This is a genomic window from Cytophaga sp. FL35, assembly GCF_014349235.1.
Taxonomy (GTDB): Bacteria; Bacteroidota; Bacteroidia; order Flavobacteriales; family Flavobacteriaceae; genus Euzebyella.
Map to the genome: position 1 here is coordinate 1 of NZ_JACSOH010000033.1, position 43,769 is coordinate 43,769.

The 43,769-nt window shown below is 39.9% G+C and carries 56 protein-coding genes and 1 pseudogene; 47 read left to right on the forward strand and 10 right to left on the reverse strand.

Annotation, left to right across the window (positions count from 1 at the left end; genetic code table 11):
• The first annotated feature begins 228 nt into the window (after positions 1–228).
• From rpsL to BIZ36_RS18705, 37 genes are all read left to right on the forward strand, one after another.
• The gene (rpsL, locus tag BIZ36_RS18525; RefSeq protein ID WP_187459365.1) at positions 229–603 is read left to right on the forward strand and encodes a 30S ribosomal protein S12; all 375 of its coding nucleotides are present in this window, start codon (positions 229–231) and stop codon (positions 601–603) included.
• Positions 604–664: 61 nt separating this feature from the next.
• Positions 665–1,141 carry a 30S ribosomal protein S7 gene (rpsG, locus tag BIZ36_RS18530; protein WP_187459366.1) on the forward strand — a complete coding sequence of 159 codons (477 nt, stop codon included), beginning with the start codon at positions 665–667 and terminating at the stop codon, positions 1,139–1,141.
• A gap of 6 nt (positions 1,142–1,147) precedes the next feature.
• Positions 1,148–3,277, forward strand: coding sequence for an elongation factor G (fusA, locus tag BIZ36_RS18535; RefSeq protein ID WP_187459367.1), 2,130 nt, complete (start codon positions 1,148–1,150; stop codon positions 3,275–3,277).
• Between the two features lie 11 nt (positions 3,278–3,288).
• Positions 3,289–3,594: a 30S ribosomal protein S10 gene (rpsJ, locus tag BIZ36_RS18540; RefSeq protein WP_007094989.1), complete on the forward strand. Its 306-nt coding sequence runs from the start codon at positions 3,289–3,291 to the stop codon at positions 3,592–3,594.
• A 200-nt stretch (positions 3,595–3,794) separates the two neighbouring features.
• Positions 3,795–4,418 carry a 50S ribosomal protein L3 gene (gene rplC / locus BIZ36_RS18545; protein WP_187459368.1) on the forward strand — a complete coding sequence of 208 codons (624 nt, stop codon included), beginning with the start codon at positions 3,795–3,797 and terminating at the stop codon, positions 4,416–4,418.
• Positions 4,418–5,050, forward strand: coding sequence for a 50S ribosomal protein L4 (gene rplD / locus BIZ36_RS18550; RefSeq protein WP_187459369.1), 633 nt, complete (start codon positions 4,418–4,420; stop codon positions 5,048–5,050). Before rplC ends, rplD begins: the two co-directional genes overlap by 1 nt.
• 3 nt (positions 5,051–5,053) lie before the next feature.
• Positions 5,054–5,344 (forward strand): 50S ribosomal protein L23, encoded by a 291-nt coding sequence (gene rplW, locus BIZ36_RS18555; protein WP_187459370.1) that lies wholly within the window; start codon positions 5,054–5,056, stop codon positions 5,342–5,344.
• Between the two features lie 9 nt (positions 5,345–5,353).
• Positions 5,354–6,178 (forward strand): 50S ribosomal protein L2, encoded by an 825-nt coding sequence (rplB, locus tag BIZ36_RS18560; protein ID WP_187459371.1) that lies wholly within the window; start codon positions 5,354–5,356, stop codon positions 6,176–6,178.
• Positions 6,179–6,191: 13 nt separating this feature from the next.
• Complete coding sequence (gene rpsS, locus BIZ36_RS18565; protein WP_187459372.1) at positions 6,192–6,470, forward strand: 30S ribosomal protein S19; 279 nt, start codon at positions 6,192–6,194, stop codon at positions 6,468–6,470.
• A 3-nt stretch (positions 6,471–6,473) separates the two neighbouring features.
• Positions 6,474–6,881: a 50S ribosomal protein L22 gene (gene rplV, locus BIZ36_RS18570; protein ID WP_187459373.1), complete on the forward strand. Its 408-nt coding sequence runs from the start codon at positions 6,474–6,476 to the stop codon at positions 6,879–6,881.
• 1 nt (position 6,882) lies between these two features.
• Positions 6,883–7,605 carry a 30S ribosomal protein S3 gene (rpsC, locus tag BIZ36_RS18575; RefSeq protein ID WP_187459374.1) on the forward strand — a complete coding sequence of 241 codons (723 nt, stop codon included), beginning with the start codon at positions 6,883–6,885 and terminating at the stop codon, positions 7,603–7,605.
• A 16-nt stretch (positions 7,606–7,621) separates the two neighbouring features.
• Positions 7,622–8,050 carry a 50S ribosomal protein L16 gene (gene rplP, locus BIZ36_RS18580; protein WP_187459375.1) on the forward strand — a complete coding sequence of 143 codons (429 nt, stop codon included), beginning with the start codon at positions 7,622–7,624 and terminating at the stop codon, positions 8,048–8,050.
• A gap of 6 nt (positions 8,051–8,056) precedes the next feature.
• Positions 8,057–8,248 (forward strand): 50S ribosomal protein L29, encoded by a 192-nt coding sequence (gene rpmC / locus BIZ36_RS18585; RefSeq protein WP_187459376.1) that lies wholly within the window; start codon positions 8,057–8,059, stop codon positions 8,246–8,248.
• Positions 8,249–8,261: 13 nt separating this feature from the next.
• Entirely contained in the window at positions 8,262–8,522 is a 261-nt protein-coding gene (rpsQ, locus tag BIZ36_RS18590; protein WP_187459377.1) for a 30S ribosomal protein S17, read from the forward strand.
• Between the two features lie 2 nt (positions 8,523–8,524).
• The gene (rplN, locus tag BIZ36_RS18595) at positions 8,525–8,893 is read left to right on the forward strand and encodes a 50S ribosomal protein L14 (protein ID WP_187459378.1); all 369 of its coding nucleotides are present in this window, start codon (positions 8,525–8,527) and stop codon (positions 8,891–8,893) included.
• A gap of 11 nt (positions 8,894–8,904) precedes the next feature.
• Positions 8,905–9,219, forward strand: a complete 315-nt coding sequence (rplX, locus tag BIZ36_RS18600; RefSeq protein ID WP_187459379.1) for a 50S ribosomal protein L24 — start codon at positions 8,905–8,907, stop codon at positions 9,217–9,219.
• 2 nt (positions 9,220–9,221) lie between these two features.
• Positions 9,222–9,773, forward strand: a complete 552-nt coding sequence (rplE, locus tag BIZ36_RS18605) for a 50S ribosomal protein L5 (protein ID WP_187459380.1) — start codon at positions 9,222–9,224, stop codon at positions 9,771–9,773.
• 1 nt (position 9,774) lies between these two features.
• A complete protein-coding gene (rpsN, locus tag BIZ36_RS18610; RefSeq protein WP_121849999.1) occupies positions 9,775–10,044 on the forward strand; it encodes a 30S ribosomal protein S14 in 270 nt (89 codons plus the stop codon).
• Positions 10,045–10,103: 59 nt separating this feature from the next.
• The gene (gene rpsH / locus BIZ36_RS18615) at positions 10,104–10,502 is read left to right on the forward strand and encodes a 30S ribosomal protein S8 (RefSeq protein ID WP_187459381.1); all 399 of its coding nucleotides are present in this window, start codon (positions 10,104–10,106) and stop codon (positions 10,500–10,502) included.
• 21 nt (positions 10,503–10,523) lie between these two features.
• Positions 10,524–11,066 (forward strand): 50S ribosomal protein L6, encoded by a 543-nt coding sequence (gene rplF, locus BIZ36_RS18620; protein ID WP_187459382.1) that lies wholly within the window; start codon positions 10,524–10,526, stop codon positions 11,064–11,066.
• Positions 11,067–11,075: 9 nt separating this feature from the next.
• Positions 11,076–11,432 (forward strand): 50S ribosomal protein L18, encoded by a 357-nt coding sequence (gene rplR / locus BIZ36_RS18625; RefSeq protein ID WP_187459383.1) that lies wholly within the window; start codon positions 11,076–11,078, stop codon positions 11,430–11,432.
• Positions 11,433–11,440: 8 nt separating this feature from the next.
• Positions 11,441–11,965: a 30S ribosomal protein S5 gene (gene rpsE, locus BIZ36_RS18630; protein WP_187459384.1), complete on the forward strand. Its 525-nt coding sequence runs from the start codon at positions 11,441–11,443 to the stop codon at positions 11,963–11,965.
• A 12-nt stretch (positions 11,966–11,977) separates the two neighbouring features.
• Positions 11,978–12,160: a 50S ribosomal protein L30 gene (gene rpmD / locus BIZ36_RS18635; RefSeq protein ID WP_187459385.1), complete on the forward strand. Its 183-nt coding sequence runs from the start codon at positions 11,978–11,980 to the stop codon at positions 12,158–12,160.
• 13 nt (positions 12,161–12,173) lie between these two features.
• Entirely contained in the window at positions 12,174–12,626 is a 453-nt protein-coding gene (gene rplO / locus BIZ36_RS18640; protein WP_187459386.1) for a 50S ribosomal protein L15, read from the forward strand.
• A 12-nt stretch (positions 12,627–12,638) separates the two neighbouring features.
• Positions 12,639–13,982 (forward strand): preprotein translocase subunit SecY, encoded by a 1,344-nt coding sequence (gene secY, locus BIZ36_RS18645; RefSeq protein ID WP_187459387.1) that lies wholly within the window; start codon positions 12,639–12,641, stop codon positions 13,980–13,982.
• 2 nt (positions 13,983–13,984) lie between these two features.
• A complete protein-coding gene (gene infA, locus BIZ36_RS18650; RefSeq protein ID WP_013305172.1) occupies positions 13,985–14,200 on the forward strand; it encodes a translation initiation factor IF-1 in 216 nt (71 codons plus the stop codon).
• A 20-nt stretch (positions 14,201–14,220) separates the two neighbouring features.
• Positions 14,221–14,337: a type B 50S ribosomal protein L36 gene (gene ykgO / locus BIZ36_RS18655; protein ID WP_010519235.1), complete on the forward strand. Its 117-nt coding sequence runs from the start codon at positions 14,221–14,223 to the stop codon at positions 14,335–14,337.
• Positions 14,338–14,339: 2 nt separating this feature from the next.
• Positions 14,340–14,714: a 30S ribosomal protein S13 gene (rpsM, locus tag BIZ36_RS18660; protein ID WP_187459388.1), complete on the forward strand. Its 375-nt coding sequence runs from the start codon at positions 14,340–14,342 to the stop codon at positions 14,712–14,714.
• Between the two features lie 13 nt (positions 14,715–14,727).
• Entirely contained in the window at positions 14,728–15,132 is a 405-nt protein-coding gene (gene rpsK, locus BIZ36_RS18665) for a 30S ribosomal protein S11 (RefSeq protein WP_187459389.1), read from the forward strand.
• Positions 15,133–15,221: 89 nt separating this feature from the next.
• On the forward strand, positions 15,222–15,827 hold the full coding sequence (rpsD, locus tag BIZ36_RS18670) for a 30S ribosomal protein S4 (protein WP_187459390.1): 606 nt from the start codon (positions 15,222–15,224) through the stop codon (positions 15,825–15,827).
• Between the two features lie 18 nt (positions 15,828–15,845).
• Positions 15,846–16,838, forward strand: a complete 993-nt coding sequence (locus BIZ36_RS18675; RefSeq protein WP_187459391.1) for a DNA-directed RNA polymerase subunit alpha — start codon at positions 15,846–15,848, stop codon at positions 16,836–16,838.
• 61 nt (positions 16,839–16,899) lie between these two features.
• Complete coding sequence (rplQ, locus tag BIZ36_RS18680) at positions 16,900–17,439, forward strand: 50S ribosomal protein L17 (RefSeq protein WP_187459392.1); 540 nt, start codon at positions 16,900–16,902, stop codon at positions 17,437–17,439.
• Between the two features lie 96 nt (positions 17,440–17,535).
• Positions 17,536–18,657 (forward strand): glutamine-hydrolyzing carbamoyl-phosphate synthase small subunit, encoded by a 1,122-nt coding sequence (carA, locus tag BIZ36_RS18685; RefSeq protein ID WP_187459393.1) that lies wholly within the window; start codon positions 17,536–17,538, stop codon positions 18,655–18,657.
• Between the two features lie 117 nt (positions 18,658–18,774).
• Positions 18,775–20,067, forward strand: coding sequence for a phosphopyruvate hydratase (eno, locus tag BIZ36_RS18690; protein WP_187459394.1), 1,293 nt, complete (start codon positions 18,775–18,777; stop codon positions 20,065–20,067).
• Between the two features lie 126 nt (positions 20,068–20,193).
• The gene (locus BIZ36_RS18695) at positions 20,194–21,729 is read left to right on the forward strand and encodes a glycogen synthase (RefSeq protein WP_187459395.1); all 1,536 of its coding nucleotides are present in this window, start codon (positions 20,194–20,196) and stop codon (positions 21,727–21,729) included.
• A 119-nt stretch (positions 21,730–21,848) separates the two neighbouring features.
• Entirely contained in the window at positions 21,849–23,135 is a 1,287-nt protein-coding gene (locus tag BIZ36_RS18700) for a citrate synthase (protein ID WP_187459396.1), read from the forward strand.
• Between the two features lie 92 nt (positions 23,136–23,227).
• The gene (locus BIZ36_RS18705) at positions 23,228–24,142 is read left to right on the forward strand and encodes a dimethylarginine dimethylaminohydrolase family protein (protein WP_286174975.1); all 915 of its coding nucleotides are present in this window, start codon (positions 23,228–23,230) and stop codon (positions 24,140–24,142) included.
• On the opposite strand, the gene BIZ36_RS18710 is transcribed toward BIZ36_RS18705, so the two are convergent.
• Positions 24,139–24,543, reverse strand: coding sequence for an ACT domain-containing protein (locus tag BIZ36_RS18710; protein WP_187459397.1), 405 nt, complete (start codon positions 24,541–24,543; stop codon positions 24,139–24,141). The genes BIZ36_RS18705 and BIZ36_RS18710 overlap by 4 nt on opposite strands.
• Positions 24,544–24,651: 108 nt before the next feature.
• Between BIZ36_RS18710 and ctlX the strand changes: the two genes are divergently transcribed.
• Positions 24,652–25,578 (forward strand): citrulline utilization hydrolase CtlX, encoded by a 927-nt coding sequence (gene ctlX / locus BIZ36_RS18715; RefSeq protein WP_187459398.1) that lies wholly within the window; start codon positions 24,652–24,654, stop codon positions 25,576–25,578.
• A gap of 3 nt (positions 25,579–25,581) precedes the next feature.
• Here the strand turns inward: ctlX and BIZ36_RS18720 are convergent, their stop codons facing one another.
• Positions 25,582–26,043 carry an Lrp/AsnC family transcriptional regulator gene (locus BIZ36_RS18720; RefSeq protein WP_187459399.1) on the reverse strand — a complete coding sequence of 154 codons (462 nt, stop codon included), beginning with the start codon at positions 26,041–26,043 and terminating at the stop codon, positions 25,582–25,584.
• Between the two features lie 158 nt (positions 26,044–26,201).
• Here BIZ36_RS18720 and metE point away from each other — a divergent pair, with 158 nt between their 5' ends.
• The 4 genes from metE (at position 26,202) to BIZ36_RS18740 (ending at position 31,903) form a co-directional block, all read left to right on the forward strand.
• Positions 26,202–28,505, forward strand: a complete 2,304-nt coding sequence (gene metE / locus BIZ36_RS18725; RefSeq protein ID WP_187459400.1) for a 5-methyltetrahydropteroyltriglutamate--homocysteine S-methyltransferase — start codon at positions 26,202–26,204, stop codon at positions 28,503–28,505.
• A 122-nt stretch (positions 28,506–28,627) separates the two neighbouring features.
• On the forward strand, positions 28,628–29,239 hold the full coding sequence (locus tag BIZ36_RS18730) for a hypothetical protein (RefSeq protein ID WP_187459401.1): 612 nt from the start codon (positions 28,628–28,630) through the stop codon (positions 29,237–29,239).
• 5 nt (positions 29,240–29,244) lie between these two features.
• On the forward strand, positions 29,245–29,751 hold the full coding sequence (locus BIZ36_RS18735; protein WP_187459402.1) for a (2Fe-2S)-binding protein: 507 nt from the start codon (positions 29,245–29,247) through the stop codon (positions 29,749–29,751).
• On the forward strand, positions 29,738–31,903 hold the full coding sequence (locus BIZ36_RS18740) for a xanthine dehydrogenase family protein molybdopterin-binding subunit (RefSeq protein ID WP_187459403.1): 2,166 nt from the start codon (positions 29,738–29,740) through the stop codon (positions 31,901–31,903). The genes BIZ36_RS18735 and BIZ36_RS18740 overlap by 14 nt, the downstream gene beginning before the upstream one ends.
• 2 nt (positions 31,904–31,905) lie before the next feature.
• On the opposite strand, the gene BIZ36_RS18745 is transcribed toward BIZ36_RS18740, so the two are convergent.
• From BIZ36_RS18745 to BIZ36_RS18775, 7 genes are all read right to left on the reverse strand, one after another.
• Positions 31,906–32,901, reverse strand: coding sequence for a phosphotriesterase family protein (locus BIZ36_RS18745; RefSeq protein WP_187459404.1), 996 nt, complete (start codon positions 32,899–32,901; stop codon positions 31,906–31,908).
• A gap of 7 nt (positions 32,902–32,908) precedes the next feature.
• Complete coding sequence (locus tag BIZ36_RS18750; protein ID WP_187459405.1) at positions 32,909–33,697, reverse strand: DUF3050 domain-containing protein; 789 nt, start codon at positions 33,695–33,697, stop codon at positions 32,909–32,911.
• A 226-nt stretch (positions 33,698–33,923) separates the two neighbouring features.
• Positions 33,924–34,226, reverse strand: a complete 303-nt coding sequence (locus tag BIZ36_RS18755; protein ID WP_187459406.1) for a CBU_0592 family membrane protein — start codon at positions 34,224–34,226, stop codon at positions 33,924–33,926.
• A gap of 6 nt (positions 34,227–34,232) precedes the next feature.
• Positions 34,233–34,721 (reverse strand): MarR family winged helix-turn-helix transcriptional regulator, encoded by a 489-nt coding sequence (locus tag BIZ36_RS18760; RefSeq protein WP_187459407.1) that lies wholly within the window; start codon positions 34,719–34,721, stop codon positions 34,233–34,235.
• A 116-nt stretch (positions 34,722–34,837) separates the two neighbouring features.
• Positions 34,838–36,319: a BCCT family transporter gene (locus BIZ36_RS18765; protein ID WP_187459408.1), complete on the reverse strand. Its 1,482-nt coding sequence runs from the start codon at positions 36,317–36,319 to the stop codon at positions 34,838–34,840.
• Positions 36,320–36,328: 9 nt separating this feature from the next.
• Positions 36,329–37,756: an SDR family oxidoreductase gene (locus tag BIZ36_RS18770; protein WP_187459409.1), complete on the reverse strand. Its 1,428-nt coding sequence runs from the start codon at positions 37,754–37,756 to the stop codon at positions 36,329–36,331.
• Between the two features lie 17 nt (positions 37,757–37,773).
• Positions 37,774–38,199 (reverse strand): hypothetical protein, encoded by a 426-nt coding sequence (locus BIZ36_RS18775; RefSeq protein WP_187459410.1) that lies wholly within the window; start codon positions 38,197–38,199, stop codon positions 37,774–37,776.
• A gap of 174 nt (positions 38,200–38,373) precedes the next feature.
• Between BIZ36_RS18775 and argS the strand changes: the two genes are divergently transcribed.
• Positions 38,374–40,158, forward strand: a complete 1,785-nt coding sequence (gene argS, locus BIZ36_RS18780) for an arginine--tRNA ligase (protein WP_187459411.1) — start codon at positions 38,374–38,376, stop codon at positions 40,156–40,158.
• A gap of 6 nt (positions 40,159–40,164) precedes the next feature.
• Here the strand turns inward: argS and BIZ36_RS18785 are convergent, their stop codons facing one another.
• A complete protein-coding gene (locus tag BIZ36_RS18785; RefSeq protein WP_187459412.1) occupies positions 40,165–40,845 on the reverse strand; it encodes a haloacid dehalogenase type II in 681 nt (226 codons plus the stop codon).
• Positions 40,846–41,028: 183 nt separating this feature from the next.
• Between BIZ36_RS18785 and BIZ36_RS18790 the strand changes: the two genes are divergently transcribed.
• The 4 genes and pseudogenes from BIZ36_RS18790 (at position 41,029) to BIZ36_RS18810 (ending at position 43,272) form a co-directional block, all read left to right on the forward strand.
• The gene (locus tag BIZ36_RS18790) at positions 41,029–41,418 is read left to right on the forward strand and encodes a biotin/lipoyl-containing protein (RefSeq protein WP_187459413.1); all 390 of its coding nucleotides are present in this window, start codon (positions 41,029–41,031) and stop codon (positions 41,416–41,418) included.
• Positions 41,419–41,682: 264 nt separating this feature from the next.
• The gene (locus BIZ36_RS18795) at positions 41,683–42,252 is read left to right on the forward strand and encodes a DapH/DapD/GlmU-related protein (protein WP_187459414.1); all 570 of its coding nucleotides are present in this window, start codon (positions 41,683–41,685) and stop codon (positions 42,250–42,252) included.
• A gap of 98 nt (positions 42,253–42,350) precedes the next feature.
• Positions 42,351–42,716, forward strand: a pseudogene (locus BIZ36_RS21200) (cyclophilin-like fold protein).
• A gap of 385 nt (positions 42,717–43,101) precedes the next feature.
• Complete coding sequence (locus BIZ36_RS18810) at positions 43,102–43,272, forward strand: glycine zipper domain-containing protein (RefSeq protein WP_187459416.1); 171 nt, start codon at positions 43,102–43,104, stop codon at positions 43,270–43,272.
• Positions 43,273–43,769 lie beyond the last annotated feature (497 nt).

Sequence of the window (43,769 nt, forward strand, 5' to 3'; positions counted from 1 at the left end):
GTTTTTTTTTTTTTTTTTTTTTTTTTGGTTTGTATTTCTCCTTATGGTGGTTTTTGTCGTTCTGTTCTTCTGTATTTTCCTTAATCAAGAGGTGATGTTTTAATTAACTCTAAATGGGTGTTCAATAAATCTTTGAAAATTAATGAGTAAGAATTTGAATATTTAAGAAATAGTCTTACATTTGCCGACCCTTAAACGAGGGGTTATTTTATACATATATAATATAGTATGCCAACAATTTCACAATTAGTACGAAAAGGAAGGTCCACGATTACTAAGAAGAGTAAATCGGCTGCTTTGGATTCTTGTCCTCAAAGAAGAGGGGTTTGTACACGTGTTTACACTACTACTCCAAAAAAACCAAATTCTGCCATGAGAAAAGTGGCAAGGGTGAGGTTGACCAATGGAAAAGAAGTGAACGCTTACATTCCTGGTGAAGGACATAATCTCCAAGAGCACTCGATAGTATTAGTAAGGGGCGGAAGGGTGAAAGATTTGCCTGGTGTTAGGTATCATATCGTTAGAGGGGCTTTGGACACAGCTGGTGTTGCAGGCCGTACTCAACGTAGATCTAAATACGGAGCAAAAAGACCCAAGAGCTAAATGATTTAAAAGGTTAGGGGTTTTATGTTTATTGTAAGGCTCGTTTCCTAAAACAAACAAAATGAGAAAAAGACAGGCAAAAAAGAGACCGCTTTTACCGGATCCACGTTACGGAGACCAATTGGTCACCCGTTTTGTTAACATGATGATGTGGGATGGTAAAAAATCTATCGCTTTTAACGTGTTTTATAACGCGATGGATATAGTGGAAGAAAAAAAGACCGATGATGAAAAGTCGGCTTTGGAATTGTGGAAAGATGCACTTTCCAATGTAATGCCCCATGTTGAAGTGAGAAGTAGAAGGGTTGGGGGAGCTACATTTCAGATTCCAATGCAAATTCGTCCAGATCGTAAAATTTCAACAGCTATGAAGTGGTTGATCAGTTTTGCGAGAAAAAGGAATGAAAAAGGTATGGCCCAAAAATTGGCTGCTGAAATCTTGGCTGCTGCCAAAGAGGAAGGTGCTGCTGTTAAGAAGAGGGTTGATACTCATAAGATGGCAGAAGCAAACAAAGCATTTTCCCACTTTAGATTTTAATCAACAATGGCAAGAGATTTAAAATATACAAGAAATATTGGTATTGCTGCGCATATTGATGCTGGTAAAACAACTACCACTGAGCGTATCCTTTTTTATACGGGTGTAAGCCATAAAATTGGAGAGGTTCACGATGGTGCCGCTACCATGGACTGGATGGAGCAAGAGCAGGAGCGTGGTATTACTATCACATCTGCGGCTACTACCTGTACGTGGAGATTTCCAATGGAAAATGCACAGACACTGCCTAATACGAAGGATTATCACTTTAATATTATTGATACTCCCGGACACGTTGATTTTACTGTTGAGGTAAATAGGTCTTTACGTGTTTTGGACGGGTTGGTTTTTCTTTTTAGTGCGGTAGATGGTGTTGAGCCACAATCTGAAACTAACTGGCGATTGGCTGACAACTACAAGGTTCCTAGAATCGGTTTTGTTAATAAGATGGACCGTCAGGGAGCTAATTTCCTTAATGTTTGTAATCAGGTTAAGGAAATGTTGGGTTCCAATGCTGTGCCAATCGTTTTACCTATAGGTGATGAGGCCGATTTTAAAGGAATCGTTGATTTGGCCAAAAACAGAGCGATTGTATGGCATGATGAGAATTTCGGGTCTACATTTGATGAAGTGGATATCCCTGCTGATATGCAGGATGAAGTGAAGGAGTATAGAGCTGCCTTAATCGAGGCTGTGGCTGAATATGACGAGGAATTGATGGAGAAATTCTTTGAGGATGAAGATTCCATCACGGAGGAGGAAGTTCATGCTGCCTTAAGGGCTGCTGTAATGGATCGTGCCATTATCCCTATGGTTTGTGGGTCTTCCTTTAAAAATAAAGGTGTTCAGTTCCTACTGGATTGTGTTTGTAGGTATTTGCCTTCTCCATTGGACAAGGATGATATTGTAGGTACTAATCCTGATACCGGTGCTGAAGTAACTAGAAAACCAGATGTTAAGGAGCCTTTTTCTGCTTTAGCATTCAAAATTGCTACCGATCCATTTGTTGGTAGGTTGGCATTTTTTAGAACTTACTCTGGTAGATTGGATGCGGGTTCTTATATATTGAACAACAGATCGGGTAAAAAGGAGCGTATCTCCCGTATTTATCAAATGCATTCTAATAAGCAGAATGCAATTGAATATATAGAAGCTGGGGATATTGGTGCTGCCGTTGGTTTTAAGGATATTAAAACTGGAGATACCATGTCTGCTGAGAATGCGCCTATCGTATTGGAGTCTATGGATTTTCCTGACCCTGTAATTGGTATTGCTGTTGAGCCTAAAACAAAGGCCGATGTGGACAAGTTGGGTATGGCTTTGGCTAAATTGGCTGAGGAGGATCCTACTTTCCAGGTTAAAACTGATGAGGCTTCAGGTCAGACTATTATTTCTGGTATGGGTGAGCTTCACTTGGATATCATTGTTGATAGATTAAGACGTGAATTTAAGGTAGAAGTAAGTCAAGGTCAACCTCAGGTTGAATATAAAGAAGCGCTTACCAGAAGTGCTGATCATAGAGAGACGTACAAGAAGCAATCTGGTGGTCGTGGTAAATTTGCTGATATCGTATTTACCATGGGTCCTGCCGATTCAGAAGAAACGGAAGGTCTTGAGTTTGTGAATGAAATCAAGGGTGGTAATATACCTAAAGAGTTTATTCCTGCTGTTGAGAAAGGTTTCAAAGACGCTATGAAAAACGGGCCATTGGCTGGTTTTGAGATGGATAGCATGAAGGTTGTTTTAAAGGATGGTTCCTTCCACGCGGTGGATTCCGATTCATTATCCTTTGAGCTTGCTGCTAAGATGGGTTATAAGTCAGCGGCAAAGGCTGCCGGTGCTGTTCTTATGGAGCCTATCATGAAAATTGAGGTATTGACTCCTGAGGAAAACATGGGTGATATTGTTGGTGACCTTAACCGTAGAAGAGGTACTATCTCTAATATGAGTGATAGGGCTGGTTCTAAAGTTGTTAAAGGAGAGGTGCCGTTATCGGAAATGTTTGGATATGTAACTTCCTTAAGAACATTATCATCTGGTAGGGCTACTTCAACTATGGAGTTCTCACATTATGCTGAGACACCATCGAACATTGCTGAAGAAGTTATTAAAGCTGCTAAAGGAGTAACCGCTTAATTGTTAAAGAAATGAGCCAAAAAATTAGGATAAAACTAAAATCTTACGATCACAACTTGGTTGATAAATCTGCTGAGAAAATCGTAAAAACGGTAAAGACTACCGGGGCAGTGGTTACTGGGCCAATACCTTTACCAACTCATAAAAAAATATTTACCGTCTTGCGTTCACCGCACGTGAACAAGAAGTCAAGGGAACAATTTCAATTGAGTTCTTACAAGAGGCTTTTGGATATTTATAGTTCCTCTTCCAAAACTATTGATGCTCTTATGAAATTAGAGCTTCCTAGTGGAGTGGAAGTAGAGATTAAGGTGTAAGTAACACGGTAAAGCTACCTGTAAGGGTGGTGGACATGTCCTGAGCTGCGTGCGAGGGAAAAACGGAACAAAAATTAATTCGGGGTCGAATAATTTTTGACCCTGTTTTTTTGTCCAAAAGTTGAGAGTATTAATTAAATAAATATAAACGAGCATAGGGTTTTTGTTAAAATCTAAAATGCTCAAAATGTAAATCAATTATGTCTGGGTTAATAGGAAAAAAGGTAGGCATGACCAGCATCTTTGACGAGAATGGAAAAAACGTTCCATGTACCGTGATTGAGGCAGGGCCATGTGTGGTTACCCAAGTCAGAACCGAAGAAGTTGATGGCTACACAGCTTTACAGCTTGGTTTCGATGACAAGGCAGAAAAACGTGCTAACAAGGCCGAAACAGGTCACTTTAAAAAAGCAGGTACTTCTCCTAAAAGAAAGGTTGTTGAATTTCAAGGTTTTGAAGGGGAGTACAAATTAGGAGACACTGTAGGTGTTGATTTGTTTACGGAAGGTGAGTTTGTTGATGTGGTTGGAACTTCTAAGGGAAAAGGTTTCCAGGGGGTTGTTAAGCGTCATGGTTTTGGCGGTGTTGGTCAACAAACGCATGGTCAGCACAACAGGTTAAGAGCACCAGGTTCTATTGGTGCGGCCTCATATCCTGCGAGAGTATTCAAAGGAATGAAAATGGCCGGTAGAATGGGTGGAGAACGTGTTACCGTTCAGAACCTACGTGTGTTAAAAGTAGTTCCGGAAAAGAACCTTTTGGTAGTAAAAGGTGCTATTCCAGGTCATAAAAATTCTTACGTAACTATTCAAAGGTGGGAGTAATGAAGGTAGCAGTTTTAGATATTAAAGGAAAAGAAACAGGAAGAAGCGCAGAGCTTTCGGATGCTGTTTTTGGTATAGAGCCTAACGATCACGCTGTATATTTAGATGTAAAGCAGTATTTGGCGCATCAGCGTCAAGGTACGCATAAAGCTAAGGAGCGTGGTGAGATTGCGGGTAGTACTCGTAAGATAAAGAAACAAAAAGGTACAGGTACTGCCCGTGCCGGTAGTATTAAATCTCCCGTTTTTAGAGGCGGTGGTAGAATTTTTGGTCCCAGGCCAAAAGATTATAGCCAGAAGCTTAATAAAAATGTAAAGAGATTGGCTAGAAAATCTGCCCTTAGTATCAAATCTAAGGAGAATGCCATTTTGGTTGTGGAAGATTTTAGTTTTGATACTCCAAAAACAAAGGAATTCAAAGATATTTTGACTTCTTTGGGTATCGAGAACAAAAAGTCTTTGATAGTCTTGGGCGATTCAAATAATAGCGTATATTTGTCTTCGCGAAATTTGAAGGGCTCAGAAGTTGTAACTTCCTCAGAAATAAGCACTTATAAAATATTGAATGCTACAAATGTGGTGTTCTTGGAGGGTGCTTTAGAAGGATTGGAGTCGAATTTAAATAAAAAGTAAGCCATGAGCGTGTTGATAAAACCGATAATTACCGAAAAAATGACCGCGGAAAGCGAGTTGTACAATAGGTATGGCTTTATTGTAAATCCTAGTGCTAATAAATTGCAGATCAAGGATGCGGTAGAGTCTACTTATGGAGTTGCGGTCAAGAAGGTGAGGACTATGAATTATGGTCCTACTAGAAAGACGCGTTATACCAAAACTGGTATCCAGCATGGTAAGACCAATTCGGTCAAGAAAGCTATTGTTGATGTTGTTGAAGGTGACATCATTGATTTTTACAGTAATCTATAAAGACGGAAAATGTCAGTTAGAAAATTAAAACCTATCACTCCTGGACAGCGTTTTAGAGTAGTAAACGGATTTGACGCGCTTACTGCTGATAAGCCGGAGAAGAGCTTGCTCGCTCCGTTAAAAAAGTCGGGAGGTAGAAACAGTCAAGGAAAGATGACCATGCGCCATAGGGGTGGAGGTCATAAGAGAAGGTATCGTATCATTGATTTTAAAAGGGATAAGCAAGATGTATCTGCTACCGTTAAATCTATTCAGTACGATCCAAATAGAACAGCCTTTATCGCATTATTGGAGTATACTGATGGCGAAAAAAGATATGTTATTGCGCAGAATGGTTTGCAAGTAGGTCAGCAAGTTTCTGCTGGTGAATCTGCTGCTCCTGAAATAGGTAATGCATTGCCGTTAAGTGCTATTCCTTTGGGTACCATAATCTCTTGTATAGAGTTGAGGCCAGGGCAGGGTGCTATAATGGCGAGAAGTGCAGGAACTTTTGCACAGCTCATGGCGAAAGAAGGAAAGTTTGCTACCGTAAAAATGCCTTCTGGTGAAACAAGATTGATTTTGTCTGCTTGTTTGGCGACCATTGGTGCTGTGTCCAACTCTGACCATCAGTTGTTGGTGTCAGGTAAAGCTGGTAGAAGCAGATGGTTGGGTAGAAGGCCTAGAACTAGACCGGTTGCAATGAACCCGGTTGATCACCCAATGGGTGGTGGTGAAGGTAGGGCTTCTGGAGGTCACCCAAGATCAAGAAACGGTATTCCTGCTAAGGGTTATAGAACTCGTGTTAGGACTAAGAAGACCAATAGATATATTTTAGAACGTAGAAAGAAATAAAAAGTAGAAAGAAATGGCACGTTCATTAAAAAAAGGACCATACGTTCACTATAGCTTGGAAAAGAAAGTCCAGCAAAATGTATCTTCTGGAAAGAAGAGTGTGATTAAGACGTGGTCAAGAGCATCGATGATTACACCGGACTTTGTAGGTCTAACGATAGCAGTTCATAATGGAAGACAATTTGTTCCTGTTTTTGTAACTGAAAACATGGTAGGGCACAAGTTGGGTGAATTTTCTCCTACAAGATCTTTTAGAGGTCATGCTGGAGCTAAGAATAAAGGAAAGAAGTAAGCTATGGGAGTTCGTAAAAAACAAATGGCCGAGAGGTTAAAGGCTGAAAAGAAGCAGATTGCTTTTGCTAAGTTGAACAACTGTCCAACTTCACCTAGGAAAATGCGCTTGGTTGCGGATTTGATCAGAGGTGTAGAAGTGGAAAAAGCTTTAGCTATCCTAAGGTTCAATTCTAAGGAGTCTTCACGAAAACTTGAAAAGCTTTTGTTGTCTGCTTTGGCAAACTGGCAAGCTAAGAATGAGGATGCTAGTGTTGAGGATGCGGGACTTGTTGTAAGAGAAGTGCGTGTAGACGGTGGCACCATGTTGAAAAGATTGCGTCCTGCTCCTCAAGGAAGGGCTCATAGAATAAGAAAGCGTTCAAACCATGTTACATTGGTTTTGGGGTCTAACAATAATATAGAAAGCTAGAATGGGACAGAAAACAAATCCAATAGGAAATCGTCTTGGAATCATCAGGGGTTGGGAGTCTAACTGGTATGGTGGAAACGACTATGGTGATAAATTGGCGGAGGACAATAAAATCCGTAATTATATCCATGCTCGTTTGGCTAAAGCTAGCGTTTCTAGAGTAATTATTGAGCGTACCCTTAAACTTATAACTATCACGGTAACCACTGCTAGGCCGGGTATAATTATCGGTAAAGGTGGTCAAGAGGTGGATAAGCTTAAAGAAGAGCTTAAGAAAATTACCAATAAAGAAGTTCAGATCAATATTTATGAAATTAAAAGACCTGAACTTGATGCGAATCTTGTTGCTGCAAGTATTGCTCGTCAGATAGAAAGCAGAATTTCTTTTAGAAGGGCGATTAAAATGGCTATTGCCGCTGCAATGAGAATGAACGCAGAGGGTATTAAGGTGCAAATTTCTGGACGTTTGAATGGAGCTGAAATGGCTCGTTCGGAATCATATAAAGATGGGCGTATTCCATTGTCTACATTTCGTGCAGATATAGACTATGCTTTGCAGGAGGCTCAAACTACCTATGGTAAATTAGGTATTAAGGTTTGGATCATGAAAGGTGAAGTGTACGGTAAGCGTGATTTGTCTCCACTGGTTGGAATGACTAAAGGTCAATCTGGAAAAGGTGGTGATAAAAGAGAAGGTGGAAGAAAATCTCGTCGTAGAAAGTAATTTAAAAAAGTAAGCAATGTTACAGCCAAAAAGAACCAAGTTTCGAAAGATGCAGAAAGGCCGCATGAAAGGAAATGCGGGCAGAGGTTTTCAGTTGTCGAACGGTATGTTCGGTATCAAAACTTTGGATTCTAAATTTATAACATCACGTCAGATTGAGGCGGCACGTATTGCAGCCACAAGATATATGAAAAGGCAAGGTCAGCTGTGGATCAAAATTTTCCCGGACAAACCTATTACCAAAAAACCTCTTGAGGTACGTATGGGTAAAGGTAAAGGTGCTCCCGAGTATTTTGTAGCTGTGGTAAAGCCAGGTAGGGTTTTGTTTGAGGTAGCAGGTGTGCCTTTGGATGTTGCAAAAGAGGCATTGAGACTTGCTGCTCAGAAACTTCCGGTGAGAACCAAGTTTATTGTGGCCCGTGATTATGTTGAAGAAACAATTTAAGGTATCATGAAAAATAAAGAAATCAAAGAATTGTCCGTAGAGGAGCTTAAGGATAAGCTTGCTGAGTACAAAAAGCAACATGCAGACCTTAAAATGGCACATTTTGTTACACCATTGGAAAATCCGCTTCAAGTTAGAACGGCAAGGAGAACGGTGGCTAGATTGGCAACGGAATTAACTAATAGGGAAAACCAATAATTGGTTCTGCTTTATGGAAGATAAAAGAAACTTAAGAAAAGAGAGAATAGGGGTGGTAACCAGTAACAAGATGGAGAAGTCCATTGTTGTTTCTGAGGTAAAGCGAGTAAAGCACCCTATGTACGGTAAGTTCGTTTTGAAAACGAAGAAGTATGTTGCTCATGACGAGAAGAACGATTGTAAGGAGGGAGATACCGTTAAAATAATGGAGACCCGTCCGTTGAGCAAGACCAAGTGTTGGAGATTAGTAGAAATCTTAGAAAGAGCTAAATAATTATGTTACAGCAGGAATCAAGATTAAAGGTAGCAGACAATACTGGAGCTAAGGAGGTTTTGACCATTAGAGTTTTGGGTGGTACAAAACGTAGATATGCTTCAGTTGGAGATAAAATTGTTGTTGCGGTAAAGGAGGCTACTCCAAACGGTGGTATTAAAAAAGGTGCTGTATCAACGGCAGTGGTGGTGAGAACAAAGAAAGAGGTAAGAAGACCGGATGGTTCTTACATTCGTTTTGATGACAATGCTTGTGTGTTGTTGAACCCTGCTGGTGAAATGAGAGGAACTCGTGTTTTTGGACCTGTGGCTCGTGAACTTCGCGATAAGCAGTTTATGAAGATTGTTTCATTGGCCCCTGAGGTACTTTAATATAGTTGATCATGATAAAGTTAAAGATAAAAACAGGAGATACGGTAAGGGTTATAGCTGGAGACCATAAAGGTTCGGAAGGTAAGGTCTTAACCGTTGATCGCGAAAAGAACAAGGCTATTGTGGAAGGTGCAAACTTGGTTTCAAAGCATGAAAAGCCAAGTGCTCAAAACCCTCAAGGTGGTATTGTTAAGAAGGAAGCTCCTATCCATATTTCAAACCTAGCATTAATTGATGCTAAGTCTGGTGAGGTAACTAGGGTAGGTTACGAAGTGAGGGACGGAAAGAAAGTTCGTGTTTCCAAGAAATCCAATGAAGTAATATAGTTATGGCTTACGTTTCAAGGTTAAAGACAGAATATAAGGAGCGTATTGTAAGCGCTCTTAAAGAAGAATTTGGGTACAACAATATTATGGAGGTTCCCAAACTTCAGAAAATTGTAGTGAGTAGAGGTATTGGTGCAGCTGTTGCCGATAAGAAGTTGATTGACCATGCAGTTGAGGAACTTACTACTATTACTGGACAAAGAGCGGTGCCAACAATGTCTAAAAAGGACGTTGCAGCTTTTAAATTGCGTAAAGGAATGCCAATTGGTGCCAAGGTTACGCTTAGAGGGGAGAGAATGTATGAGTTCTTGGATAGATTGATTACTTCCGCTTTGCCTCGAGTTCGTGATTTTCAAGGAATCCGTGCTACTGGGTTTGATGGTAGGGGTAATTACAGTTTGGGTGTGACCGAACAAATTATCTTTCCAGAAATCAATATTGATAAAATCAATAGGATTAACGGAATGGATATTACCTTTGTCACCTCTGCTCAAACAGATAAGGAAGCAAAATCCCTATTAACTGAATTAGGATTACCGTTTAAAAAGAATTAGAATGGCTAAAGAATCAATGAAGGCCCGTGAGCGTAAAAGGGCTAAAACTGTTGCAAAATATGCTGAGAAAAGAAAAGCTTTGAAAGAAGCTGGTGATTACGAAGCATTGCAAAAATTGCCACGTAACGCTTCTCCGGTACGTATGCACAATCGTTGTAAACTTACAGGTAGACCAAAAGGATATATGAGAACTTTTGGTATCTCTAGGGTTATGTTCAGGGAAATGGCCAACCAAGGTTTAATTCCTGGTGTTAAAAAGGCAAGCTGGTAAAAGAGTTTAACTGGTTTCAGGTTCGTTAATAGCGAAAACCGTTACCAAATTATATAGAAATGGTTACAGATACTATTGCAGATTATCTTACGAGAATCAGAAATGCCAGCAGAGCTGGTCACAGAGTGGTGGAAATTCCATCATCAAAAGTAAAGAGGGAAATAACTAAAATTTTGTTCGATCAAGGATATATTTTAAGTTATAAGTTTGAAGAGGATAATTTTCAGGGAACTATTAAAATAGCCTTGAAATATGATAAGGCTACAAAGGAGCCTGTTATCAGAAAAATACAAAGGGTGAGTAAGCCTGGTCTGCGAAAGTATACCGGTGCAGATACACTACCTAGGGTGTTGAACGGTTTAGGTATTGCCATTGTCTCTACTTCACATGGGGTTATGACAAGTAAGCAAGCCAAAAACGAAAATGTAGGTGGCGAGGTACTTTGCTACGTATATTAATAAGTAATAAAGTATTAAGAAATGTCAAGAATAGGTAATAGTCCGATTGTAATTCCAGAAGGGGTTACCGTAGATATAAAGGATAACGAGATTGTTGTAAAGGGAAAATTGGGTGAGTTAACTCAAGATTTTTCTGCAGTTGACATCAAGGTTGAAGAAGGTAAGGTGGTAGTTGAAAGGCCTTCGGATTCCAAACCTCATAAAGCAAAACATGGTTTATACCGTGCGCTAATCAACAATATGATCAATGGTGTGTCTAAAGGATGGACCAAAGAATTAGAATTGGTTGGTGTGGGTTACCGTGCGAGCAACCAGGGTCAAAAATTGGATTTGGCTTTAGGTTTTTCCCACAATATAGTTTTGGATTTAGCTCCTGAAATTAAAGTGGAGACTACTTCAGAAAAAGGAAAGAACCCTATTGTTAAATTGACATCTCACGACAAGCAATTGGTAGGTCAGATAGCTGCTAAGATTAGATCTTTCCGTAAGCCAGAGCCTTACAAAGGGAAGGGTATTAAGTTTGTTGGCGAGCAATTACGAAGAAAAGCAGGTAAATCAGCTTAATAGTATATCATGGCATTATCAAAGAGCGAAAGAAAACAGAGAATACACAGAAGGATCAGAAAGGTTTCTTCTGGTACTGCGGAAAGACCAAGATTGTCCGTATTTAGAAGTAACAGTGCAATATATGCCCAAGTTATAAATGATGTTGAAGGTGTTACCTTAGCGTCTGTTTCTTCAAGGGATAAGGATTTGGCTGAAGTAAAAGGATCTAAATCAGAAATTGCAACTGCCGTAGGTAAGGCGATAGCTGAAAAATGTAAAGAAGCCGGCATTGAAAAAGTTGCCTTTGACAGAGGAGGTAACCTTTATCATGGAAGAGTGAAAGCATTGGCCGATGGGGCTCGTGAAGCAGGACTTAATTTTTAAATAATACTATGTACCAGAAATATAAGAACGTAGAGACTGTTAAACCTGGCGGTTTAGATTTAAAAGATAGATTGGTAGGTATTCAACGGGTTACTAAGGTTACCAAGGGTGGTAGAGCATTTGGTTTTTCTGCTATCGTAGTAGTAGGAGATGAAAATGGAGTTGTTGGTAGTGGTTTAGGAAAATCCAAAGAGGTGGCCACTGCTATTGCCAAGGCTATAGAAGATGCAAAGAAAAACTTGATTAGAATTCCTTTGAATAAAGGTACTTTGCCACACGAGCAAAAAGGTAAGTTTGGTGGAGCAAGGGTTTATATACAACCTGCTTCACATGGTACCGGTGTAATTGCTGGTGGTGCTGTACGTGCAGTATTGGAATCTGTAGGGGTGCAAGATGTACTTTCTAAATCCCAAGGTTCTTCTAACCCTCATAACGTAGTGAAAGCCACTTTTGATGCTTTGCTACAATTAAGGGATGCAGGAACAGTAGCTAAACAAAGAGGAGTATCCTTGGATAAAGTATTTAAAGGATAATAGAAGAATATTATGGCTAAGAAAATACAGGTAAAACAGCTTAAGAGCAGTATCAAGAAACCGCAGAACCAAAAGCGCACATTAGAAGCTTTAGGTCTTAAAAGAATTGGTCAGGTAGTAGAACATGAGGCTACTCCTAATATTCTTGGTATGATAGATAAAGTTAAACATTTGGTTTCCACACAGGAGGCTTAATAGAAGAGATACAATGAATTTAAGCAATCTTAAACCAGCAGATGGTTCAGTAAGCAATTCAGGTAAAAGAGTTGGTAGAGGACAAGGTTCAGGAAAAGGTGGTACTGCTACCCGTGGACATAAAGGTGCCAAGTCTAGATCTGGATATTCAAAGAAAATTGGTTTTGAAGGTGGTCAGATGCCATTACAGCGTCGTGTTCCTAAATTTGGTTTTACGAACATTAACCGTGTAGCTTATAAAGGAGTGAATTTGGATAAATTACAGGAATTGGTAGACAACAAAGTTGTTACCGATACTGTGACCGTAGAAACTCTAGTAGAAAACGGTTTGGCTAAAAGAAAGGATTTAGTAAAAATATTGGGCGGTGGGGAACTTAAAGCTTCCCTTAAAGTGTCCGTGCATAAATTTACGGCTAGTGCAAAAGCGGCCATTGAAGCAGCTGGCGGAGAGGCAATAAATTTATAAGCATACCCTACTATGAAGAAATTTTTCGAGACCATATCCAACATTTGGAAAATAGAAGAGCTAAGAAATCGTATTTTGATTACGCTTAGCCTTCTTTTGGTATACCGTTTTGGTTGTCAAATAGTTCTTCCGGGGATTGATTCAACACAATTGGCGGCCTTGGCTTCCGGAACGGACCAAGGTATTTTTGGTCTGTTAAATGCTTTTACTGGTGGGGCTTTTGCCAATGCATCAGTTTTTGCTTTGGGAATTATGCCATATATCTCTGCATCTATTGTAGTGCAGTTGATGAGTATCGCTATACCTTATCTTCAGAAATTGGATAAGGAAGGGGAAAGTGGAAGAAAAACCAAAAATCAAATTACCCGTTGGTTAACAATTGGTATTTGTGTGGTACAGGCTCCAGCTTATTTGTACGGTTTGGAAGCGTTTGGTGTTCAAGACAGTGCGTTTTTGTTAGGAAAAGGTCTTGATTTCATGATTCCAGCGGTAGTTATTCTTGTTACCGGTTGTGTTTTTGCAATGTGGTTGGGAGAAAAAATTACTGATAAGGGTATTGGTAACGGTATTTCATTGTTGATTATGATTGGGATTATAGCTACAATGCCTCAATCATTTGTTCAAGAATTTATTTCAAGGACAACCAACAATACAGGTGGCTTGATGTTCATTCTAATCGAGGTAATACTATGGTTCTTGGTCATTCTTGCTAGCGTTTTATTGGTGATGGCAACTCGTCAAATACCGGTTCAATATGCAAGAAGGACTGCTTCGGGTGGTTATGAAAAGAACATCATGGGTTCTAGACAATATATACCATTGAAGCTTAATGCTTCTGGTGTTATGCCTATCATTTTTGCTCAGGCAATTATGTTTGCTCCTAGTTTAATTGGTAAAACATTTAATAACACCGCCGCAGGTCAATGGATGGAAGTTCAGTTTCAAGATATCTTCGGATTGGCGTATAACATTTTGTTCGCGGTCTTGATTATTATCTTCACCTACTTCTATACGGCCATTACGGTACCAACAAATAAAATGGCCGATGATTTGAAAAGGAGCGGTGGTTTTATTCCGGGAATTAGACCAGGTAAAGAGACAGGTGACTTTTTAGATAAGGTAATGTCTTTGATAACTCTGCCAGGTTCTGTATTTTTGGCCATTTTAGCGGTTTTACCTGCAATCGTGGTGAAATTAATGGATATACAACAAGGTTGGGCCTTATTTTACGGTGGAACATCTTTACTCATTATGGTAGGTGTCGCCATTGATACGGTTCAACAAGTAAATGCGTACTTGTTGAATAGACATTATGATGGATTAATGAAGACTGGTAAAAATAGAAAAGTAGCATAATTATGGCGAAACAAGCAGCAATAGAGCAAGATGGATCTATAATTGAAGCATTGTCTAATGCAATGTTCCGCGTAGAATTAGAAAATGGTCATGTGGTTACTGCCCATATCTCTGGAAAGATGCGTATGCATTACATTAAATTGCTTCCTGGAGATAAGGTGAAGTTGGAAATGAGCCCTTATGACCTTACCAAGGCTAGAATTACCTATAGATATTAAAACGAGAGAAAGACAACAAGATGAAAGTTAGAGCATCAATAAAGAAAAGAAGCGCCGACTGCAAGATTGTACGCAGAAAGGGCAGGTTGTATGTAATCAACAAAAAGAATCCTAGATTTAAACAAAGACAAGGATAATTATGGCAAGAATTGCGGGTATAGACATACCAAAACAAAAGAGAGGTGTAATTGCCTTGACCTACATTTTCGGTATTGGTAGAAGTAGGGCTAAAGAAATTTTGGAAAAAGCCAATGTGAGTGAGGATACAAAAGTATCTGAATGGAACGATGATGAAATTGGTCGTATAAGGGAAGCAGTTTCCGGTTTTACTATTGAAGGTGAACTTCGTTCAGAAACTCAGTTGAACATTAAGCGTTTAATGGATATTGGTTGCTACCGTGGTATTCGTCATAGAGCTGGTCTTCCACTTCGCGGTCAACGTACCAAGAATAATTCTAGGACTAGAAAAGGAAAAAGAAAAACGGTTGCTAATAAGAAAAAGGCAACTAAATAATAAGTAGGTTATTATGGCAAAGGCAACTTCAAAAGCAGGTGCAAAAGCGGCTAAAAAACGTAAAGTAATCGTTGACTCCGTGGGCGAGGCTCACGTAACCGCATCTTTCAATAATATCATTATTTCCCTTACCAATAAAAAAGGGGATGTTATTTCTTGGTCATCGGCAGGTAAAATGGGCTTCAGGGGTTCTAAGAAGAATACTCCATATGCAGCTCAAGTAGCTGCTGAAGAATGTGCTAAAACCGCACATGAAGCTGGATTAAGAAAAGTAAAAGTTTACGTAAAAGGACCAGGTAACGGTAGGGAATCTGCTATCCGTGCCGTCCACAACTCTGGTATTGAGGTAACGGAAATAGTTGATGTTACACCAATGCCGCACAACGGTTGTAGACCTCCAAAAAGAAGAAGAGTTTAATTTATTCATATTTATTTCACCGGAAATGTAGTTAACGATTATCGAAGGATAAGCCTTAATTCATAATCACATTTCCAAATTATTAGAAAATGGCAAGATATACAGGACCTAAAAGTAAGATAGCCCGTAAATTTGGTGAGGCAATCTTTGGAGACGACAAGTCTTTTGAAAAGAAAAATTATCCCCCAGGACAACACGGTAATAACAGACGTCGCGGAAAGAAGTCTGAGTACGCGGTGCAGTTGATGGAGAAGCAAAAAGCGAAGTATACCTATGGTATCCTTGAGAAGCAATTTAGAAACATTTTTGCCAACGCCAAGAGAAAAGAAGGTGTTACAGGTGAAATTTTGCTTCAGTTATGTGAGTGTAGGTTAGATAATGTTGTATACCGTATGGGTATTGCCCCTTCAAGAAGAGGAGCAAGACAATTGGTTAGCCACAGACACATTACAGTAAATGGTGAGTTGGTTAACATTCCTTCATATACTTTAAAAGCGGGTGATGTTGTTGGTGTTCGTGAGAAATCTAAATCGCTTCAAGTGATTCAAGATTCATTGGATTCCCAAAGTAATGTTTATGAGTGGATAACCTGGAACTCTGAAAAGAAAGAAGGTACTTTTGTTTCTGTGCCAGAAAGAATTCAAATTCCAGAGAATATCAAAGAACAATTAATAGTTGAGCTTTACTCTAAATAACATAGAACACTAATTCATATGGCATTATTTAATTTTCAGAAACCCGATAAAGTAATAATGATCGATTCCTCGGATTTCGAAGGTAAGTTCGAATTTCGTCCTTTGGAACCTGGTTATGGATTAACTGTTGGGAACGCACTAAGAAGAGTATTGCTTTCTTCTTTGGAAGGACATGCGATTACCTCTGTTAGAATTGACGGGGTAGAGCATGAGTTTTCCGTTATTTCGGGGGTTGTTGAAGATGTTACCGAAATTATATTGAACCTTAAGCAGGTTCGCTTTAAGAAACAAATAGATGATTCCGAGGCTGAAGTAGTTTCTATATCCGTTAGTGGTAAAGAACAATTGACTGCTGGTGATTTTCAAAAATTCATTTCTGGATACCAAGTTTTAAACCCGGATTTGGTTATCTGTAACATGGATTCCAAGGTGAGCATTAACATGGAAATTGTTATAGACAAGGGCCGTGGTTATGTTCCTGCTGAGGAAAACAAGAAATCCAACGCTGCTTTAGGAAGCATCGCCATAGATTCAATCTTTACTCCTATCAAAAACGTAAAGTATAGTATTGAAAACTTTCGTGTGGAGCAAAAGACCGATTATGAAAAATTGGTTTTCGAAATAGTTACAGATGGATCTATTCACCCTAAAGATGCTCTTACTGAGGGAGCTAAAGTTTTAATACACCACTTTATGTTATTCTCTGATGAGAGAATTACTTTAGAAGCTGATGAAATAGCGCAAACGGAAACTTACGATGAGGAGTCCTTGCATATGCGTCAGTTATTAAAGACTAAATTGGTAGATATGGACCTTTCCGTTCGTGCCCTTAATTGTTTAAAGGCTGCGGAAGTAGATACCTTAGGTGATTTGGTTTCCTTTAATAAGAACGATTTAATGAAGTTTAGAAACTTTGGTAAAAAGTCTCTAACGGAGTTGGAAGAATTGGTCATCAACAAAGGTCTTAGCTTTGGAATGGACCTTTCAAAATATAAATTAGATAAAGATTAATCGATATTTCTTACAGGATAGGGATACACCCTCAGTTGGAGAAATACAATAGACTATAAAAATGAGACACGGTAAAAAGGTCAATCATTTAGGAAGAAAAACAGCACATAGAAAAGCTATGTTGGCCAATATGGCTTCTTCCTTGATCGAGCACAAGAGAATCAACACTACGGTGGCAAAGGCAAAGGCGCTGAAACAATTTGTTGAGCCTTTGATAACAAAAGCCAAAGCTGAGAACAACATCACTGCTGAAAAGGGTACGCACAACCGTCGTATCGCTTTTAAGAGTTTGCGTAACAAATACGCAGTAACTGAGTTGTTTAGCAACGTAGCAGAGAAAGTGGGCGATCGTCCAGGAGGTTATACTCGCATTATAAAATTGGGTACCCGTCTTGGGGATAACGCTGATATGGCAATGATCGAGTTGGTTGATTTCAACGAACTTTACAATGCTGGCAAGCCTAAGAAGAAAACTACGAGAAGAAGTAGAAGAGGTGGCAAAAAGCAGGAAGAAGAAAATGTAGTAGCTCCTGCGGCCCCTGCTGAAAAGGCGGAAGCACAGGCAGACGTTGAAAATGTTACAGACGATTCAGAAGAATAAAATGAATAGTGTCACATAACACATTGAAAAGGATAAACTTAATAGTTTATCCTTTTTTTATGTTTAATTTTGAAAACTTTGAAATAGGAAAATTATATGAAGTATCAATCTAAGAGAAAAGCACTTTTATTGTTGGCCGATGGTACCATTTTTTATGGTAAATCTGTCGGGGATGTTGAAGGAACTGCCTTTGGCGAGGTATGTTTTAATACAGGAATGACCGGTTACCAGGAAATATTTACAGACCCTTCCTATTTTGGGCAACTCATGGTAACCACCAACGCCCATATAGGTAATTATGGAACGGTAGCAGAGGAAGTAGAATCGGATTCGGTTAAGATTTCCGGTTTGATCTGTAGAAATTTCAGCTACGAATATTCAAGGCCTAGAGCAGATAAAAGTTTAAAGGATTTTTTAAGTGAAAACAATCTTTTTGCCATTTCTGATGTAGACACCCGTGCTTTGGTAAGCTACATTCGTGATAATGGAGCAATGAATGCTGTAATATCTACCGATGTTCAGAATATAGATAGCCTTAAAAAGCAGTTGGCGGAAGTGCCCAGTATGGAAGGTTTGGAATTGGCCTCGAAGGTTTCAACTAAGGAACCTTACTTTGTGGGCGAAGATACCGCCACTTATAAAATAGCCGCTTTGGATATAGGAATAAAAAAGAATATTCTTAGAAATCTGGCTAAGAGGGATGCTTACATTAAGGTTTTTCCTTACAACACTTCATTTGAAGAAATGAATGCTTGGGGGTCAGATGCATTTTTCGTTTCAAACGGACCAGGTGATCCGGAACCCCTTACCGATGCCATAGAAGCTGCCAAGAAGATGATCGAAAGTGATAAACCCGTCTTTGGAATTTGCTTAGGTCACCAGGTAATCGCTTTGGCAAAGGGGATATCCACCTATAAAATGCATAACGGACATAGAGGAATTAATCACCCAATTTTAAATTTGGTTACGGGTAAGGGAGAAATTACTTCCCAAAACCACGGTTTTGCCATTAATAGGGAAGAAACCGAGGCCAATGCAGATGTTGAGATTACTCACGTACATTTAAATGACAATACAGTTGCCGGGATAAAGCTAAAGGAAAAGGATGTATTCTGTGTTCAGTATCATCCGGAAGCGAGCCCTGGGCCACACGATGCCGATTATCTTTTTGATCAATTCTTTGATTTGATCAAAAACAAAACGGTTCAAACGGCATAGGTTAAATCATTGTTATTTCCCCTTAAATATCAAGGTTGGGATAGCAGCCCAACTATGGGGGTTTTGTATATTTGTTCACCTTGAAAAACAATACTTTTTCCAACTAAAAATAATTATATGAGTATTATATTAAGCGTACACGCAAGACAAATTTTAGATTCAAGAGGTAACCCGACTGTGGAAGTAGATGTGGTTACTGAAAATGGTGTAATGGGTAGAGCTGCGGTGCCTTCTGGGGCTTCCACAGGCGAGCACGAAGCAGTTGAATTGCGTGATGGCGGTGACACTTTTATGGGTAAAGGTGTTAGTAAGGCGGTTGAAAATGTAAATACTTTGATTTCCGAAGAGATTTTGGGTATGTCCGTTTTTGAACAAAACCTTATCGATCAGGTGATGTTGGATTTAGACGGTACTCCAAATAAATCAAAACTTGGAGCTAATGCTATTTTAGGTGTTTCCTTAGCAGTTGCCAAGGCTGCTGCCAATGAATTGGGAATGCCTTTATATAGATATGTGGGCGGTGTAAGTGCCAATACACTTCCGGTTCCTATGATGAATATTATTAATGGAGGTTCTCACTCAGATGCCCCTATTGCTTTTCAAGAATTTATGGTAATGCCGGTAAAGGCAAAGAATTTCACTCACGCTATGCAAATGGGAACGGAAATTTTCCATAACCTTAAAAAGGTTTTGCATGACAGGGGTTTAAGTACGGCTGTGGGTGATGAAGGTGGTTTTGCGCCTAATTTGGCCGGTGGTACCGAAGATGCATTGGATACAATTGCAATAGCTGTTGATAAAGCAGGATATAAATTAGGTGATGAAGTAATGATTGCCTTGGATTGCGCCTCTGCAGAGTTTTATGTGGACGGAAAGTATGACTATACCAAATTTGAAGGTGATAAGGGAAGTGTAAGAACTTCTGAGCAACAAGCAGAATATCTAGCCGAACTTTGTGCCAAATACCCAATTATCTCCATAGAGGATGGTATGGATGAAAATGATTGGGACGGTTGGAAAACCTTAACCGAAAAAGTAGGTGACAAAGTACAATTGGTTGGTGATGATTTGTTCGTAACCAATGTTGAGCGTCTTTCAAGAGGTATTGATCAAGGTATTGCTAATTCCATTTTGATCAAAGTAAACCAAATAGGTACCCTAACGGAAACAATTGCGGCTGTAAACATGGCGAAAAACGCCGGATATACTTCTGTAATGAGCCACCGTTCTGGAGAGACAGAGGATAATACCATTGCAGACTTGGCTGTTGCACTTAATACAGGTCAAATTAAAACTGGTTCTGCCTCTAGGTCTGATCGTATGGCCAAGTACAATCAACTTCTCCGCATAGAGGAAGAGTTGGGGGATACGGCATATTATCCACAAGAAAAAGCGTTTAAGGTTAATTGATTATTAACACATTCGAAAAAAATTAGGCCTTTCTTTTCATTTATTATTGAAGAGAAAGGCTTTTTTTTGGATGATATGCAAAGTTTACTTACCTTTTTGCTTTAACGAATAACCTTCTTCCTTTCAATGAATAATTTTCTTTTTGTAGCTGCCGAGAATGATGCAATTCCTGATTGTAAAGCGGGAGGTATGGGCGATGTGGTTAGAGATGTTCCTAGGGAAATAGCTAAACGCGGAGATAAAGTACATGTGGTGGTTCCTTCTTATTCAAGGATTCATAGGAACGGCGCTTTTAGAACCAATCTTAATTTTAGGCTAAGGGGTACGGATTATTCTGCGGAACTATACTCGGTGCCTCCTAAAAAGGATGTTGAAAACATCATTCATTACGCCATACATCACCCTGAAATTACGGAAGGTGGCATTGCCCATATTTACCATGATGATCCAACGGAACCATTTTTTAACGATTTTATAAAGTTCATTATTTTTAACACTGCGGTGGCCGAAGCAGTAAAAATGGGTGCTTTTGGAGATTTGGATATTGTGCATATGCATGATTGGCATTCAAGTGCCATGCTTTTTTTAAAGACCTATCATCCGGAGTATCACGTGCTCAAAAAAATGAGGTACGTATATAGTATTCATAATTTGGCTATTCAAGGCATAAGACCTTTTTATGATAATTACGCATCCGTCCATAATTGGTATCCAGAAATTGAATTGGACCATAATGCCTTAAAAGACCCTCGCTACCAAGATTGTATCAATCTTATGGCAGTAGGTATTCGCTTGGCAGATTCGGTTCATACGGTATCTAAAGCGTACAAAGAGGATGTGTTGCTTCCAAGTGCGAGACCAGAATTCGTTGGTGGTGAAAGTCTGGAAGGAGACCTCAGGAATGCTGAAAATGAAGGTAGGCTTTACGGAATTCTTAACGCATCCAACTATTCAAACGTTAGACAAGCGGAGAAGGGGCTTCTTTATAGAAATACGGTAAAAGCCTTATTTCGCTGGCTTCAAGATGAATCCAAAAAATACAAAGCAGATTTTCTGGCCCACACAGGGGAGAAAATCATGGAGTTCGTAACAAACAGACCTAAATTTATTATGTCAAGTGTTGCGAGGTTAACCGAGCAAAAATTCTACTTTTTGATGCGTTCCCCGGAATCTTTGGAAAGGATATTGGATAGGCTAAAGGAGGTAGATGGAATCTTTATGCTTTTAGGTACCGGTGATCCTGATTATGAACAGTTGTTTAGGGACATGAGTTATAAACACAAGAACTTCATTTTTACCAACGGTCAGTCTGAAGATTTGATTGATTCCATGTACTTGGAGACAGATTTGTATTTTATGCCTAGCTTGTTTGAGCCATGCGGTATTAGTCAAATGTTGGCTATGCGTAACGGTAATCCCTGTTTGGTACACCATACCGGTGGTCTAAAGGATACCGTGGAGCATATGAAAACCGGCTTTGCTTTTGATGGAAAAACATTCAATGCAAAATTGGAAGATATGGTCAATAAGTTTGATGAAGCTCTACACGTTTGGGAGCATGATAAGGACACTTGGAAAAAAATCAAGGCGAACGCCAAAAAAATGAGGTTCACTTGGGAAAAATCCTTAGATGAGTATTACAGTAAATTATATCTGTTGTAATATCTACAAATTACATTTAAAAAGTGTTGTTAATAAAGGGTGAAACCCTAAGCTATTATTGTTAGGATTACCCTTTTTTCTTAATTTTACCGTTCACTTAAAACTAGTAAATACTACAAATGTCAGATAAAGCTACTTTAGAGTACAAAGGTCAGAAATATGAATTTCCGGTAATTACAGGTTCAGAGAATGAGTCTGCCATCGATATAAAAACATTACGCTCCGTTACTGGTGGTATGATAACCATTGATCCTGGTTATAAAAACACAGGTTCATGTTCTAGTGCCATTACTTTTTTGGACGGTGAAAAAGGAATCTTGAGGTACCGTGGCTACTCTATTGAGGAGCTGGCGGAAAAGGCCGATTTTCTTGAAGTAGCTTATCTTCTTATTTTTGGCGAATTGCCAAATAAAGAGCAATTAGAGAAATTTCATAAGGACATCAAGGAGGAATCCCATGTAGATGAGGAAATGAAGAAAATTTTGGATAGTTTTCCAAAGTCTGCACACCCTATGGGTGTTCTGTCTTCTCTTACTAGTGCTCTAATTGCCTTTAACCCTTCAACGGTAGACGTATCTTCTGAAAAGGACATGTACGAGGCCATTGTAAGAATCCTGGCCAAATTTCCAGTATTGGTAGCTTGGACCCTAAGAAAGAAAAAAGGATTGCCACTTGATTACGGAGATGACACTCTAGGGTATGTTGAGAACATTCACAAGATGATGTTCAAAAAGCCGAACCAAGAGTATAAAAGGAATAAGATAGTAATAGATGCGTTAGATAAATTACTTATTCTTCACGCTGATCACGAGCAGAATTGTTCAACGTCTACAGTGAGGATAGTAGGTTCTTCGCACGCTGGTTTGTTCGCATCGCTATCTGCTGGTATTTCTGCTCTTTGGGGGCCATTACACGGTGGTGCTAACCAAGCCGTTCTTGAAATGTTGCAAGCTATTGAGGAAGATGGCGGGGATACCAAAAAATACATGGCAAAGGCTAAGGATAAGGAAGACCCTTTCCGTTTAATGGGCTTTGGACATAGAGTTTACAAAAACTTTGACCCAAGAGCCAAGATCATTAAAAAGGCGGCGGATGAAGTTTTGGCAGATTTAGGTATCGAGGATCCTATTTTGGACATAGCCAAGGGATTGGAAAAAGAGGCTTTGGAAGACCAATATTTTGTGGATAGAAAATTATATCCTAACGTGGATTTTTACTCCGGTATAATTTATAGGGCATTGGGTATACCAACAGAAATGTTCACTGTAATGTTCGCTCTAGGTCGCTTGCCGGGTTGGATTGCTCAATGGAGGGAAATGAGACTTCGCGGCGAGCCAATAGGAAGACCAAGACAAGTATATATTGGAGAGACGCTTCGTTCTTTTGTAGAGGTTGATAAACGATAAGCATTTCCTTTAAAAATAGTAATGCTCTTTCACCTTAGTGAAAGAGCATTTTTTTTGCGCCAAATGCTACCTTTGCGGTACTAAATGTTTCAATGATGCTAAAGCTTAATGTAAAGGATGAGATTTCACGATTAAGGTCCGTGGTATTGGGAACGGCCCATAGTTGCGGACCAGTGCCCAGTCCGGAGGAGGCTTATGACCCTAAATCCCTGGAGCATATTTTGGCAGGTACCTATCCGGAAGAAAGTGATATGGTAGCAGAGATGGAAGCATTTGCCAAGGTTTTTCATAAGTATGGTGTTAAAGTTTACAGGCCGGAGGTCATAGAAAACTGTAATCAAATTTTTTCTAGGGACATTGCTTTTGTAATAGAAGATAAGCTTATCATAGCAAATATCCTCCCTGATAGGGAGCAAGAGGTAGACGCTATATTGCATGTACTGGAAGAGGTGGACAAAAAAAATATTATAAGGCCTCCTGAGGAAGTACACGTAGAAGGCGGTGATGTAATGCCTTGGAACGACTATATATTCATTGGTACCTATACGGCGCCCGATTATCCATCTCATATTACGGCTAGGACAAATAAAGAGGCCGTTGAGTTTATATCCGGGCTTTTTCCAAATAAAACGGTTAAATCTTTTGAATTACGAAAGTCTAAAAATGCCAAGGAGAATGCCTTGCATCTTGATTGTTGTTTCCAGCCCTTGGGCAAGGGAAAGGCAATCTTGCATAAAAATGGATTTTTGGTTGAAGAAGAATATGAATGGCTGGTAGATTTTTTTGGGAAGGAGCATATTTTTGAAATCACCGCGGAGGAGATGTACCATATGTTCAGTAATGTTTTTTCTATTTCGCCGGAAGTAGTGGTGTCCGAGAAGAATTTTACGAGACTCAATAATTGGCTGAGGGAACAAGGGTTTACCGTGGAGGAAATTCCCTATGCTGAAATAGCCAAGCAAGAAGGCTTGCTAAGATGTAGTACGCTGCCCTTGGTTCGGGACTAAATATTGCAGTTTTTGGAGATTTTTGAAAGTACGTCAATTGCTTTTCTGCCATCTTCAACAGCTACAAAAATATGGTCATGATGGTAACCGGCTACCACATTGCAGCCAATATGGTTCTTGGCTAGTTCTGATGAGAAAACTGCAGTTAAACCTACGGCTTCCAGAGAAGAGTGTACTTTGAGGGTAATCCAGGAAGCTACAAAATCATAAGAAAATTCAAATTCATTTGCCTTGCTTTGAGATAAGATATAGGTATTTCCTTCAGCTTCTTTGAAAAAACAGATGCAATGGTCTAAGGCCATAGCGTTCGGTTCTTGGAGGTTGATGAATACATATTCACCCTCGTTTAGTATGGGATCTAACGAAGAAAGTAATATGTTCAAATTGGTTTCTCCTGACATATAAATAGATGATGGAAAGTTCAGATGAAACTACAAATAAGTTTTGTTTTTTAAAGTCAATTCTGCAGCTTAAAAAAATTACATTTGCACCCTAATAAGTAAGATTTTATGCAAATTACCAATTCTATTTTAATGGTGCGTCCCGTTGATTTTCGTATGAACGAACAAACTGCGGTCAACAACTATTTTCAAGAAGGATTAGATTTAGAGAATGCAAAAATCAATAAAAAGGCGCAAAAGGAATTTGATGCCTTTGTATCTGTGTTACGCGAAAAGGGTGTGAACGTCATTGTTGTACATGATACGTTGGAACCTAGCACGCCCGACTCTATTTTTCCGAATAATTGGATTTCCTTTCATTCCAATGGTACTGTTGCCCTGTATCCTATGTTTGCTGAAAATAGGAGAAGTGAAAGAAGGGAGGATATTCTTGATTTACTGGAAGAGCAAGGTTTTCGCATAGATAATATTATAGATTATACTTCTGCAGAAGACGACGGTGTTTTTCTCGAGTCTACCGGTAGCATGATTCTCGACCGCGTGAACAAAAAAGCCTATTGCGCCTTGTCTGAAAGGGCAGATGAAGAACTTTTTATTGAATTTTGTGAGGATTTCGAGTTTACGCCCGTAGTTTTTCAAGCTAATCAGGCAGTAGATGGTAAACGGATGCCTATTTATCATACCAATGTAATGATGTGTTTGGCAGACGATTTTTCTGTTATTTGTTTGGATGCCATCGATGATAAAAAGGAAAAGAATAACGTGGTTCAGCATTTAAAGGGTGATTGTAAAGAGGTCATTACCATTACCGAGGCACAAATGCATCAATTCGCAGGTAATATGCTTCAAGTTCAAGGAAGCAATATGGAACGTTTTCTGGTGATGAGTTCGGCGGCCTACCATAGTCTCGCCAAAGATCAGATTGCCAAAATAGAAAAATACTGTCAAATTATTCACAGTTCTCTAGAAACGATTGAAACGTGTGGCGGCGGAAGTGCCCGCTGTATGATGGCCGAGATTTTCTTGCCTAAGTAATAACTATAAAGGAATTGCGTACGTGTGCTTGATAACCCCCATGACAAAAGTGCTATGTACGCTCCCAATATTCTTAATAGACCCTAAATCATTGATTACAAAAGATTGATAGTGTTTCATATCACGCACGAAAATTTTTAGTAAAAAATCATAATCCCCAGAAACGTTATAGCACTCCGTTACCTCTTTTAACGATGTGATATCCTCTACAAATTGATTCCCTATTTTTTTGGTATGTTGTTTTAAGGTTACATGGCAAAATACGATGAACGACTTGCCTACTTTCTCTGCGTTTACTAGGGCTACATACTTTTCAATAACACCTTCCCTTTCCAATCTTTTTATCCGTTCATAGACCGGTGTTGTCGATAGATTTACCTGCTGAGCAATTTCTTTGGTGGTCAATTTACCATCGGTTTGTAGCAAATTCAATAGCTGTAAGTCTGTTTCATCTAAGGTAAGCATAGAAAATTTATCTTTTTATGAAGCTTTGGGTCTAGTGTTTTAGGTAAAATGTCCTGTAAAATTATTAATAATAGTTTTATATTCTAAGTTTATTTATAATTAAAGTTTAAAAATCTTCAATATGTAATTTTGGCGGAGACTTTAAAAATCGTCAACTTATGAAATCTATAGTATTGGGCTACCCTAGAATTGGGAAAAAAAGAGAATTGAAAAAAGCTACTGAAGCATATTGGAAAAAGTACATCTCTGAAAATCAGCTACAGGAAACGGCTAAAGAAATCAAGAAAGCAAATTGGCTTGAACAGCAGCATGCTGGTGTCGATTTGATTTCTTCCAATGATTTTTCCCTTTATGACCAAATGCTTGATATGTGTATCACATTGGGAAGCATCCCCAAAAGATTTCAAGATTTAGTAGGGCTCAAACAATATTTCGCCATGGCCAGGGGCTTGCAAACGGATAAAGTGGATGTCACGGCCATGGAAATGACCAAATGGTTTGATACCAATTATCACTATATCGTGCCTGAGTTTACCACAGGTCAAGCTTTTTCACTGAATCCTGAAAAAATAATCAAAGAAATTCGAGAGGCAAAATCCTTGGGTATAGAAACCAAACCGGTAATTATAGGACCTATTACCTTCTTACTGTTAGGTAAAGAGAAAGTGGAAGGTTTTCATCGGCTTGATTTGCTCTCTTCTTTGCTTCCCATTTACCAGAAGCTATTCAATCTAATTGCCGCGGAGGGAGTTGAATATGTACAAGTTGATGAACCTGTCTTGGCCCAAGATTTAGAAATTAAGGAGCAGTTAGCATTTAAAAAAGCTTATTCCTACTTCGCTAATAATAGAAATGGAATTAAACTTATTTTAGCAAATTATTTTGACTGTTGTGGCGATAACTTGAATCTTGCCCTAGACTTACCGGTAGAGGTGCTGCATTTAGATTTGGTTCGCTGTCATTTGCAATTAGATGATATTTTGGCACATCCGCTCCTAGATGGTCAAAAAGTACTATCGCTGGGGGTGGTTGATGGCAGAAATATCTGGAAGAACGACTACGAAAAATCGCTTCGATTGATTGAAAAGGCAAAAAGAAAGGTGGGTAGGGCTAATCTATGGGTGGGTACCTCTTGCTCTCTCTTGCATAGTCCGGTCGCGCTTTCTTTGGAAAAAGATAATGAGCAATTAGATGAGGTAAAAAAATGGTTGGCTTTCGCCGAAGAAAAATTGAGTGAAGTGGTCACTCTTCAGAAACTGGCCAATGAGGATACTGATGAAAGCCTCTTAGAGGAGTTAAAAGAAAACCAACGAATTCAAAAATTAAGGCGTAGTTCCAAAGTGATACACAATGCATTGGTAAAAGAACGCGTAGAAAATCTAACGGAACAGGACGCCCAACGATTATCTACCTTTCAAGAACGGCAGATAATTCAGCGAAGGGAATTGAACCTGCCTTTGTTTCCGACCACTACCATTGGTTCTTTTCCTCAGACCCAAGAGGTTCGGGTGCAACGAAGAAAGTTTAAAAAGAATGAAATCTCGTCTCAGGCATATGATGCATTTTTGATGAAGGAGACCGAAAAGGCAATTAATTTTCAAGAGGAAATAGGATTGGATGTACTGGTACATGGCGAATTTGAACGAAATGACATGGTTGAGTATTTCGGAGAAAGTTTAGAAGGTTTTGCCTTTACCCAGTTCGGTTGGGTACAGAGTTACGGTACCCGTTGTGTAAAACCTCCTATAATTTTTGGGGATGTGTCCAGGCCGGAGCCAATGACGGTCAAATGGTCTTCCATTGCCCAAAGTTTGAGTAAAAAAAATGTAAAAGGAATGTTGACCGGTCCCGTTACCATTTTACAATGGTCGTTTGTGAGAAATGACCAACCTAGGGCGGTGACCTGTAATCAGATTGCTTTGGCTATAAGGGATGAAGTATGCGATTTGGAAAAAGCGGGCATTAAAATCATCCAAATAGATGAGCCCGCTATTCGTGAAGGTTTACCTTTGAGAAAAGATGACTGGGCCAACTACCTTCAGTGGGCAATAAAGGCGTTCCGTATTTCGGCAAGTGGGGTTGCAGACGCAACTCAAATTCATACGCATATGTGTTATTCGGAGTTTAATGATATCATTGATGACATTGCCGGTATGGATGCCGATGTGATTACCATTGAAACATCGCGTTCTAAAATGGAATTATTACAAGCTTTTGTGGATTTTAAATATCCCAATGAAATTGGGCCTGGGGTGTATGATATTCACTCTCCAAGAGTGCCCACTGTACAAGAAATGGAACATTTACTTTTAAAGGCCTCGGAGCTCTTACCAATAGAAAACCTTTGGGTAAATCCCGATTGCGGACTTAAAACACGTGATTGGCCAGAAACCAAGGCGGCTCTTGAGAACATGGTGGGCGCAGCTAAAGGCCTTCGTAAGAAACTATTGCAAGAAGTATAAAAGGCTAGTTTTACTGAACCAAAACCAAATAATTGTTGGTTCATTCAATTATTAATTAGGTGGATACTCCATAAAGATTTATCTTGAGGGTTGTCCGCCTTTTTTTGGTTTAAGATTTTTAAATGAATCGTATCGTAGTTCTCTTAGTTATTTTTTCCTTAGGTGCTTTTTATTTGATTGGGTCAAATAAAGAACCGCCTTTAGAAGCTTATACTGTCATTCCGGAAGTAAAAATAGATTCACTTACTGCAGAGAGAGCTTACGAGGAAGTGATGAATGTGTTGATGCATCCGCGATGTATGAACTGTCACCCCACAGATGACATTCCAAAACAGGGAATGGACAGGCATCCACATTACTTTGGGATGTCTAGGGGAAAAGAAAACAAAGGTTTTTCGGCCACCAAATGCGCTACTTGTCATCAAGAAGCAAATAATTTGAATTCAGGTGTGCCCGGTGCTCCACATTGGTCTTTGGCACCTGCTTCCATGGGTTGGCAAGGTCTTTCGAGGTCGGAAATTGCCCAGAGACTGTTGGACCCAGAAACCAACGGAGGAAAATCGCATAAAGAATTGGTTACCCATATGACGGAAGATGAGCTGGTGCTGTGGGCGTGGAACCCCGGAGTGGATGCCAATGGTATCCCGAGGAAAAAGCCACCCATATCCGAGGAAGAATTTAAAAAAGCAGTGGAAAAATGGTTTGATGAAGGGGCGCCCGTTCCTTCCAAATAAAAAATATGAAAATAGCGCTTCAAGTAAATGGGGAGCATCACTCCCTCGAAATAGCCGATGAAAATACCCCGTTATTGTGGGTCGTCAGGGATTTACTGAATTTAAAGGGAACCAAATTTGGTTGTGGAAAAGCGGCTTGCGGGGCATGTACGCTCCATGTAGATGGGGAGGCAGTAAGGTCTTGTTCCTATGCCGTAAAATTTGCGGACGGAAAGAAAGTAACTACTATTGAAGGTTTGGGAAACGAGGAAGCACCTCATCCTGTACAACAAGCTTGGTTGGAGCACGTAGTACCTCAATGCGGTTACTGTCAGCCAGGATTTATGATGGCCACTGCCGCCTTAATTTCAAAGAATCCAAAACCTACGGATGAGGATATCGATAAAAATATCATTAATATATGCCGATGCGCTACCTACTATCGTATGCGAAAAGCCATTCACCGCGCTGCTGAACTGGAACGTCAGCGATTGAGCCTTACCCCTAAAAACATCGAAAATGGCGAAGAATAAGATATCTAGAAGAAAGTTTTTGGTGCGTGGTGGTTTGGGAACGATTGGAGTGCTTGCCGTGGGGACCTACCTTTTTAGAAACCCCATAAGAAGGCAAATAGCTGGGGCATTGAATACGGCCGACACACCGTACTTGGGCGATACGTCTACGCCGGTCATTTGGTTTGAAATAACCGAAGAAAATATAGTGATTCTCCACAGCCCGAAAGTAGAAATGGGTCAAGGAACTTTTACCGGTTTGGCGCAAATGGCCGCCGAAGAACTGGAAATTGACATGAGTCAAATTGAAGTGGTTCATGCGCAATCCATTTCTGGAAATGTTGACAGTTTTGCTACGGGGGGAAGTACCTCTATTTCGGCACTTTGGGTTCCGCTACGGGAATTGGCCGCAACCATGCGTGAAATGCTGTTGCAAAAAGCTGCTGAGAAAATGGAAGTAGAAAAGAGTACCCTAACCATTTCCCAGGGAAAAGTTTATTCCGGCAGCACCGAGATGAGCTATGCCCAAATAGCGGAAGGTGTTGTAGAGTGGGAAGTACCCGATACTCCAAAGCTAAAACCTGTTTCGCAGATGAAATGGGTGGGGAAGCCAGTACCAAGGGTCGATTTGGCGGACAAAGTTTTTGGAGCACCTATTTTTGGAATGGATGCCACATTGCCAAATATGCTGTATGGTTCCGTGGTTCGCTCTTCAAAAATTGGGGCGGTCTATAAAGATGCCGATATTTCAAAGGCTGAAAATATGCCGGGAGTGGTCAAAATTGTAAAGGAAGATGATTTTGTGGGCGTAGTTGCCCAATCATTTACCGAAGCGGAAAATGCCAAAAACGCTATTGAAGTGACTTGGGAAACTACTAAAAATTGGCAAACTCAAGATATACGTTCCATGCTCGAAGTGGGCAAGGGAACGCCCTTTGTGATTCAAAAAGCGGGGGATGTTGATGATTTTTTAGCGGATGATTCGACAGTTGAATCCTCATACTGGAGCCCGATTGGGGCACATGCGCAGATAGAGCCCAATGGTGCTTTGGCCCACGTGGAGAAAGATAAGGCAACCATTTATATGTCTACCCAAGTGGTGAAAATTTCCAGGGATGAGATAGCTAATCGTTTGGGGTTGGCTAAAGACCAAGTGAATTTGGTACCCACCTTTTTGGGAGGTGGATTCGGAAGGCGACTACATACCCCTAATGGGATTCAAGCGGCGGTTTTGAGCAAAGCAGTGGGTAGACCTGTAAAATGCTTTTTCTCAAGAAAGGAAGAATTTCAGAATGATACCTTTAGGCCACCTACCCATCACGTGTTAAAAGCCAAGTTGGATAATGATGGCGGTATTGAAACTTTTGAACATAATGTGTCCAGTGGCGATGTCGCTTTCGGTTCACCTATGGTTCCGGGTATTGCTGAGCCTATTTTGGGTGCCGATTTGGGTGCTTGGCGTGGAGGAATGGTACAGTATGGAGCCATTCCTAATTATCAGGCCATTTCATGGAGGGTTCAACTGCCCTTTGCTACCAGTTGGTGGCGCAGTTTGGGATTGTTGGCCAATACCTTTGCCATTGAAAGTTTTATGGATGAGTTGGCGGTCAAAGCCAAAAAAAATCCAGCGGACTTCCGGCTGGCGCATATTCAAAAGGATGATAGGGGAGAGCGCTTAGCCAATGTTATCAAGAAGGTAGTGGAAGTTTCCGGCTATAAAGATGAGTTGGTAAATAATAGGGCCATGGGTTTTGCCGCTTCTACTGATGCCAACACACCATGCGCCCAAGTTGTGGAAGTTTCCATCGAGCACAATGAAATAAAGGTACACAAAGTTACTTGTGCTATGGATCCAGGGTTGGTGGTAAATCTCGATCAAGTAAAAGCGCAATGTGAGGGCGCCATCATCATGGGAATAAGCGCTTCATTGTTCGAAAAAATGGAAGTTGAAGATGGTGCATTGACACCTACTATTTACGGGCCTTATCAAATGGCCATGATGAAACATTCACCCAAGGAAATTGATATAATTCTATTACAAGGAGCAGATGCTCCCGGGGCAGTTGGGGAACCACCATTAGGACCTATTGGGGCGGCCATCGCCAACGCGGTGTTTAGACTAACCGGGCAACGTATTAGAAGAATGCCACTGCAGGATCATCTACAAGTTTAAGTCTATTTTTTGATAGAAGGCAGAAAAGCCTTTCTAGGGTTGTCAATGAGTAATTGGTCTATTTCGCTTTTATTAAATCCACGGGACTTTAGAGCGGGAATTAAGTGAAGCGGTATTGCATCAAACTTCCGGATGGCACCTCCTGCGGGAAATCCGTTTCCATCGTGGGATAGCAGTACTTTATGCAGTACATCGTGCTCCTTAAATTTTAAAAGTCTTAGGACATATGCTTCCACGTTATCAGATTTTACTCCGTCCAATGATATCCAAGTCCCTTTTTCTGCCATTTCCAATAAAATTGTGTCATCGGTTACTTTATTGGCATGAACCCAGATCCACGCATTGGGTGATACTCCTTTTTCATTGAGTAGTTTGAGGGTCAAATGGGCCGCTTGAATATTTTCTCCCGTATGAATGGCAAGGGTGAGCCCTGTTTTTAGATGGGTAAGAATTCCTGCTTCTACCAGTTTTTGATCAATTTCTGAGGGAACTCCGGAATCAAAGGCCAGTTTAATAAATCCTGGGTGAATGGACGTTCCTTCAATACCATCAAAGAACTCTTTTGTCCAGATTTCGGCAAGCTCTGCAGGGCTTAGTCGGTAGGCGAATTTTGGAATGTACCGGTCATTTGCACCTCCATAAAATCCAGTATTGGTGATAATATGAACTCCTGAGGCATTTGATATTTTTTCAAGGAGGTCTATCCGTCTGCCAAAATAGGCCGTAGTACAATCAAAGATAGAATGGATTCCCATTTCTTTTAATCCCTTTAAATAGGGAACTACCTGTTCCATTAATCGGCTTTCATTGTAATAGGAAGTGGAATCGGCCCGTTTTCCGAAATTGGAAATGATATGTTCGTGCGTCAATGAAACGCCCAAGGATTTCGCATGTATGAATCCTTTTACAGTGGCAATGGAATCATTTTGGGCATGGGAAATATTGAAAAATAGCGTACTAAGTATTAGAAATCCTCCATACGCTATTTTACTTTTCATGTCCTTATTAATTGGTGAGTTGTTTTTTGGTTAACTCAATTTCGGATGCAATTTCATCCCAGAGTTTTATTCTAACTTTTAAGGCATGTTTAGCTGCATCCAAAGCTTCTAGCCAATTAAGCTCACTATTGCCACAAAGCTCTTTGATCATTTCCAATGATAAAGGTCCGTGCTCATCACCATCTACTTCAATATGTCTTTCTAGGTAGTAGGTTAATTTTGGATAGTTAGGTTTTTGTTCCTTGGAGGACTGTTCAATTATTTCCAAGAACATATCCGGAATTAAATCCTCCCTGCCAAAAGTAAAGGCAGAAGCTATTTTATGCACTTTGTTTTCCTTGATGGTTTGAAAAGTGAACAATAAAAACTCCTTTTCGGCGGGTTGTAAATCGGCCTTGTTAATATCCTCCTCAATAGTATCAAGCCCCTTTAGGGAATTTACGAAAGAAAGAACCTTACTGGTATCGGCATTCACCTCTTCCATGGCATCCAAGTACATTTCAAAGTGACTTTTGGGAGTGCCTTTTTCGTTAACATCGGTTTCCTCACCCCAGACAATTTCATTGATAAAGCGGGCCGTTGTGGTATTTTTTGCTGGTTTCCAAGGTACTTGAACACAAGTAAGATGATTTTGAAGCGCTTTTAAAAGCGACATAAAATCCCAAACAGGATAGACATGTTTTTGCATGAACAAACGTACATCATCCATTTCGGCCAACAGGCCATAAACGCGGTGGTTAGTGAGTTCATCTCTTAGCGGTTGGATTTCTTTTTCAAGGGGGGCAATTCCAATCATAAAATTCTTTTTCAAAAGTGTTCGCTTCAAAGGTACTTTAATAGTTGGCACCTTGACATTGTTTCGTTTAAAGAGCGGATTTATCAGGCAAAAATAAGCATTGTCGGTATTCTAGGCTAGTTTAGAAAATTTCAAAGACTATAAAAGAATAAGCAATTCTTATGAAGAAAAAAAGAAGTCATTTATCCTAAGAATAGGGATATTTTTTTCTAATAAACGTGTGTATTTAACTCACTGAGTTTCTCATATTCTTACTTCTTTTCCTTTTGCGAAACTCCGTGCTTTCCATATGTTTTCTAGTCCGGTAGATAGAAATGACGGCAATGCACGTCCAGATGATATTGGTTACGAAGGAAGGCATAGCGTTGTAATACAGACAGTTGATGGCAATTAGGAAGCCGCCCAATAAATTTAGGTAACTGCAAAGTTTTGAAAAGTCTTTGGTCTTGTTGAGGGTGAGAGCATAGGAGACCAGTACCATAATAGAACCGGACCAGCCAAAAACATCTAAGAAATATTTTAGTTCCATAGACAATTAATTTTTCTCGTTCAGTTTTTGAACGATTCTTTCCTTAAAATCAGAGGAGATCATGTGTTGTTCTACAATCCGTAATTCTTCTAGAAGTTTGGTGTTGTGGTCCATCATATCTTCTAGGGCTTCCGTAGCCGCTTCCCAATAATAATGTAGTTGCGGTAACTTTTCAATAGCTTTTTCAGATAAGCTCAAAAGATGCTTCCTACTGTCGTTTGGGTCTTGCTCCGAAATGAGATAACCGTTCCTTTTCATCTTTTTTATCAGTTTGATGACCCCAGGGTGGCTTATTTGAAGAAAATCGGCAATTTCGGTAACGGCCAATTTCCCTTCTTTTTCCAACAAAACAAAAATCATGTGCCAGTTGGGTTCAATGTCAATATTGTACTCCTGGTAAAACTGCCTTGTTTGGGTAACGAACAAGTCATTTAAGCGCTTGAGCCTAGCTGTTAGTCCGGGATACCCCATTTCGTATAGAAAGTCGTTACTCATGTTGTTTATGTTACTAGTTACGCAAATATAAAACAAAAAAGAGTAACTGGTTACATAAATAATTAAATTTTGATTATTTGAATCTATTTTTCATGTAGGAAGATGTTTTTCGCTATTTATTTTTGAGCAGTTTTAAGTCCGTACAGAAATATACCGGCCATTACCACCATAAAAAGGGCGAAAGGTAGCGAGGTGATAATCAATAACTTTTGTACTGCAGTGAGCACATCTATTTCCGGCTTAACGTTACCTAGCAGTAAGAGGGCGATCGTAGATAACAAAATAAAAACCGACCATACTAATCTGTGCTTTTTCTTGGGGTTCTTCTTGCCATTGTCCGTAAACATGCTCAATACAAATACGGCAGAATCTACGGAAGTCACTAAAAAGCCAATGAGGAGTAGAATGGTCATAAAGTTGAGTGCTGTTGCCATGGGGTAATTCTCCAAAAAAACGAAGAGCGACGAAAAAACGTTGCTGAATTCCCCCGTGTAGCTTCCCCAAGATTCGATGACTTGAAAAGCCGATGTTCCAAAAACGGAAAACCAAAAGAAGGTGCCGAAAGAGGGTAAGATAAGTACGCCCAATAACAACTGACGGAGAGTTCGTCCTTTGGAAATTCGGGCAATGAAAATACCGGTGAAGGGTGCCCATGCTAACCAAAACGCCCAATAATAGAACGTCCAATCGGTTAAAAATGCTATTCCCGGATTGTAATTGCCAATGGCAAGGCTCATCGGCACAAAATCGATTACATACTGTGCGCTTGCTTTAAAAAAGGAAGAAATGATTTCCCACATATCGCTGGTGACAAAGACAAAGAACATCAGCAAAAGCGTGCCTATAATATTCACTTTGGAGATGATTTTAATACCCTTGTTCAAGCCCTGCCATGCGGAGAGAAAGGCAATGGCCGATACCAACATGGTAAGTGTCAATACCGATGTCAAACCCCAATCGGTCTTTAAAATATGGTTGAGTCCGCCATTGATTTGAGTAGTTCCCAGGCCAATAGCGGCAATAAGCCCGAAAACTGTGGTGATGATGGTCATTACATCAATTCCCATTCTAGCTGTGGAGTAGGGTGTGACATCTTCAATGGCCGCGCTCACGCGCACTTTTTTCTTTTGGGCAAACAGGGCATAGCCAATGACCATGGCAAAGAGACCGTAAAAGGCCCATGCGGTAAAACCCCATTGGTAGAAGGTGAATTCCAGGGCGAGAATTTCAGGTGACAAAGCTGAAGTGTAAGGCGGATTTTGCTGCATAAAAACAGGTTCCTGTACGGCCCTTAAAAGAATTCCGGCGCCCATTCCGGCGCTATACAACATGGCCGTCCATGCCCAAAGGCTATGTTCTGGCTTTGCATTTTTTTTACCCAGTTTTATCTTTCCCCAAGGGGAAAAGGCAATTCCTAATAATAACAAAACGCAGCCTAGGCCCAAATACAGATAAAAATAACCAAAGTAGTTGCGTACCCAAATAGAAGCCACTTCAATAACTTCATAAGCGGCCTCGGTAAAAAGAAAAACCCAAAGAATAAATACCAAAAGAATACCGATGGAGGTGGTAAGTAATGGGTTTTTAAGTAGTTTCATTAAGGAGTTTTACACTTTTGAATTGGCAATATTGCGAATCATGCCACCAAAGATAAAGTAATGAAAAGGAAGCAAACTGTACCAATAAAGCCTGCCTCTAAGACCCCTAGGTCTAAAAGTCGCGGTCTGGTAGAGAATGCTGTTTTCAATTTTAAATTCCAACCATGCCTCACCCGGCAGTTTCATTTCGGCAAAAAGCAACAATCTTTTGTCTTCCTTATCGGCCAAAAGCACCCGCCAAAAATCGAGGGAGTCTCCCGCAAATAGCTTATCTGGGTGGGTTCTTCCCCTACGAAGTCCAACACCACCGAAAAATTTATCCAGTAGGCCCCTAATTTTCCATAACCAATTTCCGTAGTACCATCCCGTTTCCCCACCAATCTTCCAAACATTTTCCAAAACCCTATCTGCGTCCTTGATCTTTAGTTTTTGCTTATCCGTAAGAACACCGTATTGCGGAACTTGAATGTATTTTTCCAGGCCTTTTTTAAACCTGCCACTGACCATACTGTCTTTCCAGCTGCTGATCACCAGATTTTGTTCAATTTTTTTGAAGGCCAAGTCTATCGCTTGTTTGTAGGTATGTGGTTTTATTTGCAACAATTCTTGCAAGCGTTGGTCTTTGGCAATGACCTCAATTTTCATGCTGTCCACCAAATTCATGGCCAGTTTATAAGAAGTGGAAGTGACAAAATAGAGCCAATAACTCGATAATTTTGGGGTCATTACGGGAACGGTATAAATGTAATTTTTGAATCCCCTAACTTCCGCATATTGCTCGAGCATATCTTTATAGCTAAGTACGTCCGGGCCAGCAATATCAAAAGAATCGTTATAAGTTGCCTCATTGCCCAAAACACCGGTCAAGAAAGCAATAATATCACGAATGGCAATAGGTTGCGTTTTGGTTAGTACCCACTTGGGTGTAATCATCACGGGCAATTTTTCACAAAGGTCCCTTATAATTTCAAAGCTGGAGCTACCGCTGCCCACAATAATGCCCGCGCGAAGTACCGTTAGGGCAAACGGACCTTTATATAATATGTTCTCTACGTTTTTTCGGGATTGCAGATGTTTGGAGAGTTTATCCTCGTTAACGATTCCACTTAAATAAACCACCTGCTTCACTTGGGTCTGGGACATATATTTATTGAAATTTCTGGCCGTTTTGGCTTCCATTTCACTAAAATCTCCAGTAGAGGCACTCATGGAGTGGATAAGAAAGTAGGCCACCTCAATATCATTGGGAATTTTTTTGGGCTCTACTTCCTTGAGAAAATCTACTTCCAAGACCTCTATCTCAGCGCGCATTTCTTCCGTAATGGAAAAACGGGCCTCATCGCGAACGGTGCAGACCACCTCATGACCGTCTTCCAGCAGTTGCGGAAGCAGTCTCATACCTATATAGCCGTTGGCGCCCGTAAGCAGTATTTTCATGGTCTCTGTTCTGTTGGTTATAGGTCTTCTATACTGGTAGGTGCATTGTCCGCCTTATGGTTCAAGAGTTTGGTGAAAAATTTTTGAACGGCCTTGGTGTCCGCCATTACCTTCAAAAAGTGCTGGTCTCGGTAGATGGAATAAATACCCAAATCTCCCTTGTAAATGGTGAGTTTGTAATAGGGAATGACCAATGCGTAGGTTTCCAACAGCGACCGAAAGCGAACGATGATGCCTTTGGGCCTCATTTCTACATTGCACTGGTCGCGATTATTGTCCAGAATCAGCAGGTTTCTAATACCCAAACTGGCCTCGGTAATGAACAAACGGGGAGAACCAATGCCACCCAGTGCCCAACGTTCTTTTAAGGTGAAGGGCTTGCCCACTTCAGTGTCAATTTTTCGGGTGAGTTCTTTGTTGCTATAAGAAACGTTAACCAACATTTTAGCGAAATTTTGGTGCCAATTTTTGGGAGCGAAGCGTACTTGGCGAATGTTCCTTCAAATTTAATCAAAACTTACGGCAAGTACTTGGCTGTTTTGCCGTTATTACGCGCTCATCCCATCAAAAAAAGTGTAAAAAATGATTAGTTTTGCAGCCTTAATCAAGAGGAAGCCATGGGAATTGAATCCATTTTAGAGGTAAAGGTAAAAGAAGCGGTCGCTCAGTTGTTCAAGGTAGAACTTCCGCAGGTAGAGTTTCAGCCTACCCGAAAAGACTTTGAAGGTGATGTAACGGTGGTGGTTTTTCCCATGTTGCGCTATGTAAAAGGGAATCCTGCCAAAATTGGGGAGGAAATAGGTCAATTTCTTACGGCGAACGTACCTGCCGTAACCGGATTTAATGTAATCAAGGGTTTTTTGAACCTGGTGATCAGCGATGGTTTTTACCTCGATTTTTTCAATTCCATCAAAACAACTGCTACCTATGGTCACGTAGCCGAAAAGGCAGACGATGCGGTAATGGTAGAATATTCTTCGCCCAATACCAACAAGCCTTTGCATTTGGGGCATGTGCGCAATAATTTGTTGGGCTATTCGGTTTCCGAAATTCTAAAGGCCGCCGGAAAAAAGGTGTACAAGACACAAATTATCAACGATAGGGGCATTCACATTTGTAAGAGTATGCTCGCCTGGAAGCGTTTTGGAAATGGCGAAACGCCTGAAAGCACCGGTTTAAAAGGCGATAAGCTGGTTGGGAATTATTATGTGGCTTTTGACAAGGCCTATAAAGATGAGGTTGCTCAATTGGTGGCCGAAGGAACCGACCCAAAACAGGCAGAAAAAGAAGCGCCCATTCTGTTGGAGGCCCAAGAGATGCTTCAGAAATGGGAGGCCGGAGATGAGGAAACGGTGTCCCTTTGGAAAACCATGAACGGCTGGGTGTATGAAGGTTTTGCCGAAACGTATAAAAATATGGGGGTTGATTTCGATACCCTGTATTACGAAAGCGATACCTATCTTTTAGGAAAAGATGTGGTGGCGCAAGGTCTGGAAAAGGGCGTTTTCTTCAAGAAAGAAGATGGCAGTGTGTGGATTGACCTGACGGAAAACGGACTCGATGAAAAAATAGTGTTGCGTTCCGATGGTACCGCCGTTTACATGACCCAAGATATTGGTACTGCCATACAACGGGTAAAGGATTATCCTGATGTAGGCGGAATGGTCTATACCGTGGGAAATGAACAGGATTACCACTTTAAGGTGCTTTTCTTGATTTTGCAGAAGTTGGGCTATTCATGGTCCAATAACCTACACCATTTGAGCTACGGAATGGTGGATTTGCCCAGCGGAAAAATGAAGAGTAGGGAAGGTACCGTGGTAGATGCCGATGACCTGATGCAGGAGATGTCACAAACCGCAGCCAATATATCGGCGGAGTTGGGCAAGTTGGAAGACTATGATGAAGACCAAAAAGAAGAACTGTACCAAATGATCGGTTTAGGCGCGCTTAAGTACTATATTTTAAAGGTAGACCCTAAGAAACGCATTCTTTTTAATCCTGAAGAATCGGTAGATTTTCAGGGAAATACAGGTCCGTTTATTCAATATACCTATGCCCGGATCCAGTCCATTTTACGCAAGGCGGAAGAAACCGGCGTTTTAAAGGATAACGATGTTGAGGTAGAAGCCCTACATGCCAAGGAAAAGGAATTGCTCAAGCAGTTGCAGCTGTATCCGGAGACCATTCAATTGGCGGCCGAAAATTACAGTCCCGCTTTGATTGCCAATTACACCTATGATTTGGTGAAGGAGTTCAATTCCTTTTACCAGCAAGTTTCCATTTTGGGTGAAGCCGATGAAAACCGTAAAATCTTTAGGGTACAATTATCCAAAAAAGTTGGCGAGGTGATTGCCTCAGCCTTTAGATTGTTGGGCATTGGCGTACCGGAGCGTATGTAGACCGCTTTAGTATTGTAAAAGTCGGTCAGTTACCTGTTCCAGGTCAGTCGCGACAATTTCGGGAGTAGGTGCTAGCGGATAGAGCTGTTGGCCCGGTCTTTTGATAAAGGCCGCACGCCAACCGGCCCATTGGGCTCCGGCCACGTCCCAACCGTGGGCGGCGATCATCATGCTTTCGTTGAGGTTCACTTTCATCTGTTGGGAGGCATACTGGTAGGCTTCTTGAAAAGGTTTGAACTTTTTTGCGCCCTCCACACTTAAAATAGTATCAAAATAGGGGGTAAGCCCCGCATATTCAAATTGTTGAGTGACGCCTTCTTGAGAGCCGTTGGTAAAGGCCGCTAAGGTAAAGTTGGCATCTTTAAGGCGCTCCAAGGAGCGTTTTACCTCTGGGTGCGCCGGTAATTTGCGAAGTGCCGATAGTACGGTTTCCCTTGCTTTTTCTTCGGATAGGGTAATTTGGTTATTAGCGGCCACCATTTGCAAAGTGGCGGCACCAATTTGCCCAAAGGGCCGGTATTGCCCACTAGCGGAAGTGACCAGGCTGTATTGGAGCATGGTGGTAAACCAAAGGGACAATAGGTTTTCGTTACCGTCTAGGACATCGGCAATTTTACTTTTCATTGCAGTAAGGTCTAGAAGGGTTTCGTTGACATCAAAAAAAAGTACTTGGGACTTTACGGGCATAGTTTGTTTATTAGGTGTGAATTCAAAATTAGAAAAGGGTGGTTATACTTGGGTGTGGTATGGCTTTTAAAAGTAGAACATATCCTGTTTTATGCCTTATTTTAAGTATCTTTCGGTAGGTTAACATAAAAATTTAGACGTGCGACTTCGCATAGCCCTGCGTTGTAGCTAATTTGACCAAAAATGATAAAATCGCTAATTCGCAAACTATTTCTTAACAATGAAAAACGGAATGAGATTATAAAAGACCTGAAAAGCAACCCGAATTTCAGAACTAAAGAAGAAATTGAAAAACACGGAACGGACTCAATCAAATCAGATTTTAAGTTAGAAAAAGGAGAAGTTCAATCAGTTTGTTTGCCTGAATTGGGAAATCAAAAAGGATTTACTTTGACAAAATGGTATGTTAAACAGGGAGATATTGTCAAAAAAGGTGACATCGTTTGTGAAATAGAAAATGAAAATATCACAATGGAATTTGAAAGTTTTTATAGAGGGAAAATAATATCCACTTGTAGAATAAATCAAAAACTAACAAGCGGAATAGAAATTTTTAAAATAGAAGGAATATAAAAAAAACTAGCTACAACAATGTATCCTATGAAAAGCGCTAGTCCAGTTCTCTAAAGTTACTATTTAATTTTTTAATTACTCCATAATGTTGTTTTTGGGGTGTTGCATTGTTGACAACCCTATTTAGCTATATACTCCGGTAAGTCTTCACCTTGTATTTTTCTTTTACGTACCTTTCGGTACGACAACAAAAAAAACATTAGACGTGCGACTACACATAGCCCTGGGTTGTGTGTAACCTTGAAAGACAAACCGAGTAAATGAATGAGTAATTCTGAAAAAAATATTTTTGATAGATTAAAAAGTGGCGAATCCGTACCATTTAATGACCCAGACTATTCTCAAATCGGAACTGTTGTTAACGAAACAAAAAAACTGTTTGTTAAGCTCAATAATGAAGGAGACGATAAAGAAATCCGCAAATTATTGAGCCAAATTATTGACCAAAGAATTGATGAAAGCACGACAGTATTTACGCCATTTTTCACCAATTACGGAAAGAATATAAAGCTTGGCAAAAACATATTCATCAACCACGCTTGCTCTTTTTTAGATTTGGGTGGCATAACTATAGATGACAATGTAATGATTGCCCCTAGAGTAAATTTGACTTCCGAGAGTCATCCAATTTCAGCGATTAATAGAAAGACATTAACTGTAGGCCATATTCACAGAAAGCAAAATGCTTGGATTGGTGCAAATGCGACAATTTTTCCAGGTGTTACAATCGGAAAAAATTCAGTTGTAGCTGCAGGTGCTGTTGTCCATCAAGACGTGCCTGATAACACAATTGTCGGAGGCATACCAGCCAAAGTAATCAAGCAAATAGATTAGACGTGAGACTTTTAATAATTATACTAGCAATTTTAAGTTCTATTAATATTTCTTCAAATAGAGGAAATATGGAAAAAACAACTATTGAAGATGAAAAAATGAATACAAACCAATCTACAGAGATTTCTATAATAGTTGGCGACACAAACTATAAAATAACTTTAGCAAACAATGAGCCTGCTAGAGAATTTTTGAAAATGTTACCGTTAACCTTAAAAATGAAAGACCTGAACAGTAATGAAAAGTATTTCAATCTTTCAAAGAACCTATCGACAGAAACCATAGAAGTAAATTCGATTGAATCGGGAGAATTATTGTTATGGTAATCAAATACTATCGTTCTCTTTTACAAAGGTTTTAAAACTTCTTATCGCTACTCGAAAATTGGAAAAATTCAAAACCCAAGTGGTCTTATGAAGGTATTGGGTAAAGGAGATGTTGAAGTGGAATTTAAAAAAAGTTAAATATAAGGCTACACACAACAATGTATCCTATGTAAAGCCTTAGTCCAGTTCTCTAAAGTTATTATTTAAATTTTTAATTACTCCATAATGATGTTTTTGGGGTGTTGCATCGTTGGGAGTCCTTTTTAGCTGTATACTCGGGTAAGTCTTCAGCTTGTATTTTTCTTTTACGTACCTTAAAGGTGTGACAACTAAAAAATCCAAACTCACGACTACACATAGCTATGAGTTAGCTACCAATGTTTAAAGATATACTTATAATCAAGGGATTAGGGTATTATTTGTAACATTTAATAGCAAAAGAGTACTCATCATATAGGTATCTGTAATGACATTACATAATGAACAGAACAGACATCAAAAAAATTTAACTAACAAAATCTATATGAAGAAAAATAATAAACTAGCAGTTGGAATTGCTATCGGGGTTGGAATAGGGATCGCTATTGGAGTTGCTACAGACAATCTAGGAGTATGGCTTAGTGTAGGAATAGCTATTGGAGTCGGAATAGGAACTACCCTTGATAAAAAAGATAAACCAGAAGAAAGTAATTAATCCAAATATCTTCAAAATAAATACGCATAACAAAAAACTGAGTTTACAAGCCAGTTCTATTGGTTCAATTTCGGTAAATAATTCTCGGTTTGTTCATAATGTTCGAGCTAAAGGGGTTAAATGGTTATGCAGTCAATTTATCATCTATAGAGGCTAGCGAAGAAAATTTGTGGATATCAACCGTTACTGGCCCTTCAAAGCAGTTCTGACGGATACGCCCTTTGGTGTGCTCCTTTGTATTTTTTTACGTATCTTTTTGGTACGACAATTAAAAACCCAATCGCACGACAGAACATGGTCCTGTGTTGTAGATTATTTCAAAACAACACTTTGATTATTAGAATTGAGAAAAAATGATAATCAACACTTCTTGACAAACATTTATGCAAACCAAACTCCTTTGTCTATCACTTTATTAAATATTTGATTTACAAATAGTTTTAATGTGCATCCGTGTGCTTCAAAATATTTTCATAATCAAAATAACGTCTTTTTGA

Bases quoted from the DNA above. Each gene is read 5' to 3' on its own strand.
- BIZ36_RS18720 (WP_187459399.1), bottom strand. From the start codon at position 26,043: ATGCTTACCTTAGATGAAACAGACTTACAGCTATTGAATTTGCTACAA.
- rpsG (WP_187459366.1), top strand. From the start codon at position 665: ATGAGAAAAAGACAGGCAAAAAAGAGACCGCTTTTACCGGATCCACGT.
- rplC (WP_187459368.1), top strand. From the start codon at position 3,795: ATGTCTGGGTTAATAGGAAAAAAGGTAGGCATGACCAGCATCTTTGAC.
- rpsQ (WP_187459377.1), top strand. From the start codon at position 8,262: ATGGAAGATAAAAGAAACTTAAGAAAAGAGAGAATAGGGGTGGTAACC.
- rplB (WP_187459371.1), top strand. From the start codon at position 5,354: ATGTCAGTTAGAAAATTAAAACCTATCACTCCTGGACAGCGTTTTAGA.
- BIZ36_RS18710 (WP_187459397.1), bottom strand. From the start codon at position 24,543: ATGTCAGGAGAAACCAATTTGAACATATTACTTTCTTCGTTAGATCCC.
- BIZ36_RS18755 (WP_187459406.1), bottom strand. From the start codon at position 34,226: ATGGAACTAAAATATTTCTTAGATGTTTTTGGCTGGTCCGGTTCTATT.
- rpmC (WP_187459376.1), top strand. From the start codon at position 8,057: ATGAAAAATAAAGAAATCAAAGAATTGTCCGTAGAGGAGCTTAAGGAT.
- BIZ36_RS18795 (WP_187459414.1), top strand. From the start codon at position 41,683: ATGAGTAATTCTGAAAAAAATATTTTTGATAGATTAAAAAGTGGCGAA.
- rpsH (WP_187459381.1), top strand. From the start codon at position 10,104: ATGGTTACAGATACTATTGCAGATTATCTTACGAGAATCAGAAATGCC.
- rplX (WP_187459379.1), top strand. From the start codon at position 8,905: ATGATAAAGTTAAAGATAAAAACAGGAGATACGGTAAGGGTTATAGCT.
- rpsN (WP_121849999.1), top strand. From the start codon at position 9,775: ATGGCTAAAGAATCAATGAAGGCCCGTGAGCGTAAAAGGGCTAAAACT.
- rplE (WP_187459380.1), top strand. From the start codon at position 9,222: ATGGCTTACGTTTCAAGGTTAAAGACAGAATATAAGGAGCGTATTGTA.
- BIZ36_RS18750 (WP_187459405.1), bottom strand. From the start codon at position 33,697: ATGATTGGAATTGCCCCCCTTGAAAAAGAAATCCAACCGCTAAGAGAT.
- BIZ36_RS18675 (WP_187459391.1), top strand. From the start codon at position 15,846: ATGGCATTATTTAATTTTCAGAAACCCGATAAAGTAATAATGATCGAT.
- BIZ36_RS18760 (WP_187459407.1), bottom strand. From the start codon at position 34,721: ATGAGTAACGACTTTCTATACGAAATGGGGTATCCCGGACTAACAGCT.
- BIZ36_RS18810 (WP_187459416.1), top strand. From the start codon at position 43,102: ATGAAGAAAAATAATAAACTAGCAGTTGGAATTGCTATCGGGGTTGGA.
- BIZ36_RS18775 (WP_187459410.1), bottom strand. From the start codon at position 38,199: ATGTTGGTTAACGTTTCTTATAGCAACAAAGAACTCACCCGAAAAATT.
- BIZ36_RS18730 (WP_187459401.1), top strand. From the start codon at position 28,628: ATGAATCGTATCGTAGTTCTCTTAGTTATTTTTTCCTTAGGTGCTTTT.
- ykgO (WP_010519235.1), top strand. From the start codon at position 14,221: ATGAAAGTTAGAGCATCAATAAAGAAAAGAAGCGCCGACTGCAAGATT.
- eno (WP_187459394.1), top strand. From the start codon at position 18,775: ATGAGTATTATATTAAGCGTACACGCAAGACAAATTTTAGATTCAAGA.
- BIZ36_RS18790 (WP_187459413.1), top strand. From the start codon at position 41,029: ATGATAAAATCGCTAATTCGCAAACTATTTCTTAACAATGAAAAACGG.
- rplO (WP_187459386.1), top strand. From the start codon at position 12,174: ATGAATTTAAGCAATCTTAAACCAGCAGATGGTTCAGTAAGCAATTCA.
- rplV (WP_187459373.1), top strand. From the start codon at position 6,474: ATGGGAGTTCGTAAAAAACAAATGGCCGAGAGGTTAAAGGCTGAAAAG.
- BIZ36_RS18745 (WP_187459404.1), bottom strand. From the start codon at position 32,901: ATGAAAAGTAAAATAGCGTATGGAGGATTTCTAATACTTAGTACGCTA.
- BIZ36_RS18770 (WP_187459409.1), bottom strand. From the start codon at position 37,756: ATGAAAATACTGCTTACGGGCGCCAACGGCTATATAGGTATGAGACTG.
- argS (WP_187459411.1), top strand. From the start codon at position 38,374: ATGGGAATTGAATCCATTTTAGAGGTAAAGGTAAAAGAAGCGGTCGCT.
- rpsC (WP_187459374.1), top strand. From the start codon at position 6,883: ATGGGACAGAAAACAAATCCAATAGGAAATCGTCTTGGAATCATCAGG.
- rpmD (WP_187459385.1), top strand. From the start codon at position 11,978: ATGGCTAAGAAAATACAGGTAAAACAGCTTAAGAGCAGTATCAAGAAA.
- secY (WP_187459387.1), top strand. From the start codon at position 12,639: ATGAAGAAATTTTTCGAGACCATATCCAACATTTGGAAAATAGAAGAG.
- rplQ (WP_187459392.1), top strand. From the start codon at position 16,900: ATGAGACACGGTAAAAAGGTCAATCATTTAGGAAGAAAAACAGCACAT.
- rplD (WP_187459369.1), top strand. From the start codon at position 4,418: ATGAAGGTAGCAGTTTTAGATATTAAAGGAAAAGAAACAGGAAGAAGC.
- metE (WP_187459400.1), top strand. From the start codon at position 26,202: ATGAAATCTATAGTATTGGGCTACCCTAGAATTGGGAAAAAAAGAGAA.
- BIZ36_RS18700 (WP_187459396.1), top strand. From the start codon at position 21,849: ATGTCAGATAAAGCTACTTTAGAGTACAAAGGTCAGAAATATGAATTT.
- BIZ36_RS18785 (WP_187459412.1), bottom strand. From the start codon at position 40,845: ATGCCCGTAAAGTCCCAAGTACTTTTTTTTGATGTCAACGAAACCCTT.
- infA (WP_013305172.1), top strand. From the start codon at position 13,985: ATGGCGAAACAAGCAGCAATAGAGCAAGATGGATCTATAATTGAAGCA.
- rplW (WP_187459370.1), top strand. From the start codon at position 5,054: ATGAGCGTGTTGATAAAACCGATAATTACCGAAAAAATGACCGCGGAA.
- BIZ36_RS18705 (WP_286174975.1), top strand. From the start codon at position 23,228: ATGATGCTAAAGCTTAATGTAAAGGATGAGATTTCACGATTAAGGTCC.
- rpsE (WP_187459384.1), top strand. From the start codon at position 11,441: ATGTACCAGAAATATAAGAACGTAGAGACTGTTAAACCTGGCGGTTTA.
- rpsL (WP_187459365.1), top strand. From the start codon at position 229: ATGCCAACAATTTCACAATTAGTACGAAAAGGAAGGTCCACGATTACT.
- BIZ36_RS18765 (WP_187459408.1), bottom strand. From the start codon at position 36,319: ATGAAACTACTTAAAAACCCATTACTTACCACCTCCATCGGTATTCTT.
- BIZ36_RS18740 (WP_187459403.1), top strand. From the start codon at position 29,738: ATGGCGAAGAATAAGATATCTAGAAGAAAGTTTTTGGTGCGTGGTGGT.
- rpsM (WP_187459388.1), top strand. From the start codon at position 14,340: ATGGCAAGAATTGCGGGTATAGACATACCAAAACAAAAGAGAGGTGTA.
- carA (WP_187459393.1), top strand. From the start codon at position 17,536: ATGAAGTATCAATCTAAGAGAAAAGCACTTTTATTGTTGGCCGATGGT.
- rpsD (WP_187459390.1), top strand. From the start codon at position 15,222: ATGGCAAGATATACAGGACCTAAAAGTAAGATAGCCCGTAAATTTGGT.
- rplR (WP_187459383.1), top strand. From the start codon at position 11,076: ATGGCATTATCAAAGAGCGAAAGAAAACAGAGAATACACAGAAGGATC.
- rplF (WP_187459382.1), top strand. From the start codon at position 10,524: ATGTCAAGAATAGGTAATAGTCCGATTGTAATTCCAGAAGGGGTTACC.
- rplP (WP_187459375.1), top strand. From the start codon at position 7,622: ATGTTACAGCCAAAAAGAACCAAGTTTCGAAAGATGCAGAAAGGCCGC.
- fusA (WP_187459367.1), top strand. From the start codon at position 1,148: ATGGCAAGAGATTTAAAATATACAAGAAATATTGGTATTGCTGCGCAT.
- BIZ36_RS18695 (WP_187459395.1), top strand. From the start codon at position 20,194: ATGAATAATTTTCTTTTTGTAGCTGCCGAGAATGATGCAATTCCTGAT.
- rplN (WP_187459378.1), top strand. From the start codon at position 8,525: ATGTTACAGCAGGAATCAAGATTAAAGGTAGCAGACAATACTGGAGCT.
- rpsJ (WP_007094989.1), top strand. From the start codon at position 3,289: ATGAGCCAAAAAATTAGGATAAAACTAAAATCTTACGATCACAACTTG.
- rpsK (WP_187459389.1), top strand. From the start codon at position 14,728: ATGGCAAAGGCAACTTCAAAAGCAGGTGCAAAAGCGGCTAAAAAACGT.
- ctlX (WP_187459398.1), top strand. From the start codon at position 24,652: ATGCAAATTACCAATTCTATTTTAATGGTGCGTCCCGTTGATTTTCGT.
- rpsS (WP_187459372.1), top strand. From the start codon at position 6,192: ATGGCACGTTCATTAAAAAAAGGACCATACGTTCACTATAGCTTGGAA.
- BIZ36_RS18735 (WP_187459402.1), top strand. From the start codon at position 29,245: ATGAAAATAGCGCTTCAAGTAAATGGGGAGCATCACTCCCTCGAAATA.